Origin of the sequence: Billgrantia campisalis (assembly GCF_022341425.1) — a bacterium.
Lineage (GTDB): Bacteria > Pseudomonadota > Gammaproteobacteria > Pseudomonadales > Halomonadaceae > Halomonas > Halomonas campisalis.
On sequence record NZ_JABFUC010000017.1, the window covers coordinates 1 to 56154 of the forward strand.

A 56154-nucleotide genomic window follows, 5' to 3' on the forward strand; every position below is an offset into this window, starting at 1 on the left:
CGGAGCCGTGGGAGAAGTTGAGGCGCACCACGTCGACGCCGGCGGCGATCATCGCCTCGAGCACGCCGTCGCGGTCGCTGGCCGGGCCCAGGGTGGCGACGATCTTGGTGCGGCGGATGGGGGTGTGCAGCGGTTGGTTCGGCATGTTGCGCCTCCTGGGAGGAAAGGAAATGTCGTCAGACTACAACCATAGCGGTTTTCAGGTAAGTTTACTACATCGTTGCCGTCGCGGCCTCAGCCGTAGCCGCTTGCCCGAAACGCTGGCTCTGCTAGCCTATAAAGTGAGTAAGCGAGCAACGTCAGGAGCGTTCGGCGTAAGCTGTTTAGGCCATTATGTCGTAAAGTTACCAAAAAAATCTTGAGTCCCTGATCAGTTTGCGTCACATTGTGGGTCATATCACCAGGAGCCGCAGGCTGCCCAGCCGGCATCTTCGATGCCCGATCTCTGCCCACCGGCTCTGCCCCGCTTCCCTGAATTGCCACAGAGACGCTCTGGAGGAGAGAGGACATGACACTCAAGATCGCAATCAACGGCTTCGGTCGGATCGGCCGCAACGTGCTGCGCGCCCTGTACGAGAACGGCTATCGCAATCGCGTCGAGGTGGTGGCCATCAACGATCTCGGCGACCCGGCCCTCAACGCCCACCTGCTGCGCCACGACACCGTGCATGGTCACTTCCCCTTCAAGGTGGAGCACGACGAGGAGAGCCTCAGCGTGGACGGCGACCGTATCGCCATCCTCTCCGAGCGCGACCCGGCCCTCCTGCCGTGGAAGGCGCTGGGCGTCGACCTGGTAATGGAGTGTACCGGGCTGTTCACCAAGCGTGCCGCCGCCGCCAAGCACCTGGAGGCCGGCGCCCAGCGGGTGCTGATCTCCGCGCCGAGCCCGGATGCCGATGCCACCGTGGTCTACGGCGTCAACGAGGACGTGCTGACTGCCGCGCACAAGGTGGTCTCCAACGCCTCCTGCACCACCAACTGCCTGGCGCCGATCGCCAAGGCGCTCAACGATAGCGTGGGCATCGAGAACGGCCTGATGACCACGGTGCACGCCTACACCAACGACCAGAACCTATCGGATGTCTACCACAGCGACCCCTACCGGGCGCGCAGCGCGACCCATTCGATGATCCCCACCAAGACCGGGGCCGCCGCCGCCGTGGGCCTGGTGCTGCCGGAGCTCGCCGGCAAGTTCGACGGCCTGGCGGTGCGGGTGCCGGTGATCAATGTCTCGCTGGTGGACCTGACCTTTACCGCCGGGCGGGACACCACCAAGGAGGAGATCAACGCCATCGTCGCCAAGGCCGCCGAGGCCTCCCCGGTGCTGGCGGTCAATGCCCAGCCGCTGGTCTCCATCGACTTCAACCACGACGCCAACTCCTCCACCTTCGATGCCAACCATACCCGGGTGAACGGCCGACTGGTCAAGATCATGGCCTGGTACGACAACGAGTGGGGCTTCTCCAACCGTATGCTGGATACCGCCCTGGCCATGCAGACGGCGAGCGACGCCAAGCGCGACGCCGCCTGATGCGCTGATTTGGCCTCGGTACGAACGAACGCCGGGACGGGAGACCGTCCCGGCGTTCGTGTGTCCGGGCCCACCTTATGTATGCCGCTGCTTCACCAATTCCTTAGCAAGGACGCCTTGTGCTGACCGGCGACGCCTGGCCCGCCTGGAGCCTGGTCGTGTCCGCCACCTATCTCATTGGCCTTGAGATGGAAAAAACCCCGCCGAGGCGGGGTGAAGAGACGTCAGGTCGGAGAGTCTGACGCTGCGGGTGTCACCCGCTCACTGCTTGACGATCCACTCATGAGCCGGGTCGTTCTGGAACTTCCATGCTCGCTTGGGACCGGCCATCACGTTGAGGTAATAAAGGTCATAGCCGTGGGCGGCGCCCACCGGGTGGTAGCCACGCGGTACCATCACGCAGCAGCCGTTCTCCACCGCCATGGTCTCGTCCAGGGAGCGGTCATCGGTGTAGACCCGCTGGAAGGCGAAGCCCTGAGAAGGATTGACGCGGTGGTAGTAGGTCTCCTCAAGGATCGACTCCTCGGGCAGGTTGTCCACGTCGTGCTTGTGGGGCGGGTAGCTCGACCAGTTGCCCGCCGGGGTGTAGACCTCCACCACCAACAGGCTGTCCGCCGGCTCGGTTTCCGGCAGGATGTCCTGGATATGGCGGGTGTTGGTACCGCTGCCGCGGGTGCTGCACTTGACTTGGTCGGGGGTAATCAGGCGTGGCGCATGGTTACCGTGGCCGGGTGCGCTGCACACAGCCAATTCCAGGTCGGTGGTGGCCTCCACGCTGTAGCTTGCCCCGTCGGGTAGATAGACAGAGTAGGGCGGGGCTTTCTCGAAGATATCCATGCGCTCGCCAATGTCTTCCCAGCGGTGTTCTCCACTGGTGACGCTGGCGCGGCCGCTGAGTAGCACCAGGCAGTGTTCGCGGCCCTCGGTATTGCCCTCGAGGTGTTGCCCTTTGGCCAGCGTGTGGACGCGAAAGCCGACGTGGTCCCAGCCGGCGGAGGCTGGGGTGACTTCGAGTACCTTGCCCTGGGCATCAGGCTCGTGCGGGCGGACCAGTAGTGACGTCATGGGTCGCTCCTGTGGCGTTCAGTGAATGTCGTCGATGGCGATGCGGCGGCCTTCCTTCAGTGAGCGTTCGGCTGCCTCGGCAAGGCGCAGTGCCTCCAGGCCGTCCTGGGCGCCAGCCATTGGTGCTCGGCCCTGTTTCCAGGCATCGACGAAGTCGCCGATCTCGAGGCTGTAGGCCTCGGCGTAGCGTTCCAGGAAGAACCACTTGGGCTTCTCCTCCACCTGGCCCGGCTCACCGGTGAAACGCAGGCGGGTCTCGCTCTCGTTCTGAGCCTGCAGCATGCCAGCGCTTCCGAAGGCCTCGATGCGCTGGTCGTAGCCATAGCAGGCGCGGCGGGAATTGCTGATATGACAGAGCCGGCCGCTGGCGGTGGTCAGGGTGACCATGGCGGTGTCCACATCGCCGGCCTCGCCGATGGCCGGGTCGATCAGGCAGCTGCCTTCGGCGTGGACGTGAGTGATGGACTCATCCAGTAACCAGCGGGCCATGTCGAAGTCGTGGATCGTCATGTCGCGGAAGAGGCCGCCGGAGGCGCCGACATACTCCGCCGGGGGCGGGCTGGGGTCGCGGCTGATGATGGAGAGCGTCTCGAGCTGGCCGATACGGTCTTCGTCCAGCGCCCGCTTGAGGGCGGCGAACTGGGGGTCGTGACGGCGGTTGAAGCCGAGCGCACAGGTCACCGGATGGGCGGCCAGTACCTGCAGGGCATCACGGGTGCGGGCCAGATCCAGGGCGATGGGCTTCTCGCAGAGGATCGCCTTGCCGGCGCGGGCGGCCTGTTCCAGGTAGTCGGCATGGGTGGGGGTGCTGGAGGCGATCAGCACGGCGTCGATGCCGTCATCTGCGAAGATGGCATCGACGCTCACAGCCTGAGCGCCATACTGGGCGGCCAGAGCCTCGGCTGCCGCGGCGTGGTAGTCGGCAACGGCAGCAAGCGTCACCTTGGGGTGACGATCGATGGCCTGGGCATGCACCTTGCCGATGCGTCCGGCGCCGATCAGGGCGAGTCTCATAGGAACTTCTCCTTATAGTTGGTTCAGTCGTCAGGCGCGTTCCGCATCCGGATCTTGTGTCTTGGCATCCCTTGCCTTGTCCTGGCGTACTCCCAGTGAGATGGCGAGGGTCTGGGCCAGGCACAGCGAGGCGGTGAGACCGCGAAAGCTCTTGACCTCGGCTTCGTGCACGACCAGCACTACGTCGGCCAGTCGAGCCAGCGGGCTAAGGCTGGAGTCGGTGATCACTATCAGAGGCAGGCCACGCTCGCTGGCAGCCTCTGCCACCTGCCTGCTCTCCTCCGCATAGGGGGAGAAGCTGACCACCAGCAGGGCATCCTGTTTGCCGATGGCGCGCACCTGTTCGGTGTACATCCCCCCCAGGCCGTTGACCAGGAAGGCGCGCTTGTCGATATGGTGCAGCGCATAGGTCATGTAGCTGGCTACCACGAAGCTGCGCCTGGCGCCCATCACATGCACTGCCTGGGCGCGCTCGAAGATATCCAGGGCCTGTTCCAGATGGCGCGGGTCGATGCGGCCCGGCAGCTGCTCCAGCACCTCTCGGTTAGCATCGGCGAACTCCCACAGCAGCTGGGTGCTGTCGGGGGTTTCGCCGGTGGCACTGCGCACGGCGCGAATCCGTTCGGTGTAGTTGGGCAGCTCGTCCACCAGCCGAGAGCGGAACAGCTGCTGCATCTCCGAGAAACCCTTGAAGCCGAAGCTGTTGGCAAAGCGGATCAGGGTGGAGGGGGTAACCCCAGCTTGCTCGGCTAACCTGGCCACGGTGGCAAAGGCGACCTCCTGGGGGTGGTCGAGCATGAACCGTGCAGTCTGCTGCAGGCGTCGACTCAGCGACGGGTACTCCGCCGTGATGCGCGTTTCCAGCTCGTTGAAGTCCTGGGGTGTCGTGTTCATCTGTCGTTCTTCCTTGCCGTCGCCAAGGTGGCGTTGACTCTGGAGCGAATGCTTGCGGGCAGTCTAGGCGCTATGGAATAAACATTCCAATAATACCAAAGTATAGAACAATTGGTTTGATTTTATCCATGATTGGAATCTATATTCCATTTGTCGATGCGCTTCATGCAATCAGCACCACACAATGACAACCAAGAGGACATCACCCATGGCACGTCTATCTCAATGGCTTCTCGCTTCCACGGCCGCCGCCGCCATGATGGCCGGATCGGTCCAGGCTCAAGAGCCCAACCGTTTCATCATGGTGACCCACGGCGTTCCCTCCGATCCCTTCTGGTCAGTGGTCAAGAATGGTGCCGATGAGGCCGCCGAGCAGGTGGGGGCGCGCCTCGAGTATCGCGCTCCCTCCACCTTCGACATGGCTCGCATGCAGCAGCTGGTGGATGCAGCCATCGCGTCCAGCCCCGATGGGCTGATCCTCTCTTTTACCGATGAGGATGCTCTAGGCAGCGTTGTGCAGCGCGCGACCGACAATGGCATCCCGGTGATCACCATCAATTCCGGTGGGGATGTGTCCAGTAAGTACGGGGCCCGCCTGCACATCGGCCAAAGCGAATACGAGGCGGGCAAGCTCGCCGCCGAGCGTATGCAGGAGATGGGTGTCGAGAAGGGGGTCTGCATTAACCATGAACAGGGCAACCAGGGGCTCGACCAGCGCTGCGATGGCTTCGTCGATGGCTTCGACGGCAACGCCAGTCAGCTGGCAACGACCTATGATCCGACGGGCATCCGTAGCGCCCTCATCGCTTATCTGAACCAGAACAGCGATGTTCGAGGCGTCCTTGCCCTGGGTGCGCTGGCTGCCGATCCGGTGGTGCGTGCCATTCGCGATCAGGGGGCTCTCGACATGTTCACCATTGGCACCTTTGACCTCTCCCCGAGCATTCTGCAGGCCGTCGAGGCAGGTGAGATGGACTTCGCCATCGACCAGCAGCAGTACCTGCAGGGCTATCTGCCGGTGATGTTCCTCGACCAGTATGCTCGCCATGGCCTGCTCCCGGCGGGAGATGTGGCGACGGGTCCTGGATTCGTGACCCAAGACAACGCTGCCCAGGTCATCGAATTGAGCAATCAAGGCATTCGCTGACCCGCTGCTTAAAACACAGGCCCGGCAACGCCGGGCCCGGGAGTCGTATTATGAAACCTAATCAAGAACCCACCCCAGCCGCTGCACCGGAGACCAAGGACGAGCGCTTGCAGGCGATACCGCTTTGGAAGAAGGCTCTCAGCCGGCCGGAGCTTGGAGCCTTGGCCGGCGCTGTGCTGGTCCTCTCTTTCTTTATCGTTGCGGCCAGTGGCACCGGCATGTTCACGCCGGCGGGTATCATCAACGTCCTCCAGGTGGCCGCCCAGCTGGGCATCATTGCCACCGCTGCGGCACTGCTGATGATCGGTGGCGAGTTTGATCTTTCCATCGGCTCGATGATCGGCCTGGCCGGCATCCTCATTGCCATCCCAGCGGTGGAGTATGGCTGGCCGCTGTGGGCCGCCATCCTGTTGGCCTTCTCCTGTGCAGCCCTGGTGGGTTGGATCAATGGCAATCTGGTCAACAAGACGGGCTTGCCCTCCTTTATCGTCACCCTGGGGTTCCTGTTCATTCTGCGCGGCCTGGCCATTGGCATCAGCCGCCTGCTGACCGGGCGTACACAGGTCGGCGGCGTGCATGAGCATGTCCCGGGTGACTGGTTCGCGGCCCTGTTCTCCGGGGAGGTGGCCACGGGGCTGTTCGCCTGGATGGCGACACAGGGCTGGATCGCCACCAACTTTGCCGGTAATCCGGTGGTTACTGGCATCCCGGTCTCCATCGTCTGGTGGCTCGGCCTCACGGCCGTGGCGACCTGGGTCCTGCTCTGCACCCCCTACGGCAACTGGATTTTCGCCAGCGGTGGCGACAAGAATGCCGCCCGCAACTCCGGCGTCCCGGTCCACCGGGTCAAGATCTCGCTGTTCATCTTCACCGCCTTCTCCGCGACCATCTTTGCCTGCATCCAGGTGATGGATACCGGCTCGGCGGACACCATCCGCGGCCTGCTCAAGGAACTGGAAGCGATCATTGCGGTGGTCATCGGGGGGGCTCTGCTCACCGGGGGCTATGGTTCCGCCATCGGTGCAGCGCTCGGCGCCCTGATCTTCGGCATGGTGCAGATGGGCATCTTCTATACCGGCGTCAATACCGACTGGTTCCAGGTCTTCCTCGGCGTAATGCTGCTGGTCGCTGTGCTGTTCAACAACTTCATGCGCAAGAAGGCGATGGAGGCCAAGTAAATGAGTGAACGTACTCCTATGATCGAAATGCGCAACGTCAGCAAGCATTTCGGCAGCGTCATCGCCCTTAGCGACATCTCGATGAAAGTGTGCTCCGGCGAGGTCATGTGCCTGCTGGGTGACAACGGCGCCGGCAAGTCGACCCTGATCAAGACCCTGTCGGGTGTGCATAGTCCGTCCCACGGCGAAATGCTTCTGGATGGCGAGCCCGTGCACTTCAAGTCCCCGGCCTATGCGCTGGACGCCGGCATTGCCACCGTCTTCCAGGATCTGGCGATGATTCCGCTGATGTCGATCACCCGCAATTTCTTCATGGGTCGCGAGCCCACCGTCGGCTGGGGCCCCTTCAAGCGCATCGACTGGAAGTACGCCGATCGGGTTGCCAAGGAAGAGATGGCCAAGATCGGTATCGATGTGCGCGACCCCAGCCAGGCGGTGGGCACACTTTCGGGGGGCGAGCGCCAGTGCGTGGCCATCGCTCGTGCGGTCTATTTCGGTGCCAAGGTGCTGATTCTGGATGAGCCCACCTCGGCGCTGGGGGTCAAGCAGGCCTCGGTAGTGTTGCGCTATATCGCCAAGGCGAAGGCCGACGGCCTGGCGGTGATCTTCATTACTCACAACGTCCATCACGCCTTCCCGGTGGCCGATGCCTTCACCCTGCTGTCGCGCGGCGGCAGTCTCGGTACCTTCCGCAAGGCAGACATCACCCGTGAAGAGGTGCTGAACATGATGGCCGGTGGCGCCGAACTCGAGAGCCTCGACGCCGAGCTGGCCGAGTTCCAGCGCAGCGACACGGAGAGGAAGGCGAGCCGTGAAAGTGCCGCGTCCCGGCAGGAGACATCGAGCGCCTCTGGCACATGAAGTAAGCAAACCTGGCTGCTTCATACCAGCGGGCGGGAAATGCCGAATCCGGTGCGCGCAAGCGCATCGCCAACCGCTTTCACGGAGCTGTGGCAATGAATCCACGATCAGGAGAATCCCCCTTCACCCTGGCGGTCTGCGCCGAGATGGTATTCCGCGACCTGTCGGTCATCGAGCGGGTCAGGCGGATCGATGCCCTGGGCTTCCAGGTGGAGATCTGGGACTGGACGAAGCATGACATTCAGGCCCTGGTAGACACCGGTGCGCCCTTTTCCTCCATGACCGGCTATATCGACGGAACCCTCGCCGACCGACAGGGTGCCGACCGGTTGGTCGAGACGGCCAGGGAATCGATTGCTGTGGCCAAGACGCTGGGCATCCCCCGGCTCAACTTGCATGGCACCGGCCTCGACGGCCAAGGGTTGCCGGTCAAGCCGTGCACCGATGTGACCGGGCCCATGTGGATCCAGGCGGCTGACACCCTGAACCGCCTGGCCGACCTTGGCCAGCAGCATGGGGTCACCTTCGTGTTGGAGAACCTCAATACCGCCGTCGACCACCCGGGGGTGCCCTTCGCCCGTGCGGAAGATGTCCTGACGCTGGTGGCCAGCGTGGATCGCCCGGAGGTGCGCATCATGCTCGATCTCTACCACGCCCAGATTGGCGAGGGGAATCTGGTCGAGCTGGTGCGCCGCTGTGCGCCCTATATCGGTGAGATCCAGGTGGCTGATGTGCCCGGCCGCTGCGAGCCCGGCAGTGGCGAGATCCACTATCCGGCCATCGCCAGGGCCCTCAATGAGATCGGCTATCGCGGAACCGTTGGCCTGGAGGGATGGGCCTCCGGCGATGACGAACTGGCCCTGCAGCGCTTCAGAGATGCCTTCACCCTTTGAATGGTTTGCGTCGTGGTGCCCACGTAGAGGTCAGCCCGGCGGCTGGCCACCGATCAGGTGCAGTACGTCATACGACGCGGAGAGAGAGTATGCAAAAAATGAACACCGACAACAGACCACTGGATCTGATCTGCCTCGGCCGCGTCGCCGTCGATCTCTATTCGGAGCAGATCGGCAGCCACCTCGAGGATGTGGCCAGCTTCGCCAAGTACCTGGGCGGCAGCTCCGGCAACATGGCCTACGGCACCGCGCGGCTGGGGCTCAAGTCCGCCATGCTGTCGCGAGTCGGCAACGAGCAGATGGGACAGTTCGTGCGCGAGGAGTTGCAGCGGGCCGGGGTCGATACCTCGGCCCTGCAGACCGACCCGGAGCGTCATACTGGCCTAGTGCTGCTGGCGCTCAAGGATCGCGACAGCTTCCCGCTGCTCTTCTACCGGCGCGACTGCGCCGATATGGCCATCGATGCCGAGGCCATTGACCCGGCCTTCATTGGTCGTGCCCGGGCGCTGGCCATCACCGGCACTCACCTCTCTACGGAGACCACGCGACGCGCCTGCCGCAAGGCGCTGGACGCGGCCGCCGAGCACGGCGTCAAGCGGGTGCTCGACATCGACTACCGGCCGGTCCTCTGGGGCCTGACCACGCCTGGCGACGGCGAGACCCGCTTTATCGCCGATGAGACGGTTACCACCGATTTGCAGCAGTGGCTCGGTGACTTCGACCTGATCGTCGGCACCGAGGAGGAGTTCCATATAGCTGGTGGCAGCACCGATACCCTGGAGGCGCTGCGGGCGCTGCGCCGGGTCAGCACCGCCACCCTGGTCTGCAAGCTCGGGCCCCTAGGGTGCGTGGTGATCGAAGGTGAGATTCCCGATCGGCTCGAGGACGGCATCCTGGTTCGCGGCGTCAAGATCGAGGTGCTCAATGTGCTGGGTGCCGGCGATGCCTTTATGAGCGGACTGTTGCGGGGATGGTTGCGAGGCGAAGCGTGGGCAACCAGCGCCGCCTACGCCAACGCCTGTGGCGCCCTGGTGGTCTCCCGCCACGGCTGTGCGCCGGCCATGCCCACCGAGGAGGAGCTATTCGACTATCTGGCGCGCCGCGATGAGGTGCCTCGCCCCGATAGGGACGAGCGCCTCAATCATCTGCATCGGGTCACCACCCGCACGCCGGTGTCGTGGCCCGAGGTGTGTGGCCTGGCCTTCGATCATCGCCGCCAGATCACCGATATGGCCCGCGAGGAGCATGCCGACCCCGAACGCCTGCCGACATTAAAGCGGCTGCTGGTGCGGGCCGCCGAGGAGGGCGCCCAGCGGTGTGAACTGGCCAGGCCGGCGATCCTGGTGGACGACGTGCTCGGCCAGGACGCCCTCAACGAGGCCAGCGGTCGCGGCTGGTGGATCGGTCGCCCGGTGGAACTGCCGAGCTCACGCCCGCTGCGTTTCCAGCACGGCGACGATCTGGGCAGCCGGCTACGCCACTGGCCCGCCGAACACATCATCAAGTGCCTGGTGTTCTACCATCCCGACGACCACCTGACGCTGCGCCTGGAGCAGGAGGCGCGCCTGCGTCAGCTCTATCGCTCGGCCTGTGATAACGGCCTGGAGCTGCTGGTCGAGGTGATTCCACCGGCCGGCATGCCGGTGGACGACACGACCCTGCCGCGCAGCCTACAGCGCCTCTATAACCTGGGCATTCGTCCTGACTGGTGGAAGTTGCCGGCCATGTCCGAGGCGGCCTGGCAGGCGGTAGGGCGGATCATCGACGTCCAGGATCCGCATTGTCGTGGCGTCGTTCTGCTCGGCCTCGATGCGCCCATGGATGAGCTGAAGCGAGGCTTTGGCCCCGCAGCCCGGCAGGGGCACTGCAAGGGCTTCACCGTGGGGCGCACCCTGTTCGCCGCAGCGAGCCGCGAGTGGCTCGCCGGGCGTATCGACGATGCCACCCTGGTCGGCCGCGTCGCCGACAACTATGCCGAACTGATCCAGGAGTGGCGGCGCCTTCGCCGCACCGCCCCCCAACTGGAGGAAGCCTGATATGCGCTCCATCCGTTTGACCATGGCCCAAGCGCTGGTCAAGTACCTGGCCGCCCAGCGCATCGAGCATGAGGGGCGCGAGGTGCCACTCTTCGAGGGCGTCTTCGCCATCTTCGGCCACGGCAACGTGGCCGGCCTCGGCGAAGCGCTCTACCACGCCCAGGACGCCCTGCCGACCCTGCGCGCCCACAACGAGCAGACCATGGCCCATGCCGCCATCGCCTTCGCCAAGGCCAACGGTCGGCGACGACTGATGGCGGCCACCAGCTCCATCGGCCCGGGCGCCACCAATATGGTGACCGCCGCGGCCCTGGCCCATGCCAACCGCCTGCCGGTCCTGCTGCTGCCGGGGGACACCTTCGCCACCCGCGAGCCCGACCCGGTGCTGCAGCAGGTGGAGCACTTCGGTGATCCGACCGTGACGGTCAACGACTGTTTCCGGCCGGTGTCGCGCTACTTCGACCGCATTACCCGCCCTGAGCAGCTGCTGACCAGTCTGCCCCAGGCCATCGCCACCCTGCTCGATCCTGAGCACTGCGGTCCGGCGACCCTGGCGCTGCCCCAGGACGTGCAGACCTTCGCCTATGATTATCCCGAGACTTTTTTTGTCCCTCGGGTGCACCGCATCCGCCGACCCCAGCCGGATCCCCGCGAGCTGGAAGCGGCGATTGCCGCACTCACGCAGGCCGACCGCCCGCTGATCATCGCCGGAGGCGGCGTTCACTATGCCGGGGCCTGCGAGCGCCTCGCCGCTTTCGCCAAGGCCCATGGTGTGCCGGTGGCCGAGACCCAGGCTGGCAAGGGGGCGCTGGCCGATTCTCATCCCTGCGCTGCCGGCGCCATCGGCGTCACCGGCAGCGAGGCTGCCAACCGGCTTGCCGAGCAGGCGGATGTGATCCTCGCTGTGGGCACCCGCCTGCAGGATTTCACCACCGGCTCCCGGGCGCTCTTCGAGCGCGACGACCTGACCCTGGTGGCGCTTAACGTGGGGCGCTTCGACAGTCACAAGCACCATGCCCTGCCATTGATCGGCGACGCCCTGGATGGACTCGAGGCGCTTGAGGCTGGCCTGGCCGAGTGGCGGGCCTCTGACGCCTGGCGAGAGCGGGTTGGCGGGCTGAAGCGGGAATGGGCCGAGGTGGTGGCCAGGGTCACCGCCGACGAGGGGCGTGACCTGCCCACCGATGCTCAGGTGATCGGTGCGGTCAATCGTCAGGCCGACGCGGATGGCACCGTGGTCTGCGCCGCGGGCGGGCTACCCGGGGAACTGCACAAGCTGTGGCAGTGCTCGGGCCCGGGCAGCTACCACGTCGAGTACGGTTTCTCCTGCATGGGCTACGAGATCGCCGGTGGCCTGGGGGTCAAGATGGCGCGTCCCGAGCGGGAGGTGTACGTGATGGTGGGAGATGGCTCCTACCTGATGCACAACTCCGAGCTCGCCACCTCGGTGATGCTGGGCCACAAGCTGGTCGTGGTGGTGCTCGACAACCGCGGTTTCGGTTGCATCAATCGCCTGCAGCAGGCCACCGGCGGCGCCGGTTTCAACAACCTGTTGGAGGACTGCCGCACGGTGCCCGACGGGGCTCCCAAGATGGATTTCGCCGCTCATGCCCGCTCCCTGGGCTGCCAGGCGGAGAGCGTAAGCGGCATCGCTGAACTGGAGCGGGCGCTGGTGCGCGCTCGCCAGGCCAGCGGCACCTACGTCATCGCCCTGGACACCGACCCGCTGCTCAGTACCGCCGAGGGCGGTGCCTGGTGGGAAGTGGCGGTGCCCGAAGTCTCCGAGCGCGAGCAGGTCAACGAGGCCTATCGCGGTTACCGCGAGGCCAAACGGCGCCAGCATCGCTGAACCCGTTACGCCGCGTAACGATTCATCCGTTTACTCATGACAAGGGACGGGCCGGGTGGCCTGCCCCTTAAAGGAGCACGTCATGTCTACCGTACGCCTGGGGATCAATCCCCTGACCTGGACCAACGACGACCTGCCAAGCCTGGGCGCCGATACGCCTCTGGAAGTGTGTCTCGAGGAGGGGCTCAAGGCCGGCTTTTCCGGCTTCGAGCTGGGCAACAAGTTTCCACGCACCCCGGAGGCTCTCTCGGCCGTGCTTGGTCGTTACGGCCTGGCGCTGGTCTCCGGCTGGTACTCCGCCCGGCTGCTGGAGCGCACGCCCGAGGAGGAGATCGCCGCCGTACAGGACCATCTCAACTTGCTCAAGGCCTGTGGCGCCAAGGTGATGGTGTTCTGCGAGGTGAGCCGCTGCATCCACGGTAATCAGGCGGTGCCGCTTTCACGGCGCCCCCACCTCAGCGATGCCGACTGGCAGCGCCTCACCGAGGGGCTCAGCGTGGTGGGCGACTACCTCAAGGAGCAGGGGGTGCAGCTGGCCTATCACCACCACCTTGGCACCGTGGTGGAGAGCCAGGCGGACGTGGAGCGGATGCTTGACGGTACCCGCGATTCCGTTGGCTTGCTGCTCGACTTCGGCCATCTGAGCGGTGCCGGCGGAGACCCCCTGGCGGTGGCCCAGCGCTACGCCTCGCGGATCAACCATGTGCACTGCAAGGATGTGCGTTTCGGGGTGCTGGACGAGCTGCGCAATCGTGACAAGAGCTTCCTGGACGGGGTGCTCGATGGCCTCTTTACCGTGCCGGGCGATGGTGACGTGGAGTTCTTGCCGGCCCTGACTCACCTGCGCGAGGTGGGTTACCAGGGCTGGCTGGTGGTCGAGGCCGAGCAGGACCCCGAGGTGGCCCATCCGCTCACCTATGCGCGCCTGGGGTATCGCAATTTACGTTCCTTGGCCGAACAGGCGGGTTTCCAGGTAGCCGACTGATACGGCCAATCGCGCACAACGGATTTACAGAGAGAAGACGTCCATGAACCAGATTCATCATTTCCTCAACGGCCAGGTGGTCGAGGGCGCCAGCGGACGAACCGCTCCCGTCTACAATCCCGCCACTGGCGAGCAGCGCGCTCAGGTCGAACTGGCCAGCGCCTCCGAGACCCGCGAGGCGGTACGCATCGCCCATGCGGCCTTCGCCAAGTGGTCGAAGATCACCCCGCTCAAGCGGTCACGCATCCTGTTCAAGTTCAAGGCGCTGGTCGAGGAGCACGCCGACGAGCTGGCACGGCTGATCTCGAGTGAACACGGCAAGGTGTTTTCCGACGCCAAGGGCGAGGTGACCCGCGGCCTGGAAGTCGTCGAGTTCGCCTGCGGCATCCCGCACCTGCAGAAGGGCGAGCACTCCCTGAACGTGGGCACCGGGGTGGACAGCTACTCGATGATGCAGCCGCTGGGCGTGTGTGCCGGCATCTCGCCGTTCAACTTCCCGGCCATGGTGCCGATGTGGATGTTCCCCGTCGCACTCGCCTGCGGCAACACCTTCATCATGAAGCCCTCCGAGAAGGATCCCTCCGCGCCGATGCGCCTGGCCGAGCTGCTCAAGGAGGCCGGCCTGCCCGACGGTGTCTTCAACGTGGTCAACGGCGACAAGGAGGCGGTGGAGGTGCTGCTCACCGACGAGCGGGTTCAGGCGGTGAGTTTCGTCGGCTCCACGCCCATCGCCGAGACCATCTACGCAACGGCGTCGGCCCACGGCAAGCGGGTCCAGGCCCTGGGCGGGGCCAAGAACCATATGGTGATCATGCCCGATGCCGACCTCGACCAGGCTGTCGGCGCCCTGATGGGCGCCGCCTACGGTTCCGCCGGCGAGCGCTGCATGGCGATCTCGGTGGCGGTGCCGGTGGGTGAGGAGACCGCCGAGAGGCTGCGCGAGAAGCTCATCGCCGAGCTGGCCAAGCTGCGGGTCGGTCCCGGTCTGGTGGATGGCCCTGACAACGACATGGGGCCGCTGGTCACCCGCGAGCACCTGGAGAAGGTCCGCGGCTATATCCAGACCGGCGTGGACGAGGGCGCCGAGCTGGTGGTGGACGGCCGGGAGGCCACGGTCGAGGGCGCCGGTGACGGCTACTTCGTGGGTGGCACGCTGTTCGACCACGTCACGCCGGGCATGCGCATCCACCGCGAGGAGATCTTCGGCCCGGTGCTGGCCATCGCCCGCGCGGCGAGCTTCGATGAGGCCGTGGCGATGATCAACGACCACGAGTACGGCAACGGCACCGCCATCTTCACCCGCGACGGCGACGCCGCCCGCCAGTTCTGCGAACAGATCCAGGTGGGCATGGTCGGCGTCAACGTGCCGATCCCGGTGCCCATGGCCTTTCACAGCTTCGGTGGCTGGAAGCGCTCCCTGTTCGGCCCGCTGCACATGCACGGCCCCGATGGCGTGCGCTTCTACACCCGCATGAAGACCATCACCCAGCGCTGGCCCAGCGGTATCCGGGAAGAGACCAACCACTTCACCATGCCGACGCTCTGATCTCCCTCTCTAATGGCAGCTTTGCCAGGGCGCCGGTCTCCAGGGCCGGCGCGACTGGATAGGTAAAAGGACTCATAGGATGCAGACGCTCAATATTGGCTTGATCGGCACCGGCTTCATGGGCAAGGCCCATGCCATCGCCCTCAAGGCCGCCCCCACCGTTTTCAATCTGCCTGCGATGCCGGTCTGCGATCTGCTCGCCGAGGTTGATGACGAGCTGGCCGCGCGCAAGGCCCGGGAGCTTGGCTTTGCACGTGCCACCGGAGATTGGAAGGCGCTGGTCAAGGATCCCGAGGTAGACGTTGTAGATATCTGTGCCCCCAACTTTCTGCATAAGGAAATGGCCCTGGCCGCCATCGCTGCGGGCAAGCACGTCTACGCGGAGAAGCCGCTCGCCCTCACCGCTGCCGATGCGCTCGAGATGGTGGAGGCAGCCGAAAGGGAGGGGGTGAAGACCTTGGTGGGCTTCAACTATATCCGTAACTCGGCCACTCAGTTGGCCAGGGAGATCGTACAGAGTGGCGAGATTGGTGAGTTGATCCACTTTCGCGGTCGTCATAACGAAGACTACATGACTGACCCCGCCAAGCCGCTGGATTGGCATACCCAGCGGGCCACCGCCGGAGCCGGGGCCTTGGGTGATGTGGGATCCCATATTCTGAACATGGCCGAATATCTGACCGGCCAGCGCATCAGCGAGGTGTTCGGCCAATTGCAGACGGTGATTCCGCGCCGACCGCTGCCTGACGGCAGCGGCGGACTGGGCGAGGTCGAAAACGACGATCAGGCGCAAGCGTTGCTGCGCTTCGACGGTGGCCTGATCGGCAATATCGAAACCTCCCGGGTGGCCACCGGGCGCAAGATGGGGCTGGCCTACACCATTACCGGCACCAAGGGTGCGATCATATTCGACCAGGAGCGCATGAGCGAACTGCAGCTCTACAAGCATGAAGGGCCTGAGGGGCGCCGCGGCTTCAGCACCCTGTTGGTCGGCCCGGAGCATCCCGATTACGCCTCCTTCAGCGCCGCCCCCGGCCATGGCCTTGGCTACAACGACCAGAAGATCATCGAGATCCGCGATCTGGTGGAGGGCATTGTGGGTGACAAGCCACTCTATCCGGATTTCCGTGAGGCGCTCAGAGTCAACCTAATGATTGACGCCGTTGAGCGTTCCCACGCTGAAGGTGCCTGGGTCGGGGTGTGAGCGTGTGTCGCTTCACCCCGGGATGTGCCAGGTCTCCGGGCACTCCTCTGCGTGGAACAGCCGCTGGGCATTGGTGGCGTTGCGCCTCTCCGCGATCACCGTTCTGCCCTCGCTGAGGGCGGCGAGCAGGGCGTCGCTATGATGGCGCACGGTGAGCAGCGCCAGGTCGCGCCGGGTGGTCACCCGGTAGTCGCGCTCCAGGTCGGCCAGCAGCGGGGCGAGCGGCTCGGGCTTGTGGTCGACCACCAGCCGCAGGCGCATGGCCTCGAGGTCGAGCAGGTTGGCGTGCAGGCCGGCAGCGGCGAGCCTGGCGAGCACATCGGCCAGTCGCGCCTCGTCGATGAAGCTGAAGTCGCTGGGCGCGATATCGATCAGTAGCTGGTCGTCGCGCAGGATAAAGCTCGGCAGGCGGTCGCCCTCGCCCGGCTCGGGGCCGATGCGGCTGGGCGGGGCGTCGAGGTCGAGGAAGGAGCGCACGGTCAGCGGGATGCCCTTGCGCTGCAGGGGCGCCAGGGTGCGCGGATGGATCACCTTGGCGCCGTACCAGGTCTGCTCCACCGCCTCGGCGTAGCTAAGCCGGTGGAGCTGCACGGCATTGTCGAAGCGCCGCGGGTCGGCATTGAAGACCCCGGGGACATCCTTCCAGATCGTCAGGTCCTCGGCGTCGAGGCAGTGGGCGAGGATGGCGGCGCTGAAGTCCGAGCCTTCACGGCCGAGGGTCGTGGAGAGGCCGTCGCGGGTGCCGCCGATAAAGCCTTGGGTGATCCAGAGCCTGCCGTCGTCGAGCGCTAGCGAGCGCACCCGCTCGGCGGTGGCCTCCCAGTCGATATTGGCCGCCTGGTGGCGGTCGTCGGTGACGATCAGCTCGCGGGCGTCGCACCACTCGGTGGCGATGCCGCAGTGGTTCAGCCAGGCGGCCACCAGGCGGGTGGAGAGCAGCTCGCCGTAGCAGACCGTCTGATCGTAGTGGAGCGAATACGCCGCCTGCCGGTAGCGCTGATGGCGCTCGTCGAGCTCTTCGAACAGCGCGGTGATGCGCTGTGTCACGGGCCGGGCGGCATCGCCGAGCAGCGCTTCGGCCACGGCCAGGTGGTTCGCCTCGAGGGCGGCGAGCCGCTGGCGATAGTCGTCGTCGGCGCCTGAGCGGGCGGCGGCCAGCAGGGCCTCGAGGCCGTTGGTGGTCTTGCCCATGGCCGAGACCACGACCATCAGGGGACGGCTGTCGTGGGCGTCGAGCAGGTGGGCCAGATGGCGAATGGCGTCGGCGTCCTGAATGGAAGCGCCGCCGAACTTGAAGATACGGGTCATGGAAGGGTCCCTTGCTGGATCGCTATGCCCCTACCTTGCGGGAAAATGCCGGGTGGGGGAAGCTTCGGCCATCATGACGGTCTGAGCCTGGCCCGAGGCTGTAATCGTATGGCGCAGAAACGAAAAAAGCACCCGCAGGTGCTTTTCTCGTCGGCCGCGGCGGCTAGCTGAGCCGCTGCATATAGTCCACGTAGCCGAAGGTCTTCACCGTGCGCACCGCGCGGCTCGTCTCGTCGATGCGGCAGATCGACGGCAGGCGAATGCCGTTGAAGGTGGTGGTCTTGACCATGGTGTAGTGGGCCATGTCGGTGAACACCAGCCGGTCGCCGATCGCCAGCGGCCTGTCGAAGCTGTACGCACCCACCATGTCGCCGGCCAGGCAGGTGAGCCCGCCCAGGCGGTAGCTGTGGGCCTTCTCGCCCGGCTCGCCGGCGCCGATGATCTCCGGCCGGTAGGGCATCTCCAGCACGTCGGGCATGTGCGCGGTGGCGGAGGTGTCGAGGATGGCGATGGGGCCGTCGTTGTCGACGATATCCAGCACCGAGCAGACCAGGTAGCCGGTGTTCAGCGCGATCGCCTCACCCGGCTCCAGGTAGACCGTCAGATGCGGATGGCGCGCCTTGAAGTCGCGGACCACCCGCACCAGCCGCTCCACGTCGTAGTCCTCGCGGGTGATATGATGCCCGCCGCCGAGGTTCATCCACTTCAGGCTGGCGAGATAGTGGCCGAACTTCGCCTCGAAGGCGGCCAGGGTCTCCTCCAGGGCGTCGCTGTTCTGCTCGCACAGGGTATGGAAGTGCAGCCCCTCGAGGCCTTCCAGATCCGCCGGCGCCAGGTCCGCGGCCCGGGTGCCGAGCCGCGAGCCCGGCGCGCAGGGGTCGTAGAGCGGCACCGCGCCGGTGGAGTGCTCCGGGTTGACCCGCAGCCCGCAGGAGACCCGCCGCGGCGCCGCCGCGACGGTGTCGCGGAAGCGCCGCCACTGGCCCGGGGAGTTGAAGCTCAGGTGGTCCGCGTAGCGCAGTACCACGGCCATCTCCTCCTCGGTGAAGGCCGGCGAGTAGCAGTGCACCTCGCCGCCGAAGGTCTCCGCCCCCAGGCGCGCCTCGTCCTGGCCGCTGGACGTCGTCCCGACCAGGTACTGGCGGACCAGCGGAAAGGTGTCCCACATGGCGAAGCCCTTGAGCGCCAGCAGGATGCGGGCGCCGCTGCGCTCCTGGACCTGCCCCAGCAGTTCCAGGTTGCGGCGCAGCAGGGCGTCGTCTACCACATAGGCCGGCGAGGGACAGGCCTGAATGTCGAAATCGAGCCCGACGTCTAGGCCGTGGTCGCGTGCATCCCCCATGGCTCAGGCCAGCGGGTCGTGGTCGGGGTCGAGCTCGACCACCTGCCAGGGCAGGCCCATCTCGCCGATGCGCGCCATGAAGGGGTCGGGGTCGAGCTGCTCGACGTTGAACACGCCCTTGCCCTTCCAGATGCCCTGGAGCATCAGCATGGCGCCGGTCACCGCCGGCACGCCGGTGGTGTAGGAGATCGCCTGGGACTTGACCTCCGCGTAGCACGCTTCGTGGTCGCAGATGTTGTAGATATGCACTTTGCGCCGCTTACCGTCCTTGATGCCGTCGGCAATGATGCCGATGTTGGTCTTGCCCTTGGTGCGCGGGCCCAGGGAGGCCGGATCCGGCAGTACCGCCTTGAGGAACTCCAGCGGGGCGATCTCGGCACCGCCCACCTTGATCGGCTCGATGCGGGTCATGCCGACGTTCTCGAGCACCTTGAGGTGGGTGATGTACTTATCGGAGAAGGTCATCCAGAAGCGGATGCGCTCCAGCCCCTTGATGTTTCGGCACAGGGACTCGAGCTCCTCGTGGTAGAGGAGGTAGATGTCCTTCTCGCCGATGCCGTCGAACTCGAACTTGCGCTTCACCGCCAGCGGGTCGGTCTCCTTCCACTCGCCCTTCTCCCAGTAGCGACCCTTCGCGGTGATCTCGCGAATGTTGATCTCCGGGTTGAAGTTGGTGGCAAACGGGTAGCCGTGATCGCCGCCGTTGGCATCCAGGATGTCGATGCGGTGAATTTCGTCGAACAGGTTCTTCTGGGCGTAGGCGCAGTAGATATTGGTCATGCCCGGGTCGAAGCCGCAGCCCAGGGTGGCCATGTTGCCCGCCTTGGCGTAGCGCTCCTGGAAGGCCCACTGCTCCTTGTACTCGAACTTGGCCTCGTCCGGATGCTCGTAGTTGGCGGTGTCCAGATAGGGCACGCCGGTACGCAGACAGGCCTCCATGATGGTCAGGTCCTGATAGGGCAGGGCCACGTGGATCAGCACGTCCGGCTGAAACGACTCGATCAGCGCGACCAGCGCCTCGACGTCATCGGCATCCACCTGGGCGGTCTGGATCGGGCGATCCAGCTGGTCGGCGATGGCCCGGCACTTTGCCTCGTTGCGGCTGGCCAGCAGGATATCGCTGAAGACCTCGGGGTGCTGGGCGCACTTGTGGGTGACGACACCGCCGACGCCGCCGGCGCCGATAATCAAGACTTTGCTCATGGGTTCGAATCCAGATCGGGAAAGTTCAACAGTGGTAGGGTCTTATCGGTAGTGGGCCGCCACAGCGCACCCCGACCCGATGCCACCCCGGTCTTGGCCTCGTCCGGCTTCCCCAGCGGGGGTAGACGAGTGGGCGCTGATAATGGCGCCCCCTGAGGCTGGTATCAAGTGGTTTTCGCGTCAAGTGTTAGACTAAAGTGAAGATGCCGAGAGGAGGGCGGAAAGTGCTTCAGCATGAAAAGACCATCATGGCCTTCGATGAGCTGGGTCGAGAGTACATCATCGACATGTTCGTCAGCCCCAGGGACATCAGTGAGCTGCAGCATGCGGGGCCAGCGGGCGAGGAGCCGGCGTCCTTCAAGACTCGCGAAGGCCACAGGGTGACCCACCTGGGCGGCGGCGAGTTCTCGGTGCTGGTGCCGGGCGCGGACGATGCGGTGATCGTTCGCACCGACGACTCCGAGTTCGTCTGAGTCGCCGTACCGGGTGCCGCCTTCCGGTGAGGGGCTCAAGCACTCGAGGTTCAGGGTCCTCGTCCAATTGTGGGATTGCCCTGCATCTAGCTGCGGTGCCTGCCCGAGAAACCGTCGGCTCAGTCGTCGTCGAGGGAAAGCTGCCGCACATGGATGCCCATGGCGGTGGCCAGCTTCTTCAGCGTGCTGTGGCGAAGGTTGGCGCCGGGGCGCTCCCACTGGGCGACCTGGGCCTGAGAGACCTCCAGCCGGCCCGCAAGCTCGGCCTGAGTCATGGCCAGGTGCTCGCGCCAGCAGCGAACCAGCGGAACCTCGTCGGCCAGGTGGCGGCGGACGATCTCGTGGGGCAGCGTCAGGGCATCGGCCTCGCCGGCCCGCTCCACCAGATCGGTGAACTGCTCCAGGGGCACAACGGCGAAGCGGCGGCCCGCTTCCTCGCTGATACGGTAATCAATAGGTGCGCTCATCGCGTTTCTTCACCTCTTCGATAGACACCACGCGCAGCCCGGTTTCTACGTCGAACAGCACGCGGTAACGACCCACACGGAGCCGGTAGTGGTGCTGGTGGCGCTTCAGCGGCTTGATGTCCTTGGTCGTGACGCAACCAGGCCAGTCCTCCAACTCGCCCACGCTGGCAATGATCCGGCTGCGGTCGGGCTTGGGTATCTTGCTGGCCTGCTTGGTGGCTTTCAGCGTCCACTGCACTTGATAGGTCATAAGTTTCTATAAGTTTAAGGGCGCGGGCGAGGATCGGCAAGGGCGTCATTGAGGGGCGATGCGAATCGGCACCGCGTTGTCTGCACGGAATACCCTGTCCCTGGGGTTGGCCGTCTTCACGGTGGTGGCTGTCAGCTTGTTGGTCTGGCGGCTCATGGGAGGCGCCTCGGGCTGGTGATAGCCGGATGCCCCCTTGAGTGGGGGTATATCAAGGAATGCCATGGAACGTCCAGACACAAGAAAGGGGCCCGGAGGCCCCTGTTCATGCGGTTTCTGGAGTGGTGTGGAGCCTCCTGAAACCTAGGTTTGGTGGAGGCGGCGGGGATCGAACCCGCGTCCGCCGGCACTCGCCTATTGGCTCTACATGCTTAGGTCCGTCTTTTGATTTAACGCTACTGGCTCCGACGGGCAGGATCCAGCAACGCGATTCCTCGTCAGTTTTAGCGATTGGCGAGAGGACACCACCAACCGCGATCCCATCAGTCTTGGCTCATATCCCCTCCGCGATGAATGGGCACATCGCTTTGGGGCCGGGCTAGAAGCTAACAGCTTTAAGCTGCCAGCGCGCCCTGAGCGTAGTTGTCGTCGTTTGCGACTATTTAGTCGTGATGTTGGATTTACGAGATACATCACGCTCTCGGCATGCACCGCAAGGGTTGTCACCGGCGTCGAAGCCATGTCGCCCCCATAAGCGCCATCATACCAGATGGACGACCCTATGACACCTCAGGCCTTGACTTGTTCACGCATGATGCGGCCCTTCTGCCGCTGCCAGTCGCGGTCCTTCTCGGTGGCGCGCTTGTCGTGGAGCTTCTTGCCGGTCACCAGCGCCAGCTCGCACTTCACCTTGTTGCCCTTCCAGTACAGCTTGAGCGGCACGCAGGTGTGGCCCTTGTCCTGGGTGCGCGAGAAGATCCTGGCGATCTCCTTGCGATGCAGCAGCAGTTTGCGGGTGCGCGTGGGGTCGGCGATCTCATGGGTGCTGGCGGTGTTGAGCGGCATGATATGGCTGCCCAGCAGCCAGGCCTCGCCGTCCTTGATCAGGATGTAGGTATCGGTGAGCTGGGCCTTGCCGGCGCGCAGGCTCTTCACTTCCCAGCCGGCCAGCACCAGGCCGGCCTCGAAGGTCTCGTTGATGTGGTACTCGAACTTCGCCTTCTTGTTCTGGGCGATGACGTTGCTGCCGGGACCCTTGCCCTTCCCTTTCTTATTGGCCATGGAACCTCGTATCGTGTTCTGCCGATGGCGGCCCCCCCTTCGATCTACGGGGAAGCGTGGTACCATTCAGGCGTGAAATAACGGCTCATGATACGCCCTGGGCACGGTGAAGTCAGCGGAGAGCGCAATGCCAACGGTCAATCGGTCCGCCTTGGTGCGGCACACCCCTAGGGATATGTTCGAACTGGTCAATGATTTCGAAAGCTACCCGGAATTCCTGCCGGGGTGTCGGCGCGCGCGGTTGCTGGAGCGGGATGACTCGCACCTGATCGGGGAGATGACCCTGGGGCGCGCCGGGATCGAGCAGAGCTTCACCACCCGCAACGACCTGATCGAACCCGAGCGTATCGAGATGTCGCTGGTCAGCGGCCCCTTCAAGCGCCTGCGCGGGCGCTGGCTGTTCCTGCCCATGGGGGACGGCGCCTGCAAGGTCAGTCTGGAGCTGGAGTTCGAGTTCGCCAACCGCCTGCTGGGCATGGCCTTCGGCAAGCTGTTCCAGCAGGTGGCGGGGCAGCTGGTGGACTCCTTTACCCGCCGCGCCGACGAGCTCTATGGCCGCTGAAGCGACGCAGGCGACGCTCCGGGTCGAGGTGGCCTTCGCCCTGCCCGAGAAGCAGCGAGTCGTGACCCTGGCGGTGCCGGCGGGTACCACGGCGCGCCAGGCCGTCGCCCTGGCCGAGCTGCCCCGACACTTTCCCGAGGTCGACCCCGAGACATTCGAACAGGCCGACCTGGGGATCTTCGGCAAACCAGTGCGCGACCCGGACGGCCAGGCGCTGCGCGAGGGTGATCGGGTCGAGGTCTATCGCCCGCTGCTCCTCGACCCCAAGCAGGCCCGCGCCCTGCGCGCCGCTCGCCGCAACGGCTGACGCCCCGGACGGTAAGCCGGCCGGGGCGTCAGCGATCTCCAGGGCGGATCAGAATTCCAGGGCGTCGCCCGAGGCCGGCTCACCGCCCTGGGGCAGGGTGCCGCCGTCGCGCGGTGTGGTCTCGGGTGCCATGTCCGGCTGGGTGGCCGGCATGCCCTCGGTTGGGCTGGTACCTTCCACGGCGGGGCCGATGCCGTCCTGAGGCCGCAGTTCGATATCCCCGGTCATGTCCCCGTCACGCTTGATATCGGCCAGCCGGCCGTTGGCGAAGGTCAGGGTCACGCGGCGCTGCTGGACGCCGCCGTAGGCCTCGTCGAGGCGGAAGACGTAGTCCCACTGGTTGGCGTCGAAGGGGGCTTCGAGCAGCGGGCGGCCCATCACGCCTACCACCTGGTCGCGGCTCATGCCGGGCTGCAGCTGCTCAACCATGCCCTCGGTGAGGTAGTTGCCCTGGGGCAGGTCGCGCTTGTAGACGCAGCCGCTGACCAGCGTCAGGGCAACAGAAAGGGTGACGGTTTTGATCAGCTTTTGCATTTGGCTCAGTTCTTCACTATCGTGGATTCGGTCGATCATACCCGACCCTACCTGATACTGCGAAGAGCAACCATGGCCGACCAAAACCATGAACTGCGCAAGGCGGGCCTGAAGGTCACCTTGCCGCGCGTGAAGATCCTGCAGATCCTCGAGAATGCCACCGGGCAGCACCACCTCAGCGCCGAGGATGTCTACAAGACCTTGCTGGATGCCGGCGAAGACGTGGGCCTGGCCACCGTTTATCGCGTGCTGACCCAGTTCGAGTCCGCCGGCCTGGTGGTCCGTCACAACTTCGACGGCGGCCATGCGGTGTTCGAGATCTCCCAGGAGGAGCACCATGACCATATGGTGTGCCTAGAGAGCGGCGAGATCATCGAGTTCTTCGACGAGACCATCGAGCGGCGCCAGCGCGAGATCGCCGAAGAGCACGGCTTCGAGCTCGTCGACCATGCGCTGGTGCTCTATGTGCGGCCCCGGGGCTCCCAGGCGACCCGTCCGGAAGGCATCCAGAAGAAGTAGGCCGCCTGGTTGACGGTGCCCGGCTGACTGATCTGGCGCCATCATAGCCAACGCCCCCGACTCATCCGAGCCGGGGGCGTTGGCGCTGGGTCAGCGGCCTGGCTCAGTGATGGGCGCGCTGCTGGCTGGCATCGAGCATTTCCCGGGCGTGGGCCAGGGTGCGGTCGGAGAGCGTCACGCCGCCGAGCATGCGGGCGAGCTCGCTGACCCGACCGGCCTCGTCGAGCAGCGCCATGCGGGTCAGGGTGGCATCGCGCTTGGCCCGCTTCTCGATGTGCAGATGGTGGTGGGCCTGGGCCGCCACCTGGGGCAGGTGGGTCACCGTCATCACCTGGCCGCCGTCGCCCAGCCGGCGCAGCAGCTGGCCGACGATCTCGGCGGTGGCGCCGGAGATGCCCACGTCGACCTCGTCGAACACCAGGCTGGGGATGGTCGAGTGGCGGGCGGCCACCACCTGGATTGCCAGGCTGATGCGCGACAGCTCGCCGCCCGAGGCCACCTTGGCCAAGGGGCGCGCCGGCTGGCCGGGGTTGGCGCTGATCAGAAAGCGCACGGCCTCCAGCCCCTCCGCCTGCGGGCTCTCGCGCCCCTCCACGTCCACTTCGAAGCGCGCCTTGCCCATGGCCAGGAAGGCCAGCTGCTCCTGTACCGCCTTCCCAAAGCGCTTGGCGGCCCGTCGGCGCGCCTCGCCCACGGCGCGCGCCTGCTCGCGCCAGGCGTCGCGCAGGGCCTCGACCTCGGCGGAGAGCGTCTCGAGGTCATGCTCGCCGCCCTCCAGCCCTTCGAGCTCTTGAGCGAGTCGGCGATGCAGGTCGGGGAGCTCCTCGGGCATCACATGATGCTTGCGGGCGATGCGGTGCACCTCGCCCAGGCGCGCCTCGACCCAGGCCAGGCGCTCCGGGTCCAGCTCGGTGGTGTCGACGAAGCGATGCAGCTCGCGGGCCGCCTCCTCCACCTGGATGCGCGCCTCGCCGAGCATGGCCAGGGTCTCGGCCAGGCTGCCCTGCTGGTGGCCCGGCAGCGCGGAGAGCCGGCTGGTGGCCTGGTGCAGCAGCGACAGGGCGCCGCCCTCGTCGTGATCGCAGCAGTCGGCGGCGAACTGGGCCTCGCGCAGGGTCTCCTCGGCGTGGGCGAGCTGCTCCTGCTCCTGTTCCAGCCCCTCCAGTTCGCCTTCACCCAGGGCCAGACCGTCGAGCTCCTCGACCTGGTAGCGCAGCAGCTGGCGGCGCGCCTGGGCTTCGTCGCCGCTCTCGGCCAGCCGCTTGAGGCGCCGGCGCGCCCGCTGCCAGCGGCGAAAGGTCTCGGCCATCTCGGCCACCGCCTGGCGCTGGCCGGCGAAGTCGTCGAGCAGCCGCAGGTGAGTCTCCTCGCGCAGCAGCGCCTGATGGGCGTGCTGGCCGTGGATCTCCACCAGGTGTTCGCCGAGTGCCTTGAGATCGGCGATGGTGGCCGGCTGGCCGTTGATCCAGGCGCGGGAGCGGCCGCTGGCCGCCACCGTGCGGCGCAGCAGGCAGTCGTCGTCGGGCAGCTCGCGCTCGGTCAGCCAGGCGCGGGCGGCGGGCAGCGCGGCGATATCGAAGCGGGCGCTGAGGTCGGCGCGCTCGGCCCCGTGGCGCACGCTGCCGGCATCGGCGCGCTCGCCCAGGCAGAGCCCCAGGGCGCCCAGCAGGATCGACTTGCCGGCGCCGGTCTCGCCGGTAATGGCGGTCATGCCGCCGGCCAGCTCAAGGTCGAGGGTATCGACGATGGCGTAGTCGCGAATGGCAAGCTGAGTCAGCATCTATCTCCTCCCGGCGCCAGGCTGAAGGGCGTGGCTGGATATCCGTACACGGGTATTGGGTTTTTATACAGTAGTCCAGGGCGGCGCTCAATGCACGCACGGCCAACCTCGGGATTCATCCCTTGAGATTCGCGACATGACCCCAATATAGCCGGCAGATTGCAACGTGATTGCTACCCCGAATCATGCGCGGCCCGCGGGCCGACTTAGCGTTTCAGGAGAAGCCCATGGCCAAAGAACCCCAGACCCCGCTCGATGACGAGCTGGCACGCCACGAGCAGGAGAGCGACACCGCCGAGCAGGAGGCCGAGAGCCGTCTGGCCCAGGAGGAGCTCGAGGGCCTGATCGAGGAGCAGGGCGAGACGATCGATACCGAGGGCGCCAACCCTGAGGTCGCCAATCCCGAGGCTGAAGTGCTGGCGGCGCGGGTCGAGGAGCTCGAGCAGAGCGTGGCCGAGGCCAAGGACCAGGCGCTGCGCGCCGCCGCCGAGGCCCAGAACGTGCGCCGCCGCGCCGAGCAGGAGGCCGAGAAGGCGCGCAAGTTCGCCCTGGAGAAGTTCGTCAAGGAGCTGCTGCCGGTGGTCGACAGCCTGGAGAAGGCGCTGGATGCCATGGAGGAGGGGGCCAGCGAGACCCACCGGGAAGGGGTGGCCATGACGCTGAAGCTGCAGCGCGACGTGCTGGGCAAGTTCGGCGTCGAGGCCGTCGACCCGGCCGGCGAGCCCTTCGATCCCCAGTACCACGAGGCCATGGCCATGGTGCCCAACCCCGAGCTCGAGCCCAACAGCGTGATGGAAGTGATCCAGAAGGGCTATCTGCTCAACGGGCGCCTGGTGCGCCCGGCCATGGTGGTGGTCAGCCAGGCGGCGGGCTGAACGGCAGCCGGCGAATCACGGGACTTGAGCGGCAGGGCTTGAAAAGTCATGCGCCGCCCCCCAGATAGACGACAACCCCGCGGCAAGCGCCGCAGAGACGAATTCAAGCAACGACTTTTCGAGGATTTCCTATGGGACGCATCATCGGTATTGACCTGGGGACCACCAACTCCTGCGTGGCCGTGCTCGACGGCGACAGCGCCAAGGTGATCGAGAACGCCGAGGGCGCGCGCACCACGCCCTCCATCATCGCCTATACCGACGACGGCGAGACGCTGGTGGGCCAGGCGGCCAAGCGCCAGGCGGTCACTAACCCTGAGAACACCCTGTACGCCATCAAGCGCCTGATCGGTCGTCGCTTCAAGGACGATGTTGTCCAGAAGGACATCAAGATGGTGCCCTACAAGATCAGCGAGGCCGACAACGGCGACGCCTGGGTGGAAGTGAAGGGCAAGAAGCTGGCGCCGCCGCAGGTCAGCGCCGAAGTGCTGAAGAAGATGAAGAAGACCGCCGAAGACTACCTGGGTGAAGAAGTCACCGAGGCGGTCATCACCGTGCCGGCCTACTTCAACGACAGCCAGCGTCAGGCCACCAAGGATGCCGGCCGCATCGCCGGCCTCGAGGTCAAGCGCATCATCAACGAGCCCACCGCGGCGGCGCTGGCCTACGGCATGGACAAGTCCCGCGGCGACAAGACCATCGCGGTCTACGACCTGGGTGGCGGTACCTTCGATATCTCGATCATCGAAGTGGCCGACGTCGACGGCGAGACCCAGTTCGAGGTGCTGGCCACCAACGGCGACACCTTCCTGGGCGGCGAAGACTTCGACATGCACCTGATCAACTACCTGGTGGATCAGTTCAAGTCGGATTCCGGCATCGATCTGTCCGGCGACAATCTGGCCATGCAGCGTCTCAAGGAAGCCGCCGAAAAGGCCAAGATCGAGCTCTCCAGCGCCCAGCAGACCGACGTCAACCTGCCCTACATCACCGCCGACAACACCGGGCCCAAGCACCTTAACGTCAAGGTGACCCGGGCCAAGCTGGAGTCGCTGGTGGAGGATCTGGTCAAGCGTTCGCTGGGGCCGTGCAAGACCGCCTTGGCCGACGCCGGGCTGTCCGCCTCCGAGATCGACGACGTCATCCTGGTCGGCGGCCAGACCCGCATGCCGCTGGTGCAGAAGAGCGTGGCCGACTTCTTCGGCAAGGACGCCCGCAAGGACGTCAACCCGGACGAGGCGGTGGCCGTGGGCGCCGCCATCCAGGGCGGTGTGCTGGGCGGCGACGTCAAGGACGTGCTGCTGCTCGACGTCACCCCGCTGACCCTGGGCATCGAGACCCTGGGCGGCGTGATGACCCCGCTGATCGAGAAGAACACCACCATCCCGACCAAGAAAACCCAGACCTTCTCGACCGCGGATGACAACCAGACCGCCGTGACCATCCATGTGCTGCAGGGCGAGCGCAAGCAGGCGGGCGGCAACAAGTCGCTGGGCCGCTTCGACCTGGCCGACATCCCGCCGGCGCCGCGCGGCGTGCCGCAGATCGAGGTCGCTTTCGATCTCGACGCCAACGGCATCCTGCACGTCTCCGCCAAGGACAAGGCCACCGGCAAGGAGCAGTCGATCGTCATCAAGGCCTCCAGCGGCCTCTCCGATGACGAGATCGAGCAGATGGTCCGCGACGCCGAGGCCCACGCCGACGAGGACAAGAAGTTCGAGGAGCTGGTGGCACTGCGCAACCAGGCCGACGGCATGGTCCACGCCTCACGCAAGACCCTCGAGGAGGCCGGCGACAAGGCCAGCGACGAGGATAAGCAGGCCATCGAGAGCGCCATTACCGAGTTGGAAGAGGCGCTCAAGGGCGACGACAAGGACGACATCCAGGCCAAGCTGGACAAGCTGACCGAGGCCTCCGGCAACCTGGCGCAGAAGATGTACGCCGAGCAGGCCGATGCCGCCCAGCAGGCGGGGGCGGACAGCGCCGATGCCGGCAGCAAGCCGGAAGAGGATGTGGTCGACGCCGAATACGAAGAAGTCAACGACGACCAGAAGAAGCAGTAACCGTCACGGCCATGCCACGGACGACGGCAGCGCGGGGGGATGACTCCCGCGTTGCCGTTTCCGCGGATCAGGCGTTAACTGCCTAGACCAGGAGGCGCATGGACCCATGTCCAAACGCGATTTTTACGAGGTGCTGGGCGTCGAGCGCGGGGCCGATCAGAAAGAGATCAAGAAGGCCTACCGGCGCCTGGCGCAGAAGTACCACCCGGACCGTAACCCGGGCGACGATGAGTCGGCGGCCAAGTTTCGCGAGGTCTCCGAGGCCTATGAAATACTCTCCGACGGCGAGAAGCGTGCCGCCTACGACCAGTTCGGCCATGCCGGGGTAGACGGCCAGGCCGGTGGCTTCGGCGGGGCCGGTGCCGGCGCGGGTGCCGGGGGCTTCAGCGATATCTTCGGCGACGTGTTCGGCGACATCTTCGGCGGCGGCGGTGGGCGGCGCAACCCCAACGCGCCGCAGCGCGGCAGCGACCTGCGCTACAACCTCGAACTCGACCTCGAGAGCGCCGTGTCCGGCACCAGCGTCGATATTCGCGTGCCGCGCCATGTGGCGTGCGACCGCTGCGACGGCGAGGGCGCCGAGCCGGGCTCTTCCAAGGAGACCTGCCCGACCTGTCACGGCCACGGCCAGGTGCGCATGCAGCAGGGCTTCTTCGCCGTGCAGCAGACCTGCCCGACCTGCCACGGCAGCGGCGTGCACATCAAGGTGCCGTGTCACAAGTGCCACGGCGAAGGCCGTATGCGCGAGACCCGCACCCTCTCGGTGAAGATCCCGGCGGGCGTGGATACCGGCGACCGCATTCGCTTGAACGGCGAGGGCGAGTCCGGCATCAACGGTGGCCCGCCCGGCGATCTCTACGTGCAGGTGGCGATCAAGCCGCACCATATCTTCCAGCGTGAAGGGCGGCACCTGCAGTGCGAGGTGCCGATCAACTTCGTCGACGCCGCCCTTGGCGGTGAGCTCGAAGTGCCGACCCTGGACGGCCGGGTCAAGCTGAAGATCCCGCCCGAGACCCAGACCGGCAAGCTGTTCCGCCTGCGCGGCAAGGGCGTCAAGCCGGTGCGCGGCGGCCCGCCTGGCGACCTGCTGTGCAAGGTGGTGGTCGAGACCCCGGTCAAGCTGAACGAGGAGCAGAAGGACCTGCTGCGCCAGTTCCAGGAGAGCCTGGGCGGCACCAACAGCGCCCACCACTCGCCCAAGAAGAGCGGCTTCTTCGACGGCGTGAAGAAGTTCTTCGAGGACATGAAGCCGTAAGGCCATCAGCGCTTCGTGACATGCACCGCCCCGGCATCGAATGATGCCGGGGCGGTGTCGTATCCGGGGTCAGCGCTGCAGGTGGTCCAGCCGCCAGGCCAGGGCGTCGGGGTCCGGTTGCCAGCGTGGATCACGGGGCAGCACCAGCGGCTGCTGGTCGAGCTCGCAGAGCCAGCGGTTATCCACTACCAGGGGGTCCACCGCGGCGCTGACATGCCAGCGTTGGTCCGGACCGGGGGCAATCAGATGGTTGTCCATGGCCCAGTGAAGGTTGGGGGTGAGAGCCAGGCCATTCACGGGACGGTCGTCCTGGCTCGCGGAGAAGGGGATCAAGTGGGCCGCTTCCACTAGGAAGCGAAAATCGGGAGTGATGAACCGAAGGCGACTGGCGGCACAGCGGTAGTCGTAGGCCTCCAGGACCAGAGAACGAAAGGCGGCTGAGCGGGCTCGCTGCTGTTCGGGCGGGCCTTGCTGATCACCTTTGAGTCGTTCCGGGGCTCGCTCGTAGGCACCGCTGGCAAAGGCCAGTTCCAGATAGTCATGCAGCCGTGTCTGTAGGTCGGGTCTGGAGGGGAAGTAGCTGGCAATGATCAAGGCTGCCGCTTCTCTCGCCGAGCTTTCGGACTCAAGCCGAGCATGGAGTGTCGGGTGAAGCCGTGCCGTTGTATAGCGCTTGAGAAGCTGGGCAAGAGACCTGGGGGCTCCCAACTGATCGACGACCTCGCTCAGTGCTGGAGGGAGGTCCGGTTGCCAGAGCGAGCCTGCCTGGCCATCGGGCCCCTTGTCACTTGCCAGAAACCAGAGCGGTAGCCAGGGTCTGGCTTCCTGCCGGCTGTCGGCCGCCAGCTCATAGAGGTCGTGATACTGGGCGATCAGTCGCTCATCAATGGCGATCCTGGAGGACGTGATATGCCCACTCTGAATCTCGCAAATTATCGCCAGCATCAGGCAGGGCTTGTTGGGCGCGGGCTTCCCCCTGCTGTGCCCGACCCTGAGCCGCGTCAGGCAGGCAAGCGCATCGGTCATGCTGTGTCTCCCGGGCTCTCACTTGCGGTGTTGCGGACACATTATCAGAAATCCCCGATGATCCGGCCGACCGAACACTTCGTTCCGCTGCAATAGGTGCTTGGCGGCGGTGGCGGTGGCGTCATAGTCTGAAGGCTCATTGATCGACGAACGGAGACGAGCATGCCCATTTCACGTGCCGAGATTGCCACCGAGTCCGGGGCGAAGCTGATCAACCGCCTGTGCAAGCACTGGGCGCACAAGCTGGAGGTGGAGCACAAGGAGGACCATGGGCGGGTGGCCTTCGAGGACGGTACCTGCCTGATGCGGGCCGAGCCGGGCAAGCTGGTGGTGGAGGTCGAGACCCTCGACGAGGAGAGCCTGGATCGCCTGGAAGGCGTGGTGGCGAGTCACCTGGAGCGCATGGCCGGTGACGAGGCGCTCGAGATCGTCTGGGAAAATTGAGCGATGCGATAACGCGCCGTGCCGCCCACCTGGGCATGCTGCTGTGGGCGGTGCTGGTGGGGCTGTCGTTTCCCGCCGTGGGGCTGATGAGCGAGCTGCCGCCGCTGGCGCTCACCTCGCTGCGTTTCGCCATCGCCTGTGCCGGGCTGTGGTGGCTGGCGCGCCGCGCGCCGGGCTTTGTGCCGCCCTGGCGGGTGCTGCCGCTCTATGCGCTGATGGGGCTCTGCCTGGCCGGTTTCTTCGGCGCCATGTTCTGGGCCGCCCACCATGCCACGGCACTCTCCATGGCCACTCTCTATGTCAGCGTGCCGCTGCTGGCCTTCCTGCTGGGGCTGGGCTTTCGGGTCGAGCAGCCGGGCTGGCGGCTGCCGGCCATTCTGGCGCTGGGCGCCAGCGGGGCGCTGGGGCTGGCCTTCGCCGAGTCGCTCGGCGAGGCGGGCGGGCTGCACCTGGGCATCGGCGAGGCGGTGTTCTTCCTGGGCTGCGTCTCCTCGGCGCTCTACCCGGTGCTCAGCAAGTGGGGGCTCGCCAAGGGGTGGCTGCCGGCGTCCGCGGCGGTGCGCACCTTCTGGAGCCTGGGGCTCGGCGGCGTGCTGATCGGCCTGTTGGCGCTGGTCGTGGAACCGACGGGGCGCCTGGCCAGCATGACCGGTGGCGACCTGCTGCTGCTGGTCTATCTGGGGCTCTTCTCCAGCGCCCTGACCTTCTGGCTGATGCAGCGTGCCACTGCGGCGCTGACCCCCGGGGCCGTCACCGCCTACGGCTACCTGGTGCCCTTCGTCTCCATGCTGCTGCTGTTCATCCAGGCCCCCGGGCGGATCGGCTGGGTGTGGCTGCCGGGCAGCGTGCTGGTGCTCACGGCCATCGCCCTGCTGCTGCGCAACGGCCGCCCGCCCGCGCCGACGAGCTGACCCCGGCTCACTCGCTGGCGCGCTCCGCCGCCGGCGCGAGTCCCGGGAAGCGGGAGCGAATCTCCTCGTGTATCGCCGCCGCGTTTCCCGCGTGGCGGCGCGAGAAGTGGAAGGGGATCAGCTGTTCGACTTGCGCCGCGGCGGCGATCTCGCCGCAGGCGTGGGCGGTCAGGTGGCCGGTGAGGCGCGCCTGGTCGGCCTCGCGGGCCAGGAAGGGGGCCTCGCAGAACAGCACCCGGGCGCCGTGCGCCAGGGCGATCAAGCGCCGGCGGTTGTCGGCGCTGTCGCCCAGGTCGGTGGCATAGACCAGCCGCTCGCCGGGCCCGGTGAGCAGCAGTGCCTCGGCGAGCCGTGCCGCCTGCCATCGCTCACCGTCGGGCAGAGTGAGCCAGGCCTCCCCGTTGCCGGCCAGCATCCGCTGCTTGAGCTCCCCAAGCCATGGGCCCGGCGGCCAGCCGTGGGCGGCCAGGCGCTCCTTGCGCACCTTGATCTGGACGTCGGGTTCGAAGGCGAAGGCGAGCACCGGAGTGCCGTGGTCCAGCGTCGCGGCGCGCACGCGAAAACCGAGCTCCTCATGCACGATGCCGTCGATCACGCGGCGTGGGGGCAGGGGGGCCGGCGCCGCCTCCCCGGCGGTGATGCGCCAGCGTTCGAGCCGCTCGCCGTGCAGCTCGCCGACCTCGAAGCGCGGGGCCTTGTCGGCGACCCGGTCCCAGAGAATGCCGCGCATCAGGCCGTCGATATGCCCGGCGAGCCCGGGCGGCCCGACCAGCCGGCAGGGCGGGTAGTCGCCGATCCGCGAGCGCAGCAGCCACAGGAAGCCGCCGATATGATCGAAGTGGGTGTGGCTGATGAAGACGTCGCTCACCTGGTGGGCGAGGCGCGCCGGCAGGCGGCCCGGATCGCCCAGGTCGAAGAGCAGGCTGCGCTTCTGGTGCCGCAGGCGCAGGTGGAGCAGCGGGTCGCCGAAGACGCCGTTGACCAGGGTCGCCGTCAGGGTGGTGAGCCGGACCTGGGGGCGCGGTCCCTGTCCGGCCGCCAGGGGCGCGAGCGCCTCGGTCGCGGCCGGGGTGGGGCGGGGCGTCCCGGTCGGGGCGCGGTGGGGGTGGGCGGTGCCCAGCTGGCCGTCGGCGTGGCGCCGGGCGTCGCGCACCGCCAGGGCGGCGGGTGCGGCGGTGAGCGGCGCGGCTCGCAGCCGTAGTCGCTCGCCGTCGAGCGCCAGGATCTCGCCGAGTGCCAGGGTGTCGCCCCGGGCATCGAGCAGCCCGACCTGGCGGCCACGCCAGGCCTCGGGCACGCCGCGCGGTGGCGGGGTGCCGGTCACCGCCAAGGCGGTGAGCGCCAGGCAGCGCTCCTCGGCACCGGCCAGGTAGGCGTCCCAGGCCGCGGTGCGGCGCTGGGTGCGGGCCTGGCGGCCGGGGTGGCGGGCCCCTTCGGCCGGCGGCAGGCGCCGCGTCTCAAGGCCCAGGGCGCGACACTCCGCGCTCAGCGGCGCGGGGCCGTGGTCCGCGGCGAGCATCAATAGGGCCGTGGCGCCGGCGGCCTCGGCCAGGGCCGGTAGCAGCTCGGCGCCGGCCACGCCGCGTATCACCCCGGGCGCATCGATCAGCAGCGGGCCCTCCCCGGCCTGGCGGGCGAGGCGGCGCAGGGCGTCCACCAGCGGCAGGCGGAAGCGGGCGGCGTCCAGGCTGGCCAGGGCGGCGAGCGCCTCCAGCTGCCAGTCGCCCTGCTCCCCCAGGGTGGCGTCCCAGCGCCCCAGGCAGGCGGCGCCGGGTGGGCCGAAACCGGGCAGGCCCGGATCGGCGCTCAGGCAGCGGCAGGCGTGGCCCTGCACTGCCAGGCTGGCGGCCGCGGCCCGGGCCAGGGTGCTCTTGCCGCTGCCCGGGGCGCCGGCCAGCAGCACCCGGTCGTGGCGGCCGAGCAGCGCCAGCAGGGGGTGGTTTGACGGCAGTGGTTCTGGTGGTGCGAGCATGGCACGCTCCTCGCCTCGCTACGCCCAGTGTGGGCGATAGCGACTGCCTTGCCCAAGCGGCAGTCATCCTGCTTGACGTATTACGCTTCGCGTAATATTTTTACCGTCATGATCGAGTCCTTTGCCTGCAAGCGCACGCAGCAGCTTTTCGAGGGGAGGTGTCCCAGGGCGTTTCGGGCCTTTCGGCGCCAGGCCGAGCGCAAGCTGCAGCTGCTGGATTCGGCAACCACTCTGGATTTTCTGCGTTCGCCGCCTGGCAACCGCCTCGAGGCACTGCGTGGCAACAGGCAGGGGCAGTACAGCATCCGCATCAACGACCAATGGCGCCTCTGCTTTCGCTTCGAGAGCGGTGCCGCCTTCGATGTTGAGATCGTGGATTATCATTGATCCTGGCGTAGGGAGCCTTCATATGATCAAGAACGGTATGCGGCCAATCCACCCGGGTGAGGTGTTGCGGGAAGACTATCTCCAGCCGCTGGAGATGAGCGTCAACGCGCTGGCGCGGGAGCTGCGTGTGCCTGCGACGCGCCTGCACGAGATCGTCAAGGAGCGCCGTGGCGTCTCGGCGGATACGGCATTGAGGCTGGCGCGTTACTTTGGCGGTGATGCCCAGTCGTGGCTGAACCTGCAAGCCACCTATGACCTCCGGAAGGTCGAGCTCGACCATGGCGAGCAGATCGCACGGGATGTGTCGCCGCGAGATGCCGCCTGAGGCGTCGGAGCCTCTGGTATACTGCCCCTCGATCCCAAGCCTACTATTTTTGCAGGAGTCCGCATGACCCGTATCGCCATCGTCGGTGTCGCCGGCCGCATGGGCCGCACCCTGGTCAACGCCGTGCAGCAGGATGCCGAGACCACCCTGGCCGGCGGCATCGTCGAGCCGGGCAGTTCGCTTGCCGGCGCCGATATCGGCGAGCTGGCGGGTCTCGGTCGGCTGGGCGTGAGCGCCGTGGACTCGCTGGAGGCCATCGTCGACGACTTCGATGTGCTGATCGACTTCACCTCCCCCCAGGTGACGCTGGCCAACCTGGCCTTCTGTGCCAAGCACGGCAAGCGCATGGTGATCGGCACGACCGGGCTTTCCGACGAGGAGCTGGCGGTGCTCGACGGCTACCGCGACCGGCTGCCGATGGTCTTCGCCCCCAATATGAGCGTGGGGGTGAACCTGACGCTGAAGCTGCTGGAGACCGCGGCCAGGGCGCTGGGCGACGAGGGCTACGACATCGAGGTGATCGAGGCCCACCACCGCCACAAGGTGGACTCGCCCTCCGGCACCGCGCTGAAGATGGGCGAGGTGGTGGCCGAGAGCCTCGGCCGTACGCTCAAGGAGCACGGCGTGTTCGAGCGGGTCGGCCAGTGCGGGCCGCGCGATCCCAAGGAGATCGGCTTTGCCACCGTGCGCGCCGGCGACATCGTCGGCGAGCACACGGTGATGTTCGCCACCGAGGGTGAGCGCATCGAGATCACCCACAAGGCGAGCAGCCGCATGACCTTCGCCAAGGGCGCGGTGCGCGCGGCGCGCTGGGTGGCCGGCCAGAGCAACGGCCGCTATGCGATGCAGGATGTGTTGGGGCTGTGAGCTTGTGAGTCAGCTGCCGTCCGAGGGGCGTCGAGGGCAGGCCGAAGAGGAGGTCCTTCGCCATGGATGGCGAAGGTAGCGCCCAGGGATGGGTTCACAGCGCCTCCTCGCAGGCCTGTGCTCGAATCAGCCCCGGTTCAGCGCCGGTTTGGTGGGTCCATGGCGTAAGGCAGTAGCCACACGAGGCTGTATCCTGTAACATCTCCAAAATTTTGGCCGGGCGCCTGAAATACAGCAGTTCCACTGCGCGCTTGTTGCGTGGCCAGCCCCCGAGCAGTACAGACAACAAGCGGGATGAAACCGGTTTATCTATCGGCTTCGTCCCGCTTTTTTACGAGTCGAATCTGTCGCAATGACGATAGCCGCCGAGCCTGCGCCCCTCAGGCTCGCATCAGCATGGGAGGACCTTGTCTTGAACAGCCCCGCATTGAACAAACCCGCGATACTGGCCCTGGAAGACGGCAGTGTGTTTCATGGCACGGCGATCGGTGCCGATGGACAGACCAGCGGTGAGGTGGTGTTCAATACGGCGATGACCGGCTACCAGGAGATCCTGACCGACCCCTCCTACACCCGACAGATCGTCACTCTGACCTACCCGCATATCGGCAACACCGGCATCAACGCCGAGGACGTCGAGTCCGGCGCCATCGCCGCCGCCGGCCTGGTGATCCGCGACCTGCCGCTGGTCGCCAGCAACTTCCGTTCCGAGCAGTCGCTCTCCGATTACCTGAAGAGCCAGAACGTGCTCGGCATCGCCGATATCGACACCCGCCGCCTGACCCGCATCCTGCGCGACAAGGGGGCTCAGAACGGGGCGATTCTGGCCGGCAGCGAGGCCGAGGGCGACGACGCCGTCGAGCGCGCCCTGGCCGCGGCCCGCGCCTTCCCCGGGCTCAAGGGCATGGACCTGGCCAAGGTGGTCTCCTGCCAGACCCCCTACGAGTGGACGGAAGGCGAGTGGACCCTGGGCGAGGGCTACGCCGATACCGCCGGCCCGGATGGAAAGGCCGAGCGTCCCTACCACGTGGTCGCCTACGACTTCGGCGTCAAGCGCAACATCCTGCGCATGCTCGCCGCCCGCGGCTGCCGCCTGACCGTGGTGCCGGCCCAGACCCCGGCCAGCGAGGTGCTGGCGATGAACCCGGATGGCGTCTTCCTGGCCAACGGCCCCGGCGACCCCGAGCCCTGCGACTACGCCATCCAGGCGATCCGCGAGATCCTCGAGACTGAGCTTCCGCTGTTCGGCATCTGCCTGGGTCACCAGCTGCTGGCGCTGGCCAGTGGCGCCAAGACGGTGAAGATGGGCCACGGCCACCACGGCGCCAACCACCCGGTGCAGGACCTCGACAGCGGCCAGGTGATGATCACCAGCCAGAACCACGGCTTCGCCGCCGACGAGGCGAGCCTGCCGGACACCCTGCGGGCCACGCACCGCTCGCTGTTCGACGGCACCCTGCAGGGGATCGAGCGCACCGACCGCCCGGCCTTCAGCTTCCAGGGGCACCCGGAAGCCAGTCCCGGCCCCAAGGACGTCTCGCCGCTGTTCGATCGTTTCGTCGCCATGATGAAGGCGCGCCGCTGAGCGCGACCCGACCGACATCAGCCTGTTTTTCACCGATTAGCCGCGGGAATCATCATGCCCAAACGTACTGACATCCAGAGCATCCTGATCATCGGCGCCGGCCCCATCGTCATCGGCCAGGCCTGCGAATTCGACTACTCCGGCGCCCAGGCCTGCAAGGCGCTGCGCGAGGAGGGCTTCCGGGTCATCCTGGTCAACTCCAACCCGGCCACCATCATGACCGACCCGGCCATGGCCGACGCCACCTATATCGAGCCGATCACCTGGCAGGCGGTGGAGAAGATCATCGAGGCCGAGCGCCCCGACGCCATCCTGCCCACCATGGGCGGCCAGACCGCGCTCAACTGCGCGCTGGACCTGGACAAGCACGGCGTGCTCGAGAAGTTCGGCGTGGAGATGATCGGCGCCAACGCCGACGCCATCAACATGGCCGAGGACCGCGACCTCTTCGACCAGGCCATGCGACGCATCGGCCTGGAGTGCCCCAAGGCCGAGGTGGCCCACAGCATGGAGGAGGCCTGGCGCATCCAGGCGTCGCTGGGCTTCCCGGTGATCATCCGCCCCTCCTACACCATGGGTGGCTCCGGCGGCGGCGTGGCCTACAACAAGGAGGAGTTCGAGGAGATCTGCACCCGCGGCTTCGAGCTCTCCAACAACCACGAGCTGCTGATCGACGAGTCGCTGCTGGGGTGGAAAGAGTACGAGATGGAGGTCGTTCGTGACAGGAACGACAACTGCATCATCGTCTGCGCCATCGAGAACTTCGACCCCATGGGCGTGCACACCGGTGACTCCATCACCGTGGCGCCGGCCCAGACGCTGACCGACAAGGAGTACCAGATCATGCGCGACGCATCGCTTGCGGTGCTGCGCGAGATCGGCGTCGAGACCGGCGGCTCCAACGTGCAGTTCGGCGTCGATCCCAGCACCGGGCGGATGGTGGTCATCGAGATGAACCCGCGGGTGTCGCGCTCCTCGGCGCTGGCTTCCAAGGCCACCGGCTTCCCGATCGCCAAGATCGCCGCCAAGCTGGCGGTGGGCTACACCCTGGACGAGCTGTCGAACGACATCACCGGTGGGCGCACCCCGGCGTCCTTCGAGCCCTCCATCGACTACGTGGTCACCAAGATCCCGCGTTTCACCTTCGAGAAGTTCCCCCAGGCCAACGACCGCCTGACCACCCAGATGAAGTCGGTGGGCGAGGTGATGGCCATTGGCCGCACCTTCCAGGAGTCGCTGCAGAAGGCGCTGCGCGGCATGGAGACCGGCAACGACGGCCTCGACCCCATCGTCACCGACTTCACCGACGACGCCCTGGCCCACATCAAGGGCGAGCTGCAGGCCGCCGGCGCCGAGCGCATCTTCTTCATCGCCGATGCCATGCGCTCGGGGATGGGCGTCGAGGAGGTCTTCGCCCTGACCAAGATCGACCCCTGGTTCCTGGTCCAGCTCGAGGAGCTGGTGCGCATCGAGCAGGAGGTCGCCAAGCGCTCGCTCTCCGAGCTCGATGCCCGTGAGCTGCTGCGCCTCAAGCGCAAGGGCTTCTCCGACGCGCGACTGGCCAGTCTGCTCGGCGTCGCCGAGAAGGAGTTCCGCAAGACCCGCCAGAAGGCCGGTATCCGTCCGGTCTACAAGCGGGTCGATACCTGCGCCGCCGAGTTCGCCACCGATACCGCCTATCTGTACTCCACCTACGAGGAGGAGTGCGAGGCGGAGGCCTCGGATCGCCAGAAGATCATGGTGCTGGGCGGCGGGCCCAACCGTATCGGCCAGGGCATCGAGTTCGACTACTGCTGCGTGCATGCCGCCTTCGCCATGCGCGACGACGGCTATGAGACCATCATGGTCAACTGCAACCCGGAGACCGTCTCCACCGACTACGATACCAGTGATCGCCTCTACTTCGAGCCGGTGACCCTGGAGGACGTGCTGGAGATCGCCGACAAGGAGCAGCCGGTCGGGGTGATCGTGCAGTTCGGCGGCCAGACCCCGCTCAAGCTAGCCCGTGAGCTGGAGGCCGCCGGGGTGCCGATCATCGGCACCACCCCGGACGCCATCGACCGTGCCGAGGATCGCGAACGCTTCCAGCAGATGATCGACAAGCTGGGCCTCAAGCAGCCCCCCAATGCCACCGCGCGCAGCTTCGAGGAGGCCTTCGTCAAGGCTGAGGCGATCGGCTACCCGCTGGTGGTGCGCCCCAGCTACGTGCTCGGCGGCCGGGCCATGGAGATCGTCTACGACGCCTCGGAGCTCGAGAACTACATGACCCATGCGGTGAAGGTCTCCAACGACTCGCCGGTGCTGCTTGACCACTTCCTCAACGCCGCCATCGAGATCGATATCGATGCCGTCAGCGACGGTCAGCAGGTGGTGATCGGCGGCATCATGCAGCACATCGAGCAGGCCGGGGTGCACTCCGGCGACTCCGCCTGTGCGCTGCCGCCCTACTCGCTGCCCGCCGAGGTGCAGGACGAGATGCGCGAGCAGGTCAAGCGCATGGCGGTGGAGCTGGGTGTCAAGGGGCTGATGAACGTGCAGCTGGCCTGGCAGGACGGCGAGATCTACGTTATCGAGGTCAACCCGCGTGCCTCGCGCACCGTGCCCTTCGTCTCCAAGTGCATCGGCACCTCGCTGGCCCAGATCGCCGCCCGCTGCATGGCCGGAACCAGCTTGGCGGACCAGGGCTTCACCCGGGAGATCGTGCCGCACTTCTACAGCGTCAAGGAGGCGGTCTTCCCGTTCAACAAGTTCCCCGGGGTCGACCCCATCCTGTCGCCGGAGATGAAGTCCACCGGCGAGGTGATGGGCAGCGGCGACACCTTCGCCGAGGCCTTCTACAAGGCCCAGCTGGGCGCCGGCGAGGCGATTCCCAAGCTCGAGGGCGAGCGCAAGGCGTTCCTCTCGGTGCGTGAACCGGACAAGCCGGGAGTTATCGAGATCGCCCGTTCTCTGTTAGGATTGGGCTTCACGCTGTGCGCGACCCGCGGTACCGCCGCCGCCCTGGAAGCGGCCGGTCTCGATGTCGAGGTCGTGAACAAGGTCTACGAAGGTCGCCCGCATATCGTCGATCTGCTCAAGAACGACGACATCGCCTACATCGTCAATACCACCGAGGGTCGCCAGGCGATCAATGACTCCTCGGTGATCCGCCGCACCGCGCTTGCCCGCAAGGTCCCCTACGCCACCACCCTGGCGGGGGCCAGTGCCGTTTGCATGGCACTGGAGTATGGCAACGAGATCACCGTGCGGCGGCTACAAGAACTGCATGCAGGAGCCAGTCAATGAACAAGGTCCCGATGACGGTCGCCGGTGAGGCGCGCCTGCGCAAGGAGCTTGAGCACCTCAAGAGCGAGGCGCGTCCCAAGGTGATCGCCGCCATCGCCGAGGCCCGCGAGCACGGCGATCTCAAGGAGAACGCCGAGTACCATGCCGCCCGCGAGCAGCAGGGTTTCATCGAGGGGCGCATCCAGGAGATCGAGAGCAAGCTCTCCAGTGCCCAGGTGATCGACGTCACCAAGCTGCCGCAGACCGGCAAGGTGATCTTCGGCGTCACCGTGGGGCTGATCAACCTGGGTAACGACGAAGAGGTCACCTACCGCATCGTTGGCGAGGACGAGGCCGAGATCAAGGCCGGCAAGATTTCGGTGACCTCGCCCATCGCCCGCGCCCTGATCGGCAAGGAGGAGGGGGACGTGGTGGTGGTCAGGACCCCCGGCGGCGAGGTCGAGTACGAGATCTCAAGCGTCGAGCACCTGTAGCCCTTCGGGCAGCGACAAGGAAGCCCCGTCAGGCATGGGCCTGGCGGGGTTCTTGGTATCTTGCCCGGTAGCGTAGGGGGAGGCCGAGAGCTTGCTTCTCGCTCCTTGCGCGGTCAGTGCCGCCCGTGATGCCCCTCGAAGCGCTTGAGGTTGGAGAGCTTGGGGTTGGCCTGGGGGTTGGCGCGGTAGAGCAGCGCCATCTTGCCGATGGTCTGCACCCGCTCGGCGCCGCTGGCGGTGAGCAGCTCCTCGAGCATGGCGGCGCGGTCGTCGCGCTCCGGCAAGGCCAGCTTGACCTTGATCAGCTCGTGGTCGGCGAGCGCGCGGTCGAGTTCGGCCAAAAGCCCCTCGGACAGCCCGTTTTCCGATACGATCACCACCGGGTTGAGATGGTGGCCGATGCTGCGAAATGCTTTCTTTTGTGCCTGTGACAAGCTCATGGTATCTTGCGTCTTCCGGTTGCGCGTAACCTGTCATGGTACGGTGAAACGCCTACCGGTGAAAGCATGGCAAGGCCTGTTTGCCAGGCTACCCGCCCAGTTTCAGCGCTTACCGCTTCAGGCGCTTTGGCCTGCTCGCCGTTTTAGACCGATTTTCAAGGTGATGCCGTGGTTCGCTCCACTTCCTCCTCGGGTGACAACACCGATGCCGCGCGTCGGCCGCGTGCCGGCAAGCATGCCGCCAGCAAGACCAGCAAGGGGTGGCTGAAGGAGCACTTCGACGACCGCTTCGTCCAGCAGCGCTGGCAGGACGGCTATCGCAGCCGGGCCAGCTACAAGCTGCTGGCGCTGGACGAGAAGGACCGGCTGTTCACGCCGGGCATGGCGGTGATCGACCTGGGTGCGGCCCCGGGGGGCTGGAGCCAGGTGGCGGCCGAGAAGGTGGGCCCGGAGGGAGTGGTGATCGCCTCCGATATCCTGGAGATGGATGGCCTGGCCGGGGTCGAGTTCATCCAGGGCGACTTCACCGAGGAGGCCGTGCTCGAGGCGATCCTCGCCGCGCTGGGCGGTCGGCCGGTGGATCTGGTGATGTCCGATATGGCCCCCAACATGAGCGGCATGGCCGCCATCGACCAGCCCCAGGCGATGTATCTCGTCGAGCTGGCGCTGGACCTGGCGCAGCAGACCCTGAGGCCGGGCGGCCGCTTTTTGGCCAAGGTCTTCCAGGGCGAAGGATTCGACGACTACCTCAAGGCGCTGCGCGGCAGCTTCGGCAAGGTGGTCACCCGCAAGCCGGACGCCTCCCGGGCGCGTTCCCGAGAGGTGTACCTGCTGGCGGAGGGATTTCGCGGCTGAGCATTGGCTCGGCGGCAGAAGACGGTGGTCGGCGACACGCCGGTTGCCGATAGATAAAGACTAATGGCGCGATGGCCGGACATGGCCGTCCAACTGTGTCACAGTTAGGTGCGGCGCGGCTTCGCGGCGTCGGGTGGAACATGCCTTGCCCACGCGTGGTCTCAATGCCAGGCGTTTCGGCCGGGAAAGATGCTTGCAATGAGGGTAGTCCCTTGAATGATATGGCGAAGAACCTGATTCTGTGGTTGGTCATCGCGGCGGTGCTGCTGACGGTGTTCAACAACTTCAGCGTCGACACGGCACCGCAGACGATGAACTACTCGCAGTTCGTCCAGCAGGTGCAGAACCAGCAGGTGCGTAGTGTCACCATCGACGGCTACCGGATCACCGGTGAGCGCACCGACGGCTCCCAGTTCCAGACCATCCGCCCGGCGGCGGAGGATCCCAAGCTGATCGACGACCTGCTTTCCCACAACGTCACCGTGGTGGGCAAGGAGCCCCAGGAGCAGAGCCTGTGGACGCGGCTGCTGATCGCCAGCTTCCCGATTCTGCTGATCCTGGCCATCTTCATGTTCTTCATGCGTCAGATGCAGGGCGGTGCCGGCGGTAAGGGCGGCCCCATGAGCTTCGGCAAGTCCAAGGCCAAGCTGCTCTCCCAGGACCAGATCAAGACCACTTTCTCCGACGTGGCGGGCTGTGACGAGGCCAAGGAGGAGGTCGAGGAGCTGGTCGACTTCCTGCGCGACCCCTCCAAGTTCCAGCGCCTGGGCGGCACCATTCCCCGCGGCGTGCTGATGGTCGGCCCGCCGGGCACCGGTAAGACGCTGCTCGCCAAGTCGATTGCCGGCGAGGCCAAGGTGCCGTTCTTCTCGATCTCCGGCTCCGACTTCGTCGAGATGTTCGTGGGCGTGGGTGCCTCGCGGGTGCGCGACATGTTCGAGCAGGCCAAGAAGCAGGCGCCCTGCATCATCTTCATCGACGAGATCGATGCCGTGGGCCGCTCGCGCGGCGCCGGCATGGGCGGCGGCAACGACGAGCGCGAGCAGACCCTCAACCAGCTGCTGGTGGAGATGGACGGCTTCGAGGCCAACGAGGGCGTCATCGTCATCGCCGCCACCAACCGCCCCGACGTGCTCGACCCGGCGCTGCTGCGCCCGGGCCGCTTCGACCGCCAGGTGGTGGTGCCGCTGCCCGACATCCGCGGCCGCGAGCATATCCTCAACGTCCACCTGCGCAAGGTGCCGCTGGCCGACGACGTCAAGCCGTCGCTGATCGCCCGCGGCACGCCGGGCTTCTCCGGCGCCGACCTGGCCAACCTGGTCAACGAGGCCGCGCTGTTCGCCGCACGCCGCAACAAGCGCCTGGTGGGCATGGAAGAGCTGGAGCTCGCCAAGGACAAGATCATGATGGGCGCCGAGCGCAAGTCCATGGTCATGACCGACAAGGAGAAGCTCAACACCGCCTATCACGAGTCGGGCCACGCCATCATCGGCCTGGTGATGCCGGAGCACGACCCGGTCTACAAGGTGACCATCATTCCCCGCGGCCGCGCCCTGGGCGTGACCATGTTCCTGCCCGAGCAGGACCGCTACAGCCTGTCGCGCCAGCAGATCATCAGCCAGATCTGCTCGCTGTTCGGCGGCCGCATCGCCGAGGAGATGACGCTCGGGCCCAACGGCGTGACCACCGGGGCGTCCAACGACATCAAGCGTGCCACCGAGCTGGCCCACAACATGGTGGCCAAGTGGGGCCTCTCCGAGGAGATGGGGCCGATCATGTACGACGAGGATGAGTCCCACCAGTTCCTTGGCGGCCCCGGTCAGGGCGGCAAGCTCAAGTCAGGCGAGACCACCACCAAGCTCGACAAGGAAGTGCGCAAGATCATCGACGAGTGCTACGCCAAGGCCAAGCAGATCCTCGAGGAGAACCGCGACAAGCTGGATGCCATGGCCGATGCGCTGATGCAGTACGAGACCATCGATGCCGATCAGCTCGCCGACATCATGGAAGGCCGCGCGCCGCGCCCGCCCAAGGACTGGGAGGACGGCGATGGCGGCGGCTCGCCGATCACCGGCGAGGAGGAGCCCGAAGTCGCCGAGAGCGAATCGCCGACCAGTGACGGGGACGGCAGCGATGACGGCGAGGAGGAGGATGACGAGCCGCGTCGACGGCCCTCCGACCCGCTGGGCGGCCCCGCGGGCTCCTGATCTCGCTCGCCGCCCCAGGCAGGCGCCCCACGGGGCGCCTTTGCCGTGCGGGGTGGCCGTTTCTACGCCTCTGCGACCCGTCACAGGACCGACAGTACATGATGGACAGCGCTTCCCCGACCTGGCTGCCGTGTGGACGGCACCGCCTCGACCTCTCCTTTCCCCGGGTCATGGGGATTCTCAATGTCACTCCCGACTCCTTCTCCGACGGTGGCCACCATCTGGCCCTGGACGACGCCCTGCGCCACGCCGAGCGCATGCTGGCCGAGGGGGCGGCGATCATCGACGTGGGCGGCGAGTCCACCCGCCCCGGGGCGCTGCCGGTCACGCCGCAGCAGGAGCTCGACCGGGTGGCGCCGGTGGTGGAGGCCCTGGTGCGTGAGCTCGATGCGCTGGTGTCGGTGGATACCAGCAGCCCCGAGGTGATGCGCGAGGCCGCCGCACTGGGCGCCGGGATGCTCAACGACGTACGGGCCCTGGAGCGCGAGGGGGCGCTCTCGGCGGCGATCGGCAGCGGCCTGCCGGTGTGTCTGATGCACCGCCAGGGGGAGCCTCGCGACATGCAGCAGGCGCCCCGCTATGATGAGCCGGTGGAGGAGGTGGTGGCCGACTACCTCGGCGCCCGGGTGGCGGCCTGCGAGGCGGCCGGGCTGCGCCGTGAGCGCCTGCTGCTCGACCCGGGCTTCGGCTTCGGCAAGACGGTGGAGCACAACCTGCGCCTGCTCAACCGCATGGATCGGCTGTCCCGGCTGGAGCTGCCGCTGCTGGTGGGCATGTCGCGCAAGAGTATGATCGGCAAGGTGCTGGGCCGGCCGGTGGAGGAGCGCCTGTCGGGCGGGCTGGCGCTGGCCGCGCTGGCCGTCGATCGTGGCGCCCGCATCCTGCGAGTCCATGACGTCGGCCCGACCCTGGACGCGGTGAACATGACCTGGGCCGTACTCAAGGAAGGCTGCTAAACATGACCAGACGCTACTTCGGCACCGACGGAATTCGCGGCACTGTGGGCGAGTATCCGATTACCGCGGACTTCATGCTCAAGCTGGGCTGGGCCATGGGCCGGGTGCTGGTGCGGGAGGGCGGCCGTGCTCGGGTGCTGATCGGCAAGGACACCCGCATCTCCGGCTACATGTTCGAGTCGGCGCTGGAGGCCGGGCTCTCTGCTGCCGGCGTCGACGTGGCGCTGCTGGGTCCCATGCCCACGCCGGCCATCGCCTATCTGACACGCACTTTCCGCGCCGATGCGGGGATCGTCATTTCGGCCTCCCACAACCCCTTTGCCGACAACGGCATCAAGTTCTTCTCCGCCGCCGGCACCAAGCTGGACGACGGCATCGAGGCGCGCATCGAGGCGATGCTCGACGAGCCGCTGACCACGGTGGCGGCGGATCGCCTCGGCAAGGCGACGCGCATCGACGATGCCCCGGGGCGCTACATCGAGTTCTGCAAGTCCACCATCCCCAACCGGGTCAGCCTGCACGGCCTGAAGATGGTGCTGGACTGCGCCCACGGGGCGACCTACCACATCGCGCCGAGCGTGTTTCGCGAGCTGGGCGCCGAGGTGAGCCTGGTGGGGGCGAGCCCCGACGGCCTCAACATCAATCGCGAGGTGGGGTCCACCCACCCGGCGAGCCTGCGCGCCGCGGTGATCCAGCAGGGCGCCGACCTGGGCATCGCCTTCGACGGCGACGGCGACCGGGTGTTGATGGTGGATGCCGACGGCCGCGAGATCGACGGCGACGACATCCTCTATCTGATCGCCCGCGACCGCCACGCCCGCGGCAAGCTCGACGGCGGGGTGGTCGGCACCTTGATGAGCAACTTCGGGCTGGCCATGGCGCTGGAGGGCATGGGCGTGCCTTTCGAGCGGGCCAAGGTGGGCGATCGCTACGTGGTCGAGCGGCTGGCGGCCAACGGCTGGCAGCTGGGTGGGGAATCCTCGGGGCATATCGTCTGCGGGGACGTCCAGACCACCGGCGACGGCATCGTCTCGGCGCTGCAGGTGCTGGCGATCATGGTCAGCGAGGGCAGGTCGCTCAGCCGCCTGCTGGACGGGTTCGAGAAGGTGCCCCAGGCGCTGGTCAATGTGCGCCTGACGCCGGGCAGCGATGCGAAGCTGCTGATGGAGCATTCGGCGGTCCAGGATGCGGTCGCCGCCGTGGAAGCCGAGCTGGGCGACCAGGGGCGGGTGCTGCTGCGGCCCTCGGGCACCGAGCCCTTGATCCGGGTGATGGTCGAGGGGCGCGCCCACCTCGACGTCGAGGGGCTCGCCCAGCGCCTGGCCGGCGAGGTGGAGAGTCTGCTTGCCTCCTGATTCCCGCCGAAGGTGAGAGTTGGCCCATAGCGAGGGACGCCGGGGACAAGCCGAAGAGGAGGTCCTACGCCAGGGACGGCGTCGGGAGCGTACAGGGAGGTATTCACAGCGCCTCCTCGCAGGCTTGTCGACGGCTCAGCCCCGAGCGATGCCGCTGTCGCCCTCGAGAAGAGCCGGTTGTCTTGACAAGGCCGCTCCTATACCATTTCGCTCCACCTTGAAAGAGGAGTGCCCATGCGTACCCCGCTGATCGCCGGCAACTGGAAGATGAACGGCTCGAGCGAGCTGGTCGAGGCCTTCGGCCGCGGCTTTTCCGAGGCGTCGCTGTCCGAGGCGCTGGAGGTGGTGGTCTTTCCGCCGTTTCCCTACCTCGAGGCGGCGCAGCGCTGCTTTAGCGGCACGCCGCTCAAGCTCGGCGCCCAGACCCTGAATCCGCTGCACTCCGGGGCGCGTACCGGGGAGGTCAGCGGGCGCATGCTGCGCGAATTCGGCGTCGCCTATGCGCTGGTGGGGCATTCCGAGCGGCGCCAGCTCTATCGCGAGAGCGACGAGGACGTCTACGACCGGCTGCTGGCGGCGCTGAGCGTCGACATGGCGCCGGTACTGTGCGTGGGCGAGACGCTCGAGGAGCGCGACGCCGGCCGCACCATGGAGGTGGTGTTGCGCCAGGTGGGCTATGCGATGGCGCGTCTGGAACCCGAGCAGCGCGCGCGTGTCATCATTGCATATGAGCCGGTCTGGGCCATCGGGACCGGCCGCACGGCGACCCCGCAGCAGGCCCAGGAGGTCATGGCCGGCATCCGCGAGTACCAGGCCGGCTTCGACCGTGACCTGGCGAGCGGGCTACGGCTGCTCTACGGCGGCAGCATGAACGCGGACAATGCGGCTGAGCTGCTGGCTCAGCCCGATATCGACGGCGGCCTGGTGGGCGGTGCCTCGCTCAAGGTCGACGACTTTCTAGCCATTTGCCAGTCAGCAGGTTGAAACCATGCACGTTGCCATTCTCTTGATCCATGTGGTGCTCGCCATCGCACTGGTCGTCCTTATCCTGCTGCAGCAGGGCAAGGGCGCCGAAGCCGGCGCCGCCTTCGGTGGCGGTGCCTCCCAGACCGTGTTCGGCTCCCGCGGTACCGGCGGTTTTCTGTCGCGGACCACGGCGGTGCTGGCGGCGGCCTTCTTCGCCACCTCCCTGACGCTCGCGTACTTCGCGACCCAGGCGGGTCAGGCGGCCCCGGAGGCCGGTATTCCCGATGCACGCCTGATCGAGCAGCAGCGCGGCGTGCCGACGCTTGACGACGACGCCCGGGATGTGGATAATACCGCGCCAGTGCTGGAGGAAAACGGCGGCTAAGGTCGCGCCTTCATGCATGGCAAAGCAGTAAATGCCGAAGTGGTGGAATTGGTAGACACGCTATCTTGAGGGGGTAGTGACCTTACGGTCGTGCGGGTTCAAGTCCCGCCTTCGGCACCATCTGAAAAAGCCGCGGTCGCGAGCAGCAAGCGGGATCGCGGAAGCAGGATTGGCACCAGGAAGAGTTGGACGGGCCGGTGCAACGGCTTGACGCGAAGGCGTCACATGTCTATACTCGCCGACTTGGAATGTTGCGGGGTGGAGCAGTCTGGTAGCTCGTCGGGCTCATAACCCGAAGGTCATCGGTTCAAATCCGGTCCCCGCTACCATCTTCCGATCCGCTGCCTTGTGAGGCAGTCGAGATTGTCGAAGTGGTACTACAGGTTTCTTGTGAAAGGCCCCTTCCTGCGAAGGGGCTTTTTGTTAGCAGCATACTGCCGGTCGAGATCGGCAGCGCTTATCCGGGCAACGCCAATCAGCCACCTGACTTCCCTGTTCACTCCCGGCCAGGTGCCTGATGCAACGGCTGTAGGAGCTTTCTCTGTGGCACTCAAGGATGCTGCGCTCTACGCGCTGATCGAACCGGTGGTTACCGCCATGGGGTTCGAGCTCTGGGGGATCGAGTATCACTCCCAGGGCAAGCACTCTCAATTGGTCATCTACATTGATCATGCCGACGGCGTGAGCGTGGATCACTGTGCCGACATCAGCCGCCAGGTCAGCGCCGTACTCGACGTCGAAGACCCCATCAGCGGCGAGTATCGCCTCGAGGTGTCGTCGCCTGGTCTGGACCGACCGCTCTATACCCTCGACCACTTTGCCCGCTACCGTGGCCATCAGGTGGCACTCAGGCTGCGTACGCCCTTCGATGGGCGGCGCAAGTTCCAGGGGCTGTTGGCCGGTATCGAGGGAGACGAAGTGCTGTTGCAGCTGGACGGCGAGGAGTATTGCTTTCCCATCGAAAGCATCGATCAGGCACGTGTGGTGCCGGTCTTCGAGGATTGAGGTCCGAGGAGCAGGCTCGATGCATAAGGACAGGTTTTCTGGCGAGGCAAAGGCATGAGTAAAGAAATACTGACGGTCGTGGATGCGATCTCCAACGAGAAGGGCGTGCCCCGCGACGTGATCTTCGAGGCCGTCGAGGCGGCGCTGGCCAGCGCCTCCCGCAAGCGCTTCGAGGGCCGCGAGGTCAGCGTGCGGGTCCATATCGATCGCCAGACCGGCGACTATGAGACCTTTCGCCGCTGGGAAGTGGTCGAAGACGACGAATTCGAGAATCCCGACGCCGAGATCAAGGAGTCCTTCGCCGAGCGCCGCGACCCGCCTCTCAAGCGGGGAGACGTGGTCGAGGAGCAGATCGACAACGCCGCCTTCGGCCGCATCGCCGCCCAGACCGCCAAGCAGGTGATCGTGCAGAAGGTGCGCGAGGCCGAGCGGGCCGAGGTGGTGCGCCTCTACGCCGAGCGCGAGGGCGAACTGGTCGCCGGCATCGTCAAGAAGACCACCCGCGACGGCCTGATCATCGACCTGGGCGACAACGCCGAGGCCTTCCTGCCCCGCGGCGAGATGATCCCCGGCGAGCGCTACCGCATGAATGACCGGGTGCGTGCGCTGCTGACGAAGGTCGACCCCGAGGCGCGCGGCGCCCAGCTGATTCTCTCGCGCACCTGCCCCGAGCTGATCATCGAGCTGTTCAAGATCGAGGTGCCGGAGATCGCCGAGCAGCTCATCGAGATCAAGGGCGCCGCCCGGGATCCGGGCTCGCGGGCCAAGATCGCCGTCAAGACCAACGACCGGCGCATCGACCCGGTTGGGGCCTGCGTCGGCATGCGCGGCTCAAGGGTCCAGGCGGTCTCCTCCGAGCTGCAGAACGAGCGCGTCGATATCGTGCTGTGGGACGACAACCCCGCCCAGCTGGTGATCAACGCCATGGCGCCGGCGGATGTCGCCTCGATCCTCGTCGACGAGGAGACGCACGCCATGGACGTGGCGGTCGCCGAGGACAACCTGGCCCAGGCCATCGGCCGCAGCGGCCAGAACGTGCGCCTGGCCTCGGAGCTCACCGGCTGGCGGCTCAACGTCATGACCGAGAGCGAGGCCGAGGACAAGCGGGAGCAGGAGATCGACAGCCTGGTCGAGCACTTCATCCAGCACCTCGAGATCGACGATGATCTCGCTCGCCTGCTGGTGGAGGAGGGTTTCACCACCCTGGAGGAGCTCGCCTACGTGCCCGTCGAGGAGATGCTCGAGATCGAGGAGCTCGACGAGGAAGAGGTGGAAGAACTTCGTGCGCGCGCCAAGGATGAGCTGCTCAACTTGGCCATCGCCTCCGAGGAGGAGCTGGACGGGGCGCAGCCGGCCGATGACCTGCTGGAGATGGAGGGCATGGAGCGCCACCTGGCGTTTATTCTGGCCAGCCGGGGGATCGTCACCATGGAGGATCTGGCCGAGCAGTCCGTCGATGACCTGATGGATATCGACGGCATGGACGAAGCGCGCGCTGCAGAACTGATCATGACGGCCCGTGCGCCATGGTTCGAAGGCGAGTAGCGAGAAGGCGAATAGCCACCGGACGGTGAGCGCGGAAGCCAGCGTTCGGGTTACGAACAGACAACGGGTCACGGGCTGAGGAGGGTCAAGATGTCAGAAATGACCGTTAAGGATTTTGCCGCAAAGGTGGGCCGCGATGTGCCCCGCCTGCTGGAACAGATGAAAGAAGCCGGGCTCGAGCACAAGTCCGAGAGCGACGCCGTGTCCGAGGAGGACAAGCGCCAGCTGCTCGACTTTTTGACCAAGAGCCATGGCACCAAGGGCGTGGGGGCGAAGAACCGCATCACCCTGACCCGCAAGACGCGCAGTCGGATCAAGACCGGCGAGCGGGGCAAGTCGATCGAGGTGCAGGTGCGCAAGAAGCGCACCTACGTCAAGCGCACCGAGGAAGAGGCGCCCAAGGAGGAGCCGGCAGAAGAGACCGGTCCGCGTCAGCTGGTCGGTGACATGGCCGACTCACAGGCCAAGCGCGAGGCGCAGGAGGCCGAGGAGGCCAAGTCGCGTGCCGCCGAACAGGCCGCCCAGGAGGCCGCCGCCAAGCTCGAGGCCGAGAAGGCCGCCGAGGTGCCGGAGGTGCCGGTGCCTGAGCTGGAGACGAGCGAGCCCGCCCCCGAGCAGCCGCCGGCGCCGCCCAAGGAGGGTCGCAGCGACCGCCGTACCGCGCCACCCAAGAAGGCAGCGGCCAAGAAGGGCCGCGGCGGCCGCGACGAGGACGATCGCGGCGACCGCGAGGAGCGCCGTCGCGGTGGCAAGAAGGCCAAGCGCGCCGAGCGTCGCGGCAGCCGTCGCGGCGGCGGCCAGAGCGGTGGCAAGCACGGCTTCCAGAAGCCGACCCAGCCGATCGTGCGCGAAGTCTCTATCCCCGAGTCGATCAGCGTCGCCGACCTGGCCGACAAGATGTCGATCAAGGCGAACGAGGTCATCAAGACCATGTTCACCATGGGCGCGGCGGTGACCATCAACCAGACCATCGACCAGGACACCGCGGCCATCGTGGTGGAAGAGATGGGCCACAAGCCCAAGCTGGTCAAGGACGATGCGCTGGAGACCGAGGTGCTCGAGGGCATCTCCTACGAGGGCGAGGAGATCACCCGCTCGCCGGTGGTCACGGTCATGGGTCACGTCGACCACGGCAAGACCTCGCTGCTCGACTATATCCGCAAGGCCAAGGTTGCCACCGGCGAGGCCGGCGGCATCACCCAGCATATCGGCGCCTATCATGTGGAAGACGATCACGGCGGCGTGACCTTCCTCGATACCCCGGGCCACGCGGCGTTCACCGCCATGCGCGCCCGCGGGGCCAAGGCCACCGACGTGGTCATCCTGGTGGTGGCCGCCGACGACGGCGTGATGCCCCAGACCATCGAGGCCATCGAGCACTCCAAGGCCGCCGAAGTGCCGCTGGTGGTGGCGGTCAACAAGATCGACAAGCAGGGGGCGGACCCGGACCGGGTCAAGAACGAGCTCTCCCAGCACGGCGTGATCTCCGAGGAGTGGGGCGGCGACACCCAGTTCGTCCACGTCTCGGCGCATACCGGTGAGGGCATCGAGGAGCTGCTGGAAGCGATCCAGCTGGTCTCCGAGGTGCTCGAGCTCACCGCCGTGCCGGAAGCGCCCGGCAAGGGCGTGGTGGTCGAGTCGCGTCTCGACAAGGGCCGCGGCCCGGTGGCCACGGTGCTGGTCCAGAACGGTACCCTGAAGAAGGGCGACATCGTGCTGGCCGGCCTGCACTACGGCCGGGTACGTGCCTTGACCAACGAGCTCGGCCAGCAGGTCGACGAGGCGGGTCCCGCCATGCCGGTGGAGATCCAGGGCCTCGACGGCACGCCCGAGGCGGGTGACGACTTCATGGTGCTGGCCGACGAGAAGAAGGCCCGCGAGGTCGCCAACTTCCGCCAGGGCAAGTACCGCGAGGTGCGCCTGGCGCGCCAGCAGAAGGCCAAGCTGGAGAACATGTTCAGCCAGATGGGCCAGGACGAGGTGGCCAAGGTCAATATCGTCCTCAAGGCCGACGTCCAGGGCTCGCTGGAAGCCATCAAGGGCGCGCTGGAAGAGCTCTCCACCGACGAGGTGCAGGTGGCCGTGGTCTCCTCCGGGGTGGGCGGTATCACCGGCACCGACGCCAACCTGGCACTGGCCAGTGACGCCATCGTGGTCGGCTTCAACGTGCGTGCCGATGCCGCTGCCCGCGAGATCATCGAGCGTGAAGGCCTGGATCTGCGCTACTACAGCGTCATCTACCAGCTGATCGACGAGGTCAAGCAGGCCATGAGCGGCATGCTGGCGCCGGAGTGGAAGGAAGAGATCGTCGGCGTGGCCGAGGTTCGCGACGTCTTCCGCGCGCCCAAGATCGGCGCCGTGGCCGGCTGCATGGTGGTCGAGGGGACCGTGCACCGCAACAAGAAGATCCGGGTGCTGCGCGACAACGTGGTCATCTACGAGGGCGAGCTCGAGTCGCTGCGCCGCTTCAAGGACGATGTCCAGGAAGTGCGCAACGGCATGGAGTGCGGCATCGGGGTGAAGAACTACAACGATGTCCAGGTCGGCGATAAGATCGAGGTCTTCGACCAGGTCAAGGTCGAGCGGACGCTGTAATCGCAGCGGGAGTTGAGCATGCGCGAGTTCAAGCGTACCGACCGGGTCGGCGATCAGCTGCAGAAGGAACTGGCGGTGTTGATCCAGCGCGAGGTCAAGGACCCGCGCCTGGGCATGGTCACCGTCAGCGGGGTCACGGTGAGTCGCGACCTCGGCTATGCCGATGTCTACGTGACCCTGCTGGGCGAGGACAGCCCCGAGCGGGTCAAGGAGAACCTCAAGGTGCTGCGCCAGGCGGCCGGCTTCCTGCGTGGCCAGATCGCCAAGCGCATCAAGCTGCGCCATGTGCCGGAGCTGCGCTTTCATTTCGACGAGAGCGTGGTGCGTGGTCATCGGCTGTCGTCGCTGATCGACGAGGCGGTCGCCAGCGACCGCTCGCGCCAGGGCGATGCCCCGGACGAGGGCGGGGCCGATGGTGACAGCGGACAGGATGCCGGCGGCAGCGGCGAGCGCGACTGATGGCGAGGCGCCGCCGCGGCCTGCCGGTCAACGGGGTGCTGCTGCTGGACAAGCCCAAGGGGGTGTCCAGCAATCACGCTCTGCAGCGCGCCCGCCGTCTGTTCCAGGCGCAGAAGGCGGGGCATACCGGCACCCTGGACCCCATGGCCACCGGCCTGCTGCCGGTCTGCTTCGGCGAGGCGACCAAGTTCTCCGCCCATCTGCTGGAGGCCGACAAGGTCTACCGCACCCGGGTCGAACTCGGCATCATCACCGACAGTGGGGACGCCGAGGGCGAGGTGCTCGAGCGCCGCGAGGTGCCGACGCTCGGTGAGGCCGACATCGAGGGCGCGCTGGCGCGCTTTCGCGGCGAGATCGAGCAGGTGCCGCCGATGGTCTCGGCGCTCAAGCATCAGGGCCGCAAGCTCTACGAGCTGGCTCGCGAGGGCAAGACGGTGGAGCGTGCAGCGCGGCGCGTGACGGTGTATGATGCGCGCCTTCTCGCCTTTGCCGGCGACGCCTTCGAGCTGGAGGTGGCGGTCAGCAAGGGCACCTATGTGCGCACCCTGGCCGAGGACATCGGCCTGGCCCTGGGCACCGGCGCGCATATCAGCGCGCTGCGCCGGCTGAAGACCGGGCCCTTCACCGGCGAGGGTATGTGGACCCTCGAGGCCCTGGAGGCGCTGCCCGGCCAGGCCGAGCGCGAGGCGACGCTGCTGCCGGTGGACGTGCTGGTGGCCCACCTGCCGCGGCTCGAGGTGGACGCGGCGGGCGCACGCTGCTTGACTCATGGCCAGCCGGTGCGGATGGCGGCCGGCGAGCTCGCCGCCGGCGAGACGACGAGACTCTACTGTGACGGGACCTTTCTGGGGCTCGGCACGGTGATGGGGCCACAGGAGGTGGCGCCCAAGCGGCTGCTGAGTAGCGCGGCCGCGTGAGAAGGCAACAGCGCCTTCGACAGGGAGAAACGACCGAGACTGCAAATATGCGTGGTCTCACCCATTCATTACTCAGGCATATTGCTTACTGGAGAGACAGATGGCACTGACCGCTGAAAAGAAGGCCGAGATCGTCAATGAATTCGGCCGTGGCGACAACGACACCGGTTCCCCCGAGGTTCAGGTGGCCCTGCTGAGCGCCAACATCGATGGCCTGCAGGACCACTTCAAGAGCAACAAGCAGGATCACCACTCGCGTCGTGGCCTGATCCGCATGGTTAACCAGCGCCGCAAGCTGCTGGACTACCTGAAGCGCAAGGACTTCGAGCGCTATCAGGCGCTCATCCAGCGTCTGGGCCTGCGTCGCTAAGCGATGCACCCCAAGCGGTAGAAAACGGGCAGCCTTCGGGCTGCCCGTTTTTGTATTGGGAGGCCGGAAATGTCGCTATCCGGTGGCCGCGGGGCGCGTCAACCCCTAAAATGGTCGCCGAGTCGAAACGACCCAAACACAGAAAAGTACAGTTGAAGGAAGTCGCCGTGAATCCGGTCAAGAAAACGTTTGAGTACGGTCGCAGCACCGTCACCCTGGAAACCGGGCGCATTGCCCGCCAGGCCACCGGTGCCGTGATGGTCACCATGGATGACACCGTGGTGCTGTGCACCGTGGTGGCGAAGAAGGACGCCAACCCCAACCAGCCGTTCTTTCCGCTGGCGGTATTCTATCAGGAGAAGACCTATGCCGTGGGCAAGATCCCCGGTGGCTTCTTCAAGCGCGAGGGGCGCCCCACCGAGAAGGAGACCCTCACCTCGCGGCTGATCGATCGCCCGATTCGTC

General features: G+C 66.4%; 53 protein-coding genes, 2 tRNA genes and 1 other RNA gene (1 of these 56 only partly in view). 40 read left to right on the forward strand and 16 right to left on the reverse strand.

Annotated elements, in window-relative coordinates; all coding sequences use genetic code 11:
* The coding region (locus HOP52_RS17205) for a pyruvate kinase (RefSeq protein ID WP_238978733.1) at positions 1–145 on the reverse strand (145 nt) is incomplete at its 3' end.
* Positions 146–508: 363 nt separating this feature from the next.
* Between HOP52_RS17205 and gap the strand changes: the two genes are divergently transcribed.
* Complete coding sequence (gene gap, locus HOP52_RS17210; protein WP_238978636.1) at positions 509–1531, forward strand: type I glyceraldehyde-3-phosphate dehydrogenase; 1023 nt, start codon at positions 509–511, stop codon at positions 1529–1531.
* A 261-nt stretch (positions 1532–1792) separates the two neighbouring features.
* Here the strand turns inward: gap and iolB are convergent, their stop codons facing one another.
* Genes iolB through HOP52_RS17225 form a run of 3 tightly spaced genes read right to left on the reverse strand, consistent with a single transcriptional unit; the run spans position 1793 to position 4504 of the window.
* A complete protein-coding gene (gene iolB, locus HOP52_RS17215) occupies positions 1793–2596 on the reverse strand; it encodes a 5-deoxy-glucuronate isomerase (RefSeq protein ID WP_238978637.1) in 804 nt (267 codons plus the stop codon).
* Between the two features lie 18 nt (positions 2597–2614).
* A complete protein-coding gene (gene iolG / locus HOP52_RS17220; RefSeq protein WP_238978638.1) occupies positions 2615–3610 on the reverse strand; it encodes an inositol 2-dehydrogenase in 996 nt (331 codons plus the stop codon).
* A gap of 30 nt (positions 3611–3640) precedes the next feature.
* Positions 3641–4504 carry a MurR/RpiR family transcriptional regulator gene (locus tag HOP52_RS17225; RefSeq protein ID WP_238978639.1) on the reverse strand — a complete coding sequence of 288 codons (864 nt, stop codon included), beginning with the start codon at positions 4502–4504 and terminating at the stop codon, positions 3641–3643.
* A gap of 208 nt (positions 4505–4712) precedes the next feature.
* On the opposite strand from HOP52_RS17225, the gene HOP52_RS17230 reads away from it, so the two are divergent.
* The 9 genes from HOP52_RS17230 to HOP52_RS17270 all read left to right on the forward strand — a co-directional run bounded on the left by HOP52_RS17230 (position 4713) and on the right by HOP52_RS17270 (position 16203).
* A complete protein-coding gene (locus HOP52_RS17230; protein ID WP_238978640.1) occupies positions 4713–5651 on the forward strand; it encodes a sugar ABC transporter substrate-binding protein in 939 nt (312 codons plus the stop codon).
* 50 nt (positions 5652–5701) lie between these two features.
* Complete coding sequence (locus HOP52_RS17235; protein ID WP_238978641.1) at positions 5702–6829, forward strand: ABC transporter permease; 1128 nt, start codon at positions 5702–5704, stop codon at positions 6827–6829.
* Positions 6830–7690, forward strand: a complete 861-nt coding sequence (locus HOP52_RS17240) for an ATP-binding cassette domain-containing protein (protein ID WP_238978642.1) — start codon at positions 6830–6832, stop codon at positions 7688–7690.
* Between the two features lie 95 nt (positions 7691–7785).
* Entirely contained in the window at positions 7786–8583 is a 798-nt protein-coding gene (locus HOP52_RS17245) for a TIM barrel protein (protein ID WP_238978643.1), read from the forward strand.
* An 89-nt stretch (positions 8584–8672) separates the two neighbouring features.
* Positions 8673–10619, forward strand: coding sequence for a bifunctional 5-dehydro-2-deoxygluconokinase/5-dehydro-2-deoxyphosphogluconate aldolase (locus HOP52_RS17250; protein ID WP_238978644.1), 1947 nt, complete (start codon positions 8673–8675; stop codon positions 10617–10619).
* Between the two features lies 1 nt (position 10620).
* The gene (iolD, locus tag HOP52_RS17255) at positions 10621–12468 is read left to right on the forward strand and encodes a 3D-(3,5/4)-trihydroxycyclohexane-1,2-dione acylhydrolase (decyclizing) (RefSeq protein ID WP_238978645.1); all 1848 of its coding nucleotides are present in this window, start codon (positions 10621–10623) and stop codon (positions 12466–12468) included.
* 82 nt (positions 12469–12550) lie between these two features.
* Entirely contained in the window at positions 12551–13453 is a 903-nt protein-coding gene (iolE, locus tag HOP52_RS17260; RefSeq protein ID WP_238978646.1) for a myo-inosose-2 dehydratase, read from the forward strand.
* Positions 13454–13496: 43 nt separating this feature from the next.
* Complete coding sequence (locus HOP52_RS17265; RefSeq protein WP_238978647.1) at positions 13497–14999, forward strand: CoA-acylating methylmalonate-semialdehyde dehydrogenase; 1503 nt, start codon at positions 13497–13499, stop codon at positions 14997–14999.
* A 79-nt stretch (positions 15000–15078) separates the two neighbouring features.
* Positions 15079–16203 carry a Gfo/Idh/MocA family protein gene (locus tag HOP52_RS17270; protein WP_238978648.1) on the forward strand — a complete coding sequence of 375 codons (1125 nt, stop codon included), beginning with the start codon at positions 15079–15081 and terminating at the stop codon, positions 16201–16203.
* A 12-nt stretch (positions 16204–16215) separates the two neighbouring features.
* Here the strand turns inward: HOP52_RS17270 and HOP52_RS17275 are convergent, their stop codons facing one another.
* The 3 genes from HOP52_RS17275 to HOP52_RS17285 all read right to left on the reverse strand — a co-directional run bounded on the left by HOP52_RS17275 (position 16216) and on the right by HOP52_RS17285 (position 20056).
* On the reverse strand, positions 16216–17511 hold the full coding sequence (locus HOP52_RS17275) for an aspartate kinase (protein ID WP_238978649.1): 1296 nt from the start codon (positions 17509–17511) through the stop codon (positions 16216–16218).
* Positions 17512–17674: 163 nt separating this feature from the next.
* The gene (gene nspC / locus HOP52_RS17280; RefSeq protein WP_238978650.1) at positions 17675–18853 is read right to left on the reverse strand and encodes a carboxynorspermidine decarboxylase; all 1179 of its coding nucleotides are present in this window, start codon (positions 18851–18853) and stop codon (positions 17675–17677) included.
* A 3-nt stretch (positions 18854–18856) separates the two neighbouring features.
* Complete coding sequence (locus tag HOP52_RS17285) at positions 18857–20056, reverse strand: saccharopine dehydrogenase family protein (RefSeq protein ID WP_238978651.1); 1200 nt, start codon at positions 20054–20056, stop codon at positions 18857–18859.
* A gap of 224 nt (positions 20057–20280) precedes the next feature.
* Between HOP52_RS17285 and HOP52_RS17290 the strand changes: the two genes are divergently transcribed.
* On the forward strand, positions 20281–20529 hold the full coding sequence (locus HOP52_RS17290) for a hypothetical protein (protein ID WP_238978652.1): 249 nt from the start codon (positions 20281–20283) through the stop codon (positions 20527–20529).
* Between the two features lie 119 nt (positions 20530–20648).
* Here HOP52_RS17290 and HOP52_RS17295 read toward each other — a convergent pair whose 3' ends face one another.
* The 4 genes from HOP52_RS17295 to smpB all read right to left on the reverse strand — a co-directional run bounded on the left by HOP52_RS17295 (position 20649) and on the right by smpB (position 22464).
* A complete protein-coding gene (locus tag HOP52_RS17295; protein WP_238978653.1) occupies positions 20649–20996 on the reverse strand; it encodes a helix-turn-helix domain-containing protein in 348 nt (115 codons plus the stop codon).
* Complete coding sequence (locus HOP52_RS17300) at positions 20980–21246, reverse strand: type II toxin-antitoxin system RelE family toxin (RefSeq protein ID WP_238978654.1); 267 nt, start codon at positions 21244–21246, stop codon at positions 20980–20982. Before HOP52_RS17300 ends, HOP52_RS17295 begins: the two co-directional genes overlap by 17 nt.
* Before the next feature lie 307 nt (positions 21247–21553).
* Positions 21554–21933, reverse strand: a transfer-messenger RNA (tmRNA) gene (ssrA, locus tag HOP52_RS17305).
* Positions 21934–21972: 39 nt separating this feature from the next.
* A complete protein-coding gene (gene smpB, locus HOP52_RS17310; protein WP_238978655.1) occupies positions 21973–22464 on the reverse strand; it encodes an SsrA-binding protein SmpB in 492 nt (163 codons plus the stop codon).
* A 127-nt stretch (positions 22465–22591) separates the two neighbouring features.
* On the opposite strand from smpB, the gene HOP52_RS17315 reads away from it, so the two are divergent.
* Both HOP52_RS17315 and HOP52_RS17320 read left to right on the forward strand, forming a co-directional pair.
* Positions 22592–23026, forward strand: coding sequence for a type II toxin-antitoxin system RatA family toxin (locus HOP52_RS17315; protein ID WP_238978656.1), 435 nt, complete (start codon positions 22592–22594; stop codon positions 23024–23026).
* Positions 23016–23333, forward strand: a complete 318-nt coding sequence (locus tag HOP52_RS17320; protein ID WP_238978657.1) for an RnfH family protein — start codon at positions 23016–23018, stop codon at positions 23331–23333. Before HOP52_RS17315 ends, HOP52_RS17320 begins: the two co-directional genes overlap by 11 nt.
* A gap of 48 nt (positions 23334–23381) precedes the next feature.
* Here HOP52_RS17320 and HOP52_RS17325 read toward each other — a convergent pair whose 3' ends face one another.
* Positions 23382–23867 (reverse strand): outer membrane protein assembly factor BamE, encoded by a 486-nt coding sequence (locus HOP52_RS17325; protein WP_238978658.1) that lies wholly within the window; start codon positions 23865–23867, stop codon positions 23382–23384.
* A gap of 72 nt (positions 23868–23939) precedes the next feature.
* Between HOP52_RS17325 and fur the strand changes: the two genes are divergently transcribed.
* Entirely contained in the window at positions 23940–24386 is a 447-nt protein-coding gene (fur, locus tag HOP52_RS17330; RefSeq protein ID WP_238978659.1) for a ferric iron uptake transcriptional regulator, read from the forward strand.
* A gap of 103 nt (positions 24387–24489) precedes the next feature.
* On the opposite strand, the gene recN is transcribed toward fur, so the two are convergent.
* Positions 24490–26166 carry a DNA repair protein RecN gene (recN, locus tag HOP52_RS17335; protein WP_238978660.1) on the reverse strand — a complete coding sequence of 559 codons (1677 nt, stop codon included), beginning with the start codon at positions 26164–26166 and terminating at the stop codon, positions 24490–24492.
* Between the two features lie 227 nt (positions 26167–26393).
* Here recN and grpE point away from each other — a divergent pair, with 227 nt between their 5' ends.
* The 3 genes from grpE to dnaJ all read left to right on the forward strand — a co-directional run bounded on the left by grpE (position 26394) and on the right by dnaJ (position 30359).
* Positions 26394–27041 carry a nucleotide exchange factor GrpE gene (grpE, locus tag HOP52_RS17340; RefSeq protein ID WP_238978661.1) on the forward strand — a complete coding sequence of 216 codons (648 nt, stop codon included), beginning with the start codon at positions 26394–26396 and terminating at the stop codon, positions 27039–27041.
* 131 nt (positions 27042–27172) lie between these two features.
* On the forward strand, positions 27173–29104 hold the full coding sequence (gene dnaK, locus HOP52_RS17345) for a molecular chaperone DnaK (RefSeq protein ID WP_238978662.1): 1932 nt from the start codon (positions 27173–27175) through the stop codon (positions 29102–29104).
* A 106-nt stretch (positions 29105–29210) separates the two neighbouring features.
* Positions 29211–30359 carry a molecular chaperone DnaJ gene (dnaJ, locus tag HOP52_RS17350; RefSeq protein ID WP_238978663.1) on the forward strand — a complete coding sequence of 383 codons (1149 nt, stop codon included), beginning with the start codon at positions 29211–29213 and terminating at the stop codon, positions 30357–30359.
* A 69-nt stretch (positions 30360–30428) separates the two neighbouring features.
* On the opposite strand, the gene HOP52_RS17355 is transcribed toward dnaJ, so the two are convergent.
* Positions 30429–31385: an HNH endonuclease gene (locus HOP52_RS17355; protein ID WP_238978664.1), complete on the reverse strand. Its 957-nt coding sequence runs from the start codon at positions 31383–31385 to the stop codon at positions 30429–30431.
* A 162-nt stretch (positions 31386–31547) separates the two neighbouring features.
* Between HOP52_RS17355 and HOP52_RS17360 the strand changes: the two genes are divergently transcribed.
* Positions 31548–31829 (forward strand): DUF2218 domain-containing protein, encoded by a 282-nt coding sequence (locus tag HOP52_RS17360; protein WP_238978665.1) that lies wholly within the window; start codon positions 31548–31550, stop codon positions 31827–31829.
* On the forward strand, positions 31826–32740 hold the full coding sequence (locus tag HOP52_RS17365; RefSeq protein ID WP_238978667.1) for a DMT family transporter: 915 nt from the start codon (positions 31826–31828) through the stop codon (positions 32738–32740). Before HOP52_RS17360 ends, HOP52_RS17365 begins: the two co-directional genes overlap by 4 nt.
* A 7-nt stretch (positions 32741–32747) precedes the next feature.
* Here the strand turns inward: HOP52_RS17365 and HOP52_RS17370 are convergent, their stop codons facing one another.
* The gene (locus HOP52_RS17370) at positions 32748–34712 is read right to left on the reverse strand and encodes a Clp1/GlmU family protein (RefSeq protein ID WP_238978669.1); all 1965 of its coding nucleotides are present in this window, start codon (positions 34710–34712) and stop codon (positions 32748–32750) included.
* A 48-nt stretch (positions 34713–34760) separates the two neighbouring features.
* Between HOP52_RS17370 and HOP52_RS17375 the strand changes: the two genes are divergently transcribed.
* The 6 genes from HOP52_RS17375 to greA all read left to right on the forward strand — a co-directional run bounded on the left by HOP52_RS17375 (position 34761) and on the right by greA (position 41634).
* Positions 34761–35099, forward strand: coding sequence for a type II toxin-antitoxin system RelE/ParE family toxin (locus HOP52_RS17375; protein WP_309675118.1), 339 nt, complete (start codon positions 34761–34763; stop codon positions 35097–35099).
* Positions 35100–35121: 22 nt separating this feature from the next.
* Complete coding sequence (locus tag HOP52_RS17380) at positions 35122–35424, forward strand: HigA family addiction module antitoxin (protein WP_238978671.1); 303 nt, start codon at positions 35122–35124, stop codon at positions 35422–35424.
* 63 nt (positions 35425–35487) lie between these two features.
* Positions 35488–36291, forward strand: coding sequence for a 4-hydroxy-tetrahydrodipicolinate reductase (dapB, locus tag HOP52_RS17385; RefSeq protein WP_238978673.1), 804 nt, complete (start codon positions 35488–35490; stop codon positions 36289–36291).
* 427 nt (positions 36292–36718) lie between these two features.
* Positions 36719–37876, forward strand: a complete 1158-nt coding sequence (carA, locus tag HOP52_RS17390; RefSeq protein WP_238978674.1) for a glutamine-hydrolyzing carbamoyl-phosphate synthase small subunit — start codon at positions 36719–36721, stop codon at positions 37874–37876.
* 54 nt (positions 37877–37930) lie between these two features.
* The gene (carB, locus tag HOP52_RS17395; protein WP_238978676.1) at positions 37931–41161 is read left to right on the forward strand and encodes a carbamoyl-phosphate synthase large subunit; all 3231 of its coding nucleotides are present in this window, start codon (positions 37931–37933) and stop codon (positions 41159–41161) included.
* Positions 41158–41634 (forward strand): transcription elongation factor GreA, encoded by a 477-nt coding sequence (gene greA, locus HOP52_RS17400; protein ID WP_238978677.1) that lies wholly within the window; start codon positions 41158–41160, stop codon positions 41632–41634. Before carB ends, greA begins: the two co-directional genes overlap by 4 nt.
* 113 nt (positions 41635–41747) lie before the next feature.
* Here greA and yhbY read toward each other — a convergent pair whose 3' ends face one another.
* Positions 41748–42074, reverse strand: a complete 327-nt coding sequence (gene yhbY / locus HOP52_RS17405; protein WP_238978678.1) for a ribosome assembly RNA-binding protein YhbY — start codon at positions 42072–42074, stop codon at positions 41748–41750.
* Positions 42075–42242: 168 nt separating this feature from the next.
* Here yhbY and rlmE point away from each other — a divergent pair, with 168 nt between their 5' ends.
* The 15 genes from rlmE to pnp form a co-directional block, all read left to right on the forward strand.
* On the forward strand, positions 42243–42929 hold the full coding sequence (gene rlmE / locus HOP52_RS17410) for a 23S rRNA (uridine(2552)-2'-O)-methyltransferase RlmE (RefSeq protein ID WP_309675113.1): 687 nt from the start codon (positions 42243–42245) through the stop codon (positions 42927–42929).
* Positions 42930–43141: 212 nt separating this feature from the next.
* Positions 43142–45136, forward strand: coding sequence for an ATP-dependent zinc metalloprotease FtsH (ftsH, locus tag HOP52_RS17415; RefSeq protein WP_238978679.1), 1995 nt, complete (start codon positions 43142–43144; stop codon positions 45134–45136).
* A gap of 98 nt (positions 45137–45234) precedes the next feature.
* A complete protein-coding gene (gene folP / locus HOP52_RS17420; protein ID WP_238978680.1) occupies positions 45235–46092 on the forward strand; it encodes a dihydropteroate synthase in 858 nt (285 codons plus the stop codon).
* Between the two features lie 2 nt (positions 46093–46094).
* Positions 46095–47447 carry a phosphoglucosamine mutase gene (gene glmM, locus HOP52_RS17425; protein ID WP_238978681.1) on the forward strand — a complete coding sequence of 451 codons (1353 nt, stop codon included), beginning with the start codon at positions 46095–46097 and terminating at the stop codon, positions 47445–47447.
* 234 nt (positions 47448–47681) lie between these two features.
* Entirely contained in the window at positions 47682–48431 is a 750-nt protein-coding gene (tpiA, locus tag HOP52_RS17430) for a triose-phosphate isomerase (RefSeq protein WP_238978682.1), read from the forward strand.
* Between the two features lie 4 nt (positions 48432–48435).
* Positions 48436–48798 carry a preprotein translocase subunit SecG gene (gene secG, locus HOP52_RS17435; protein ID WP_238978684.1) on the forward strand — a complete coding sequence of 121 codons (363 nt, stop codon included), beginning with the start codon at positions 48436–48438 and terminating at the stop codon, positions 48796–48798.
* Between the two features lie 33 nt (positions 48799–48831).
* Positions 48832–48918 (forward strand) — tRNA-Leu (locus HOP52_RS17440).
* 132 nt (positions 48919–49050) lie between these two features.
* Positions 49051–49127 (forward strand) — tRNA-Met (locus HOP52_RS17445).
* 214 nt (positions 49128–49341) lie between these two features.
* Complete coding sequence (rimP, locus tag HOP52_RS17450) at positions 49342–49803, forward strand: ribosome maturation factor RimP (protein ID WP_238978686.1); 462 nt, start codon at positions 49342–49344, stop codon at positions 49801–49803.
* A gap of 54 nt (positions 49804–49857) precedes the next feature.
* The gene (gene nusA, locus HOP52_RS17455; protein WP_238978688.1) at positions 49858–51348 is read left to right on the forward strand and encodes a transcription termination factor NusA; all 1491 of its coding nucleotides are present in this window, start codon (positions 49858–49860) and stop codon (positions 51346–51348) included.
* A gap of 90 nt (positions 51349–51438) precedes the next feature.
* Positions 51439–53943: a translation initiation factor IF-2 gene (infB, locus tag HOP52_RS17460; protein ID WP_238978689.1), complete on the forward strand. Its 2505-nt coding sequence runs from the start codon at positions 51439–51441 to the stop codon at positions 53941–53943.
* 18 nt (positions 53944–53961) lie between these two features.
* Positions 53962–54402, forward strand: a complete 441-nt coding sequence (gene rbfA / locus HOP52_RS17465; protein WP_238978690.1) for a 30S ribosome-binding factor RbfA — start codon at positions 53962–53964, stop codon at positions 54400–54402.
* Positions 54402–55319: a tRNA pseudouridine(55) synthase TruB gene (truB, locus tag HOP52_RS17470; protein WP_238978692.1), complete on the forward strand. Its 918-nt coding sequence runs from the start codon at positions 54402–54404 to the stop codon at positions 55317–55319. The genes rbfA and truB overlap by 1 nt, the downstream gene beginning before the upstream one ends.
* Before the next feature lie 100 nt (positions 55320–55419).
* On the forward strand, positions 55420–55689 hold the full coding sequence (gene rpsO, locus HOP52_RS17475; RefSeq protein WP_238978693.1) for a 30S ribosomal protein S15: 270 nt from the start codon (positions 55420–55422) through the stop codon (positions 55687–55689).
* Positions 55690–55856: 167 nt separating this feature from the next.
* Positions 55857–56154 carry the 5' end (the start) of a polyribonucleotide nucleotidyltransferase gene (gene pnp / locus HOP52_RS17480; RefSeq protein WP_238978694.1) on the forward strand. 1835 nt of this gene lie beyond the right edge of the window, so the window shows 298 of its 2133 coding nt (coding positions 1–298); it begins with the start codon at positions 55857–55859; its stop codon lies off the right edge, out of view.

Bases quoted from the DNA above. Each gene is read 5' to 3' on its own strand.
- gap (WP_238978636.1), top strand. From the start codon at position 509: ATGACACTCAAGATCGCAATCAACGGCTTCGGTCGGATCGGCCGCAAC.
- iolB (WP_238978637.1), bottom strand. From the start codon at position 2,596: ATGACGTCACTACTGGTCCGCCCGCACGAGCCTGATGCCCAGGGCAAG.
- iolG (WP_238978638.1), bottom strand. From the start codon at position 3,610: ATGAGACTCGCCCTGATCGGCGCCGGACGCATCGGCAAGGTGCATGCC.
- HOP52_RS17225 (WP_238978639.1), bottom strand. From the start codon at position 4,504: ATGAACACGACACCCCAGGACTTCAACGAGCTGGAAACGCGCATCACG.
- HOP52_RS17230 (WP_238978640.1), top strand. From the start codon at position 4,713: ATGGCACGTCTATCTCAATGGCTTCTCGCTTCCACGGCCGCCGCCGCC.
- HOP52_RS17235 (WP_238978641.1), top strand. From the start codon at position 5,702: ATGAAACCTAATCAAGAACCCACCCCAGCCGCTGCACCGGAGACCAAG.
- HOP52_RS17240 (WP_238978642.1), top strand. From the start codon at position 6,830: ATGAGTGAACGTACTCCTATGATCGAAATGCGCAACGTCAGCAAGCAT.
- HOP52_RS17245 (WP_238978643.1), top strand. From the start codon at position 7,786: ATGAATCCACGATCAGGAGAATCCCCCTTCACCCTGGCGGTCTGCGCC.
- HOP52_RS17250 (WP_238978644.1), top strand. From the start codon at position 8,673: ATGCAAAAAATGAACACCGACAACAGACCACTGGATCTGATCTGCCTC.
- iolD (WP_238978645.1), top strand. From the start codon at position 10,621: ATGCGCTCCATCCGTTTGACCATGGCCCAAGCGCTGGTCAAGTACCTG.
- iolE (WP_238978646.1), top strand. From the start codon at position 12,551: ATGTCTACCGTACGCCTGGGGATCAATCCCCTGACCTGGACCAACGAC.
- HOP52_RS17265 (WP_238978647.1), top strand. From the start codon at position 13,497: ATGAACCAGATTCATCATTTCCTCAACGGCCAGGTGGTCGAGGGCGCC.
- HOP52_RS17270 (WP_238978648.1), top strand. From the start codon at position 15,079: ATGCAGACGCTCAATATTGGCTTGATCGGCACCGGCTTCATGGGCAAG.
- HOP52_RS17275 (WP_238978649.1), bottom strand. From the start codon at position 17,511: ATGACCCGTATCTTCAAGTTCGGCGGCGCTTCCATTCAGGACGCCGAC.
- nspC (WP_238978650.1), bottom strand. From the start codon at position 18,853: ATGGGGGATGCACGCGACCACGGCCTAGACGTCGGGCTCGATTTCGAC.
- HOP52_RS17285 (WP_238978651.1), bottom strand. From the start codon at position 20,056: ATGAGCAAAGTCTTGATTATCGGCGCCGGCGGCGTCGGCGGTGTCGTC.
- HOP52_RS17295 (WP_238978653.1), bottom strand. From the start codon at position 20,996: ATGAGCGCACCTATTGATTACCGTATCAGCGAGGAAGCGGGCCGCCGC.
- HOP52_RS17300 (WP_238978654.1), bottom strand. From the start codon at position 21,246: ATGACCTATCAAGTGCAGTGGACGCTGAAAGCCACCAAGCAGGCCAGC.
- smpB (WP_238978655.1), bottom strand. From the start codon at position 22,464: ATGGCCAATAAGAAAGGGAAGGGCAAGGGTCCCGGCAGCAACGTCATC.
- HOP52_RS17315 (WP_238978656.1), top strand. From the start codon at position 22,592: ATGCCAACGGTCAATCGGTCCGCCTTGGTGCGGCACACCCCTAGGGAT.
- HOP52_RS17320 (WP_238978657.1), top strand. From the start codon at position 23,016: ATGGCCGCTGAAGCGACGCAGGCGACGCTCCGGGTCGAGGTGGCCTTC.
- HOP52_RS17325 (WP_238978658.1), bottom strand. From the start codon at position 23,867: ATGCAAAAGCTGATCAAAACCGTCACCCTTTCTGTTGCCCTGACGCTG.
- fur (WP_238978659.1), top strand. From the start codon at position 23,940: ATGGCCGACCAAAACCATGAACTGCGCAAGGCGGGCCTGAAGGTCACC.
- recN (WP_238978660.1), bottom strand. From the start codon at position 26,166: ATGCTGACTCAGCTTGCCATTCGCGACTACGCCATCGTCGATACCCTC.
- grpE (WP_238978661.1), top strand. From the start codon at position 26,394: ATGGCCAAAGAACCCCAGACCCCGCTCGATGACGAGCTGGCACGCCAC.
- dnaK (WP_238978662.1), top strand. From the start codon at position 27,173: ATGGGACGCATCATCGGTATTGACCTGGGGACCACCAACTCCTGCGTG.
- dnaJ (WP_238978663.1), top strand. From the start codon at position 29,211: ATGTCCAAACGCGATTTTTACGAGGTGCTGGGCGTCGAGCGCGGGGCC.
- HOP52_RS17355 (WP_238978664.1), bottom strand. From the start codon at position 31,385: ATGACCGATGCGCTTGCCTGCCTGACGCGGCTCAGGGTCGGGCACAGC.
- HOP52_RS17360 (WP_238978665.1), top strand. From the start codon at position 31,548: ATGCCCATTTCACGTGCCGAGATTGCCACCGAGTCCGGGGCGAAGCTG.
- HOP52_RS17370 (WP_238978669.1), bottom strand. From the start codon at position 34,712: ATGCTCGCACCACCAGAACCACTGCCGTCAAACCACCCCCTGCTGGCG.
- HOP52_RS17380 (WP_238978671.1), top strand. From the start codon at position 35,122: ATGATCAAGAACGGTATGCGGCCAATCCACCCGGGTGAGGTGTTGCGG.
- dapB (WP_238978673.1), top strand. From the start codon at position 35,488: ATGACCCGTATCGCCATCGTCGGTGTCGCCGGCCGCATGGGCCGCACC.
- carB (WP_238978676.1), top strand. From the start codon at position 37,931: ATGCCCAAACGTACTGACATCCAGAGCATCCTGATCATCGGCGCCGGC.
- greA (WP_238978677.1), top strand. From the start codon at position 41,158: ATGAACAAGGTCCCGATGACGGTCGCCGGTGAGGCGCGCCTGCGCAAG.
- yhbY (WP_238978678.1), bottom strand. From the start codon at position 42,074: ATGAGCTTGTCACAGGCACAAAAGAAAGCATTTCGCAGCATCGGCCAC.
- folP (WP_238978680.1), top strand. From the start codon at position 45,235: ATGATGGACAGCGCTTCCCCGACCTGGCTGCCGTGTGGACGGCACCGC.
- glmM (WP_238978681.1), top strand. From the start codon at position 46,095: ATGACCAGACGCTACTTCGGCACCGACGGAATTCGCGGCACTGTGGGC.
- tpiA (WP_238978682.1), top strand. From the start codon at position 47,682: ATGCGTACCCCGCTGATCGCCGGCAACTGGAAGATGAACGGCTCGAGC.
- secG (WP_238978684.1), top strand. From the start codon at position 48,436: ATGCACGTTGCCATTCTCTTGATCCATGTGGTGCTCGCCATCGCACTG.
- nusA (WP_238978688.1), top strand. From the start codon at position 49,858: ATGAGTAAAGAAATACTGACGGTCGTGGATGCGATCTCCAACGAGAAG.
- infB (WP_238978689.1), top strand. From the start codon at position 51,439: ATGTCAGAAATGACCGTTAAGGATTTTGCCGCAAAGGTGGGCCGCGAT.
- rbfA (WP_238978690.1), top strand. From the start codon at position 53,962: ATGCGCGAGTTCAAGCGTACCGACCGGGTCGGCGATCAGCTGCAGAAG.
- truB (WP_238978692.1), top strand. From the start codon at position 54,402: ATGGCGAGGCGCCGCCGCGGCCTGCCGGTCAACGGGGTGCTGCTGCTG.
- rpsO (WP_238978693.1), top strand. From the start codon at position 55,420: ATGGCACTGACCGCTGAAAAGAAGGCCGAGATCGTCAATGAATTCGGC.